Below are 57,328 nucleotides of genomic sequence, written 5' to 3'. Positions count from 1 at the left end.
CATGATCTATCGCGACACGCCGCGGGCCTTCGAGGGTGACCGGCGTGCCCAGGTTGTGGCCATGCAGGGCCTGCAGAAGGGCTGGGACTATCAGCTGCTGCCGATTCAGCGGGTGTTCGTGCTGCTGGTGCTGGAGCATGCCGAGGTGCTGGACTGGCAGAACCTGTGCGTGGAGCGCTACCAGATGCTGCTGGACGAGCAGCCCGAGGCCAACCGCCGGTTGTTCGAAGGCTTCCTCGACTACGCCGAGCAGCACCAGCGGGTAATCGCCCGGTTCGGGCGCTTCCCGCACCGCAACCTGATGCTGGAGCGGCCGAGTACCAGCGAAGAGATGGACTTTCTGCTGGAGCCTGGGTCCAGGTTCTGAGATTGCAGGGGCCTGCTGCGCAGGCCATCGCGACGCAAGGCCGCTCCCACAGGGGGCGGCTTTTTATTGGGCGGTGATTAATGCTTTGTGATTAATCGCACAGTAGTGGCCATCCGACCAATGGTGTAGGGGCAAACAGGGTAGGGCAGGGAACCTGGGAGGGATTTTCACGTCGAAGGTCACTGCAGGCCACTCGCCTGTCTCATCTCTCCAGGAGTGTCCTTCATGTCGTTGCGTTCCCTCGCCCTGTTGTCGCTGTGCGTCGTCCTGACTGCCTGCAGCAAGATCAACCAGGAAAACTATTCCAAGATCAAGGCCGGTATGAACAAGGCCGAGGTCGAGCAGTTGCTCGGCACGCCGACCGAGTGCTCTGGCGCTTTGGGCATGAGCAGCTGCACCTGGGGGGACGAGAAGAGCTTCATCAGCGTGCAGTACGCAGCTGACAAGGTGCTGATGTATTCAGGGCAGGGCCTCAAATGAGGCGTGTGTACCTGCTGATGGGGGTATGCCTGGCGCTGCTGCTGGGCGGTTGCGCAGGCTCCGTGCACGACCCTCTGGCGCCGAAAACCGCCGGTAATGTCGACCTCAAGCGCTACCAGGGTAAATGGTTTGAACTGGCGCGCCTGCCGATGCGCTACCAGACCGGCTGTGAGCAATCCGAAGCGCATTACAACCTCAAGCCGGATGGCACCTTCGGGGTGCTCAACCGCTGCCGCACCATGGGTGATGAGTGGCTGCGTGCCGAGGGGCACGCCAGCATTCAGGAACCGGGGCATACCGACAAGCTGTGGGTAGAGTTCGATAACTGGTTCACCAAGCTGGTGCCTGGCGTGGCTCGGGGGGAATACTGGATTCTGTATGTGGACGATCACTACCGCACGGCAATCGTTGGCAGCCCGGACCGCAAGTACCTGTGGATTTTGTCACGCACGCCGACGCTACCAGCCTGGGAACGTGAAAGCCTGTTGTCCAAGGCGCGGCAGCAGGGTTATGACACCAGCCGGCTGATCTGGCGGGCGTCGGATCAGCAAATCGTCAAGATGCATTGATGTTGGCCTTGCTGGCCTCATCGCCGGCAAGCCAGCTCCCACAGGTACTGCACAGTTCTCAATACCTGTAGTGACCTTGTGGGAGCTGGCTTGCCGGCGATAGGGCCGGAACAGGCAACCAATCAGCCCAAGAGCTGGCGCAACACCTCGGCAAACGCCTGCGCGCTTTGCTCTTCCTGCGCATGGCGCCCCTGGCGCACCACCCACTGCCCATTCACCATTACATCCCGCACCTGGCGATCGCCACCCGCAAACAGCCAGCGGTTGAGAATGGCATCGCCATCCGCCAAGGCGATGTAAGGGTCCTGCCCGTCGAGCACCAGCCAGTCGGCACGCTTGCCCACGGCCAGTTCCCCGACCGCGTGCCCCAGCGCCTGCGCGCCGCCTGCCAGTGCCGCGTCATACAACGTGCGCCCAACCATCGGCTGATCGCCGCGATACAGGCGGTTGCGCCGCTGGTCACGCAGACGCTGGCCATACTCCAGCCAGCGCAGCTCTTCCACCACGCTCAGCGACACATGGCTGTCCGAACCAATGCCCATGCGCCCGCCCTGCGCCAGGTAGTCCACCGCCGGGAAAATGCCGTCGCCCAGGTTGGCCTCCGTGGTCAGGCACAGCCCCGCCACCGCGCCACTGCGGGCCATGGCGGTGACTTCCTCCGGCTCGGCATGGGTGGCATGCACCAGGCACCAGCGGCGGTCTACATCCACATGCTCATACAGCCATTGCAGCGGGCGCAGGCCGCTCCAGGCCAGACAGTCGTCCACTTCCTTCTGCTGTTCGGCGATATGGATATGCACCGGGCATAGCTTGTTGCTGGCGGCCAGCACCTCGGCGATCTGCCCTGGCGTCACTGCCCGTAGCGAGTGGAAGCACAGGCCCAGTTGCTGCGCCGGTTGGGCGGCCAGCAGCGGGGCGAGTTGCGCTTGCAGTTGCAGGTACTGTTCGGTGGAATTGATAAAGCGCCGCTGCCCCTCGTTAGGCGCCTGGCCGCCGAACCCGGCGTGGCTGTAAAGCACCGGCAGCAAGGTCAGGCCAATGCCAGTGTCGGTCGCAGCCGCGCTGATCCGGCGGGACAGTTCGGCCGGGTCGGCATAAGCCTTGCCAGCCTGGTCGTGGTGCACGTAATGGAACTCGGCCACCGAGGTGTAGCCAGCCTTGAGCATCTCGATGTACAGCTGGCGGGCGATGACCTGCAACTGGTCCGGGCTGATCTGGCCGACAAGGCGATACATCAGGTCGCGCCAGGTCCAGAAGCTGTCGTTGGGGTTGCCGGCTACTTCCGCAAGGCCTGCCATGGCGCGCTGGAAGGCATGCGAGTGCAGGTTGGGCATGCCGGGCAGCAACGGGCCGGCCAGGCGCTCGGCGCCCTCGGCCGAAGCGCCCGGCTCGATGCGGGTCACATGGCCATCGCTGGCGACCTCGATACGCACATGGCTGGCCCAGCCCGTAGGTAGCAGGGCGCGTTCGGCGAAGTAGGCGGACATCGGTGAAATCCTGTTATTGTTAACTTGTATATACATATACAGGCGTTTGCCTGCCGGGTAAACTGCGGCAAGCTACCGCTCATTCCATTGCAAAGGACTCAACGCCGTGCCGACACCTCCTGTCTCCGCGCTGGTTGCCCAGATGGGCGAGGGCCCGGCGCCGCTGTATGCCCGGGTCAAACAGATGATCATCCAGCAGATCGACAACGGCAGCTGGCCACCCCATCACCGGGTACCCTCGGAGAGCGAACTGGTCAGCGAGCTGGGCTTCAGCCGCATGACCATCAACCGCGCATTGCGGGAGCTCACGGCCGAAGGCCTGCTGGTGCGCATGCAAGGCGTGGGTACCTTCGTGGCTGAGCCCAAGGGCCGTTCGGCACTGTTCGAGGTCAACAACATCGCCGACGAAATCGCCGCACGCGGCCACCAGCATAGCTGCCAGGTGATCACCCTCAATGAGGAAGCTGCCGGCTCCGAACGGGCGTTGGCCCTGGACATGCGTGAAGGCCAGCGGGTGTTCCACTCGTTGATCGTGCATTTCGAGAATGGCGTGCCGGTGCAAATCGAGGACCGCTACGTCAACGCGGCGATTGCCCCCGACTACCTCAAGCAGGATTTCACCCGGCAGACGCCTTACGCCTACCTGTCCCAGGTTGCGCCATTGACTGAGGGCGAACATGTGGTCGAGGCGATTCTGGCCGAGCCGGAAGAATGCCGTTTGCTACAGATCGAGCAGGGCGAACCTTGCCTGCTCATTCGCCGTCGCACCTGGTCCGGCCGCCAGCCGGTGACCGCCGCACGGCTGATCCACCCCGGTTCCCGTCATCGCCTGGAAGGACGTTTCAGTAAATGAGCCAGTTGCAGTTGTTGCGTGCGCAGGACTACCCGCGCATGCCGTGGAAGAACGGCGGCGGTTTCACCGAAGAGATTACCCGTGACAGTGGCGAAGGGCTGGACGGCTTTGGCTGGCGCCTGTCGATTGCCGACATCGAGGAGTCTGGCGGCTTTTCCACCTTCGCCGGCTACCAGCGGATCATCACCGTGTTGCAGGGCGACGGCATGCGCTTGTTGGTCGATGGCCAGGCCAGCCGGCCGCTGTTGCCGTTTGATGCGTTTGCGTTCAGCGGCGAAAGCCAGGTCAGCTGCAAGCTGCTGGGCGGGCCGATTCGCGATTTCAACCTGATCTATGCACCGCAGCGGTACCGGGCGCGGTTGCAATGGCTGGATGGTACCAACCGCTTGTATAGCTCGGCGTCCACGGTATTGCTGTTTGCGGCCTGTAATCAGGTCGAGGTGACAATTGCCGGGCGCGAGACGCAGCGCCTGGGGTTGTATGACTGCCTGCGGCTTGAAGGCAACGATGAGTTACTGGGGCTGGAAGTGCAGGGGCGATTCTGCCTGATCGAACTCATTCCAAATTGAGATAGCCGGGGCTGCTGCGCAGCCCTTCGCGGGCTTGCCCGCTCCCACAGGACAGCGCAAGCCTTGAAGGCTGTGAAACTCTCTGTGGGAGCGGGCAAGCCCGCGAAGGGTCGCGCAGCGGCCCCTTTGTTTTCTGGACCACTCAGTAGATCAGTCCGAATATTTTGGTTGTCCATGCTTGTACATACAAGTAAAGGTGTGTTTGTATATTGACCACGACATACCCGCCCGCGGACGACCGCAGAGGACCTTTCCCGTGACCGACAACAACAAATACCGTGACGTTGAAATCCGTGCCCCACGTGGCAACAAGCTGACCGCCAAAAGCTGGCTGACCGAAGCGCCACTGCGCATGCTGATGAACAACCTCGACCCACAGGTTGCGGAAAACCCGAAAGAACTGGTGGTGTACGGCGGTATTGGCCGCGCCGCCCGCAACTGGGAATGCTACGACAAGATCGTCGAAACCCTGACCCGCCTGGAAAACGACGAAACCCTGCTGGTGCAGTCGGGCAAGCCGGTCGGCGTGTTCAAGACCCACAGCAACGCCCCGCGCGTACTGATCGCCAACTCCAACCTGGTGCCGCACTGGGCCAACTGGGAACACTTCAACGAACTGGACGCCAAGGGCCTGGCCATGTACGGCCAGATGACCGCCGGCAGCTGGATCTACATCGGCAGCCAGGGCATCGTCCAGGGCACCTATGAAACCTTCGTCGAAGCCGGTCGCCAGCACTACGGCGGCAGCCTCAAAGGCAAGTGGGTACTCACCGCCGGCCTCGGCGGCATGGGCGGCGCCCAGCCACTGGCTGCCACCCTGGCCGGCGCCTGCTCGCTTAACATCGAATGCCAGCAGAGCCGCATCGACTTCCGCCTGGAAACCCGCTACGTCGACGAACAGGCCACCGACCTCGACGACGCCCTGGCCCGCATCGCCAGGTACACCGCCGAAGGCAAGGCCATTTCCATCGCCCTGCACGGCAACGCCGCCGAAATCCTGCCAGAGCTGGTCAAGCGTGGCGTGCGCCCGGACATGGTCACCGACCAGACCAGCGCCCATGACCCACTGAACGGCTACCTGCCCGCCGGCTGGACCTGGGAACAGTACCGCGACCGCGCGCAGACCGAGCCGGCTGCTGTGGTCAAGGCCGCCAAGCAATCGATGGCCGTGCACGTTCAAGCCATGCTCGACTTCCAGAAGCAGGGTGTGCCGACCTTCGACTACGGCAACAACATCCGCCAGATGGCCAAGGAAGAGGGCGTGACCAATGCCTTCGACTTCCCAGGCTTCGTGCCGGCCTACATCCGCCCGCTGTTCTGCCGTGGCATTGGCCCGTTCCGCTGGGCGGCGCTGTCCGGTGATGCAGAAGATATCTACAAGACCGACGCCAAGGTCAAGGAACTGATCCCTGACGATGCCCACCTGCACCGCTGGCTGGACATGGCCCGCGAGCGCATCAGCTTCCAGGGCCTGCCGGCACGTATCTGCTGGGTTGGCCTGGGCCTGCGCGCCAAGCTGGGCCTGGCGTTCAACGAAATGGTCCGCAGCGGCGAGCTGTCGGCGCCCGTGGTGATCGGCCGTGACCACCTGGACTCGGGTTCGGTCTCCAGCCCCAACCGCGAAACCGAAGCCATGCGTGATGGCTCGGACGCTGTTTCCGACTGGCCGCTGCTCAACGCCCTGCTGAACACCGCAGGCGGCGCCACCTGGGTGTCGCTGCACCACGGTGGCGGCGTGGGCATGGGCTTCTCCCAGCACTCGGGCATGGTCATCGTCTGCGACGGTACCGATGAAGCCGCCGAGCGTATTGCCCGCGTGCTGACCAACGACCCAGGGACTGGCGTCATGCGTCATGCCGATGCCGGTTACGACATCGCCATCGACTGCGCCAAGGAGCAGGGCCTGGACCTGCCGATGATCACTGGCTGATCGCCACGCTTTGGATCGCACCCCACCAGGGGTGATACTGAACAACAAGAAGGAGCGCGCAGGCACCGAAAACGGGCCTGCGGCTCCACGCGATTTGGAGTAGCAACGTGACCGAACTCACCCTCAAGCCCGGCACCCTGACCCTGGCCCAGTTGCGGGCAATTCACGCCGCGCCTGTGAGCCTGCAACTGGATGCCAGCGCTTCGCCAGCCATCGACGCCAGCGTCGCCTGCGTCGAGCAGATCATTGCCGAAGACCGCACCGCCTACGGCATCAACACAGGTTTCGGCCTGCTGGCTTCGACCCGCATCGCCAGCCACGACCTGGAAAACCTGCAGCGCTCGCTGGTGTTGTCGCACGCCGCCGGTGTCGGCGCGCCGCTGGATGACGACCTGGTGCGGTTGATCATGGTGCTGAAAATCAACAGCCTCAGCCGTGGCTTCTCCGGCATTCGCCGCAAAGTCATCGACGCGCTGATCGCCCTGGTCAACGCCGAAGTCTACCCGCACATCCCGCTCAAAGGCTCGGTGGGTGCTTCCGGTGACCTGGCGCCATTGGCGCACATGTCGCTGGTGCTGCTGGGCGAAGGCAAGGCCCGCTACAAGGGGCAATGGCTGCCAGCCACCGAAGCCCTGGCGGTCGCCGGCATGGAGCCGCTGACCCTGGCTGCCAAAGAGGGCCTGGCCCTGCTCAACGGTACCCAGGCCTCCACCGCCTACGCACTGCGCGGCCTGTTCCAGGGTGAAGACCTGTATGCCGCTGCCATCGCTTGCGGTGGCCTGAGTGTCGAAGCTGCACTGGGCTCGCGTTCGCCGTTCGATGCGCGTATCCACGAAGTGCGTGGCCAGCGCGGCCAGATCGACACCGCTGCCTGCTTCCGCGACCTGCTGGGTGATTCCAGCGAAGTGTCGCTGTCGCACAAGAACTGCGACAAGGTCCAGGACCCGTACTCGCTGCGCTGCCAGCCGCAGGTGATGGGCGCCTGCCTCACCCAGCTGCGCCAGGCTGCCGAGGTACTGGGCATCGAAGCCAACGCCGTGTCCGACAACCCGCTGGTGTTCGCGGCCGAAGGTGATGTGATTTCCGGTGGCAACTTCCACGCCGAGCCGGTGGCCATGGCCGCCGACAACATCGCCTTGGCCATCGCCGAAATCGGATCGCTCAGCGAGCGCCGTATCTCGCTGATGATGGACAAGCACATGTCGCAGCTGCCGCCGTTCCTGGTGGAAAATGGCGGGGTCAACTCCGGCTTCATGATCGCCCAGGTCACCGCTGCCGCCCTGGCCAGCGAGAACAAGGCCCTGTCGCACCCGCACAGCGTCGACAGCCTGCCGACTTCGGCCAACCAGGAAGACCACGTATCGATGGCCCCGGCTGCCGGCAAGCGCCTGTGGGAAATGGCCGAAAACACCCGTGGCGTGCTGGCCATCGAATGGCTCGGCGCCTGCCAGGGCCTGGACCTGCGCAAAGGCCTGAAAACTTCCGCCAAGCTGGAAAAAGCACGCAAGGCGCTGCGCAGCGAAGTGCCGCACTACGACCGTGACCGATTCTTCGCGCCGGACATCGAAAAGGCCGTGGAACTGTTGGCCAAGGGTAGCCTGACCGGTTTGCTGCCGGCGGGTGTGCTGCCAAGCCTGTAATGCCCCCGGGGCCGCTGTGCGCGGCCCTTCGCGGGCACGCCCGCTCCCACAGGTACAGCACAAGCCTCGAGGCTTCGGTACTCCTGTGGGAGCGGGCGTGCCCGCGAATGGGCTGCAAGGCAGCCCCCTCGATCTCACGACCACAAAAACAATTTAAGGACGTGACATGCAACAAGCTCAAGGTCTCAAACGCGGGCTAAGTGCCCGCCACATCCGTTTCATGGCCCTCGGTTCGGCCATCGGCACCGGCCTGTTCTACGGCTCCGCCTCGGCCATCCAGATGGCCGGCCCGGCCGTGCTGCTGGCCTACCTGATCGGCGGCGCCGCCGTGTTCATGGTCATGCGCGCCCTTGGCGAAATGGCCGTGCACAACCCGGTGGCCGGCTCCTTCGGCCACTACGCCAGCACCTACCTCGGCCCCATGGCCGGCTTCATCCTCGGTTGGACCTACGCCTTCGAGATGGTCATCGTTGCCATCGCCGACGTCACCGCCTTCGGTATCTACATGGGCTTCTGGTTCCCTGAGGTCGCCCGTTGGATCTGGGTGCTGGGCATCGTGTTCCTGATCGGCGGCCTCAACCTGTGCAACGTCAAAGTGTTCGGCGAGATGGAATTCTGGCTGTCGCTGCTCAAGGTCGGCGCCATCGTCGCGATGATTCTGGCCGGCCTCGGCATCATGGCCTTTGGCTTCAGCCAGGTGGGTACCGGGCATGCTGTGGGTGTGAGCAACCTGTTCGACCATGGCGGCTTCATGCCCAACGGCGTTGGCGGGCTGATCGCCTCCTTTGCCGTGGTGATGTTTGCCTTCGGCGGCATCGAGATCATTGGCGTCACTGCCGGTGAAGCCAAGGACCCGCAGCGCGTCATCCCCAAGGCGATCAACGCCGTGCCCCTGCGCATCCTGCTGTTCTACGTGCTCACCCTGTTCGTGCTGATGTGCCTGTACCCCTGGCCGCAGATCGGCAGCGAAGGTAGCCCGTTCGTGCAGATTTTCAGCAACCTGGGTATTGGCTCTGCCGCCGCCGTGCTGAACATCGTGGTGATTTCTGCCGCGATCTCGGCCATCAACAGCGACATTTTCGGCGCTGGCCGCATGATGTACGGCCTGGCCCAGCAAGGCCATGCGCCACGCAGCTTCGGCAAACTGTCGAAACACGGGGTGCCGTGGATGACCGTGGTGGTGATGGGCGCGGCGTTGCTGATCGGCGTGCTGCTCAACTACCTGATCCCGGAAAACGTATTCCTGCTGATCGCTTCGATCGCCACCTTCGCCACCGTGTGGGTATGGCTGATGATCCTGCTTACCCAGGTGGCCATGCGCCGCAGCATGAGCCGTGAAGACGTGGCCCAGCTCAAGTTCCCGGTACCGTTCTGGCCATACGGCCCGGCCCTGGCCATTGCATTCATGGTGTTCATCTTTGGCGTGCTCGGCTACTTCCCGGATACCCAGGCGGCATTGATCGTTGGTGTGGTCTGGGTGGTGTTCCTGGTGGCGTCCTACCTGCTGTGGTGCAAGCCGCGTGCAGGGCAGGGCAAGCCGGTAGCAGAGCCGGTCGAGCTGCACCGCTAGTAAAGGAGATTGTGCATGAGAACCCTCTGGCAGCATTGCCATGTGGCAACCATGGCCGAGGGCCGTTACTCGGCCATCGAGGACGCGGCCATCGTCACCAGCGCCGGCCTGATCGAATGGATCGGCCCGCGCACCGAACGGCTGCCGGTCGACGCTGACCGCACGGTGGACCTGGGCGGTGCCTGGGTCACCCCGGGCTTGATCGACTGCCACACCCACGCAGTGTTCGGTGGCAACCGCAGCGGCGAGTTCGAGCAACGCCTGCAAGGCGTGAGCTATGCCGAGATCGCCGCCCAGGGCGGCGGCATCGCCAGCACCGTGCGGGCCACCCGTGCGGCCAGCGAGGACGAGCTGTTCGCCAGTGCCCGCCAGCGGGTTCAGGCCCTGATGCGCGATGGTGTGACCACCATCGAGGTCAAGTCCGGCTACGGCCTGGACCTGGCCAACGAACGCAAGATGCTGCGGGTGGCCCGCCGCCTGGCCGATGAGCTGCCGCTGGCGGTACGCGCCACCTGTCTGGCCGCACACGCCTTGCCGCCGGAGTACGCCGGCCGTGCCGACGATTACATTGCGCATATTTGCGACGAGATGCTGCCGGCGCTGGCCGCCGAGGGCCTGGTGGACGCAGTGGATGCCTTCTGCGAGCACCTGGCGTTCTCCCCGGCGCAGGTCGAGCGCCTGTTCATCAAGGCGCGCGAGCTGGGCCTGCCGGTCAAGCTGCATGCCGAACAGCTGTCGTCGTTGCACGGCTCCAGCCTGGCGGCGCGCTACCAGGCGCTGTCGGCCGACCACCTTGAGTTCATGACCGAGGAAGATGCCATCGCCATGGCCAAGGCTGGCACGGTCGCGGTGCTGCTGCCCGGCGCGTTCTACTTTTTGCGTGAAACCCAGCTGCCGCCGATGGACGCACTGCGCCGCCACGGGGTGAAGATTGCCCTGGCCAGCGACCTCAACCCCGGTACTTCGCCAGGCTTGTCGCTGCGCCTGATGCTGAACATGGGCTGCACCTGTTTCCGCATGACGCCCGAAGAAGCGTTGGCCGGCGTCACCGTGCATGCCGCCACGGCGTTGGGCCTGGGCAGCAGCCATGGCTCGCTGGAGGTGGGCAAGGTAGCCGACTTCGTCGCCTGGCAAATCGACCGCCCCGCCGACCTGGCCTACTGGCTGGGCGGCGACCTGCCCAAGCGCGTGGTGCGCAAGGGCAACGAGATTTCCAACTGAGTGAGGCACGATGGACAAGGTACTGAGTTTTCACCAAGGTCGCCTGCCGCTGCTGATCAGCATGCCGCACGCCGGCCTGCGCCTGAGCGACGCCGTGCGTGAAGGCCTGGTCGACCAGGCGCGCAGCCTGCCGGATACCGATTGGCACATCCCGCAGTTGTACGATTTTGCCCGCGACATGGGGGCCAGCGTGGTGGCGGCGGAGTATTCGCGCTTCGTCATCGACCTGAACCGCCCGGATGACGACAAACCGCTGTACGCTGGCGCCACAACGGGCCTGTACCCGGCCACGCTGTTTGAGGGCGAGCCGCTGTTCAGGGATGGGTTGGCGCCGTCTGGCGAAGAACGCACTCGCTATCTGGAGCAGATCTGGCGCCCGTATCACGACACCCTTCGTCGCGAACTGGACCGCCTGCGCGAGCAGTTTGGCTATGCGCTGCTGTGGGATGCCCATTCGATCCGCTCGCACATCCCGCACCTGTTCGATGGCAAGTTGCCGGATTTCAACCTGGGTACGTTCAACGGTGCCAGCTGCGATCCGGCACTGGCCGAGCGCCTGCAAGGCGTTTGTGCTGAAGCGCCGGCCTACAGCCATGTGCTGAATGGCCGCTTCAAGGGCGGGCACATCACCCGGCATTACGGTGATCCGGCCAACCACATTCATGCCGTGCAGCTGGAACTGGCGCAGAGCACCTACATGAATGAAACCGAGCCATTTGCCTACCGCGAAGACCTGGCGCAACCCACCCGGCAAGTATTGCAGCAGCTTTTGCAGGCACTGCTGAGTTGGGGACAAGCGCGGTATGGGCGCTGAAATTCGCGTGTAAAGTCGGCGACGCGCTGCAAGCCATGCGCGTCGCCATTTGAAGCAAGTACTCAGGTGTTGAGCTGCGCGATTGTGAGCTCACGCAACAGCTCCTGCTCCTCCAGCTCCTTATGGTTGTGCAGTTCCAGCTGCAGGCTCAGTTCCTCCTGTAGCGAGTGATCCTTGTTGGCAAGTTCAAGTACAAGCTGGCGGAAGCGGGCGTCTATTTCGGCGAAGCGGTCTGCATGCTCGGCTCGCAGGCGGGCCGCCCAGTCCTTGTTCGCCAGCATGTAGTCGACCAGGTCATTGCTCAATTCACTTTTGCGAACCTTTTCCAGCACCCGCGACAGTTCATCAGGCGCCAGATTTGCTGCACTTCGAAAACGCATGCTGTCGGCAATCGGAAGGTCAAGCTCCCTGGCCAGTTCCCGGCGGTAGGCCAGCCGCACCGAAACCCTGTCTCCCGGGCCGGATCGCTGTTGGGCCAATTTCTCCAGCTGGTCCATCCTGAACAGCTGCAACAGGCGATGGCGCAGCGTTTCCAGAGAATCGCCCGCCTCGATCAGCAAACGCTCCGCCATCAGGTACAGCTCGATGTTGTTGAACTCCTGCAGCGCACCATCGTGGCAAGTCTGTGATCGGGTTGCAGGGTCAGGCAATGCGGCCGCGGCGATGCATTCCATGAGCGGGCGATCTGCCGCGTTGCCTGCGGCCACAACCAGCATCATGCGCACACGCTCGCAAAAGCTGGCTTGCGTGGTCGGGTCGGCGTATGGCGCGGTATTACGCAAACGGCCCGCCAGGCGCAACAGGTCGCTACCTTCAAGCATCTCCCAACAGTCACGCAATGCCTCGTTCTGCGCGTCGTTGCCAAGCATCCAGTCTTCGAGCCTGGGCGTATCGTCGCCCTGCAGGGGGAAGTGAGGGTGATCGAGTGATCCTTCGCTCGAAGAATCGACAAGCAGCAGGTTGCCCGGAATATCCAGTGCGAAGGAAAAACTGTGCTGGCTGTCCGAGAACGCGCGGACACGCAGGATGGTTTCGAGTGGCAGCGGATTGTCGAACAGCGAAATCGACGAAATCGGCATGGGATTGTTCAGGTTCGAGAGAATGTGATCGGGCAATTGGGTAATGTTGTTGGCGCTCAAGTTCAGTAGTTCCAGGGGCAGCAAGCTATCGCACCAGCTGGGCCAGGCCTGCAGGTTCATGTTGGTCAGCGCAAGTGATTGCAGGTTGCTGGAGAGCCTTGCAGGTACCTGGCTGATGGTACCCATGCGGTTGCCTGACAGGTCCAGCGACGTCAGGTGCTCCAACCCGGCCAGGATATCCAGCATGGCCTGATCGACTTCCAGGTCCATGTTGCGAAAATCCAGGTAGTTGAGGCGGGGCAGGCGTGTCAAGGCAGACGCCACTGAGGAAGTGGCCGACTGATGTCCGTCGATGGTCAGCCGGGTGACATTGGGGAAGCGGCGCAGCAGGTCGTCAAGTTGCGACGCGGTGCCACGCGTGCGGGTCAGGATGAGTGCTTGAACACGCTCTTCAAAGAATGCAGGAAGCCGCCTGGGAAACTGTTCGACAGCCACATCCTCCAGTTGCAAGCGAAGGTACCGCTGGCCTCGCTCCTGTTGCTCCCAGAACTGGCTGATCGCCGACTGGATGCTCAACCTGTCTGCCAGTGCTTCCTGGGTCAGTGGGTTGCTTGAACTGGACGCCTGAACCCAGCCGTCGATCGCGTCGCGCATTTGCTGGCGTTCATCGCGAATGCGCCCAAGCCGGCTGGTGAGTTCTGCAGGTACGTCTACGGTAATGCCGACCGTTTCGGCCCGCTCGTTCAGTAACAAGCGCTGCAAATGGGTTTCGTTGATCCGGTTGCCTTCGAGTGCGATTACCGTCGGGTTGGGCAGTGCCTCTGCCTCATTGAGCAGGAACGATGGCAATGACCTGAGGTTGTTGTTCCGCATGGACAGGTGGGCGATACGCCTCAGTGCATCACTGCCGATCCCGATGGGCCACTGCGCCATTTGCATGTGATCCAGCCCCAGGAAGTCCAGGGACAGTTGATGGAAGCTTGGGCTGTTGTCTTGGGCCAGGCGGTTGCCACTCAGGTCCAGGTACCTCAACTGCTGGAGCTCTGCCAGCAAATTGAGGTCGTTTTCGGAAAACGCGATGTTCTGGTTGGTCAGTATCAGCCGTTGCAATTCGGGCAAGATCTGACTGATGGAAGGGACGCTGAGCAGAAAGAAGGAAGGTGTTGACCTGGCGTTGTACGGCCGGCTGATTTCCAATGATTCGAGCTGCGGCACCTGCCTGAGCAGGCGTTGCAGCAAACGTTCGTGCTGTGCCCAGCCGGCGAGGGTGCCTGACGGTAGATCAATCAGGCTCAAGCTGCGCACACGGATGTTGAAGAAATCGGGCAGTGTCAGGGGTATATCGGCCAAGGGAACGTGAGTGATGCGCAGCTCGGCCGTGTGCTGGGTGCCTTCATCCAGGGCGGTGTCGTACCAGTGTTGCATGATCGACTCGCGCAGGCGGTTGTAGTCGTGCGCGGCTTGCTCTGTTGCAGGTGAAATGGCCTCACTCCAGTCTGCCAACCTGCTTTGCAGTTCATTGCGCTGCTCCACCAGCAACTGCAGATGCTCGAGTATCTGCAACTGCGTACGGCCACGACTGGCAAGCGAAAGCAGTATCTGGTCCGCCGAAAGCCCGGTATGCGCGACGAGCCCTGTTGCTTCGACAGCTTCGATCAGGCGCAGACGGGTGGCGCCTTGTGCTGCCGGGCCACCTCCGCTCAGCGGATAGCCCAGGCGCCCATCGGCCAGGCGCATGGGCGAACGGTAACCGGGGCGTACAGGTTGCATGCCCAGTATCGCCCTCAAGGTCGAACGTGGCGGCAAGGGGCTTTCCCGTAGCAGGCGCTGCAGCCCTTGCTGATCTGCTACACCCATCTGCGTCATGGCCTCTGGCAGTGCTTGGTACAACGCGGCATAGAGATCCGGGTAGGCCGTGACCGTTGCACCCGGGCGGCTTTCATCGTGGACGATGTAGCCTGCCTCGGCATGTGTGATGGTTTGGTAGGGGCGCGTGTCCAGAGGGCCGATACCCTGCACTTGGGCAGGCCACGACGTGCGCTGCAGCACCTGTAGTTTTGTTTCGGCAGGCCAGCCTGACTGGTGTTCAAGCAAATGCATGATCAGTCGGTCACTGTCGCGGTTTTGCACCCCGGACAAGTACAGCCCCTCGCAAGCGCGGGCCAGGCGGATGTGTTGCAGGTAGACGCGGATCTCCTCGCCCAGGCGTATGGGAACCTTGCCGCTGTCGAGCATTTGGCGTTCGGGGGCGCTGGCGCCGCGCTCCAGTTCATCGCTGACGGCGGCCGGCAGGTTCGGATACTGCCGCCGAATGGCAGCAGAGCCTGGCGACAGGTCACCCGGAAGGCGGGCATAAGCCCTGGAAAACTCGGCCGCCCAGGAGGCGGTGTCCGGCAATTGCCGGATCGTTTCGTCCAGCTTGAAACGTTGCATCGTGTCTTCCAGCAATGCCGGCAGCCGCTGGTTCTCGGCCAGGGTCCGGCGCAGCACGTCTTCGTGGGTGTCGCTGACGGCAAGTATCCGTTGCAGTGTTGGCTCGTCGAAGTGGGCATTCAAGTGACCGATACGGCGCAGCAGTGCCATGCCCGACCAGCTCAGCGGCCTGTCCGTTACTTGCAGCCAGGCTCCGGCCCCGTTGTGCCGTAGCGGTGGCTCATAGCCGTTTGCCTTGCTGGGGTGTTCGATTCTGTAGGTACCAGTATCGGCATTCCATTTGAGTGAAAATGTCTTGTCTTCGAGGCGCAGCCAGACCTTGCCATCCTGGCGGTACAGCCCAAGCCCATCCGGGCTGGCCTGTGCCGGGGGGGCGACGTCTTGTTCGAAGGGGGTCAGGTCCTGGTTCCACAGGCGAGTGCTGCCATCCGGTAGCTCCACTTCCACCAGTTCTTCGATGAAAGAGTGGGTTGGCACTGCAACACCCTCTATCTCTGGCTCCTGCGGCGTACTGCCTGCTTCGCCACCTTCGGTGTGCCCCGCTGCTTTGGCTGCCGCGTTCAACGCGGCCATGATCGCCACGTTTTCAATGACATCTACCAGGTAGGTCAAGGCTTTGTCGCGCTCGTCGTTTTTCCACGCCTCGATACCTTCGTAGACCTCGTGGGCCAACTGGAGCACGCAGACTGCAAGCATCGCCTCGCCCAGCCCAGGCACGAAGAAGCCGGCGATGTTCAGGGCCGTCAGCACGCGACCGGCGATCAATTCCCGGTGGGCCTGGGCAGTGCGCCGGTCGACGATTTCGGTTGGGGCTGCGTGAAACAGCACATCTTGTTCGTGGCGTTGGGCTTTCTGAAAAGCCATGACCCCCTGGAACGCATGGCTGAAGGGCTCTGCAACCGGATGCAGGGTGGCATGTGGATCAGGTACACGCTCAAGTATCCCGCGGACACTCCACGTGATGGGCGTGAGCCGATCCCTCAGGCGGGTGATTGTCGACGCCTTGTCACGGTCGGCGATGTGTTTGTCCAGATAGTTGATGTTGGCCTGGAGCCTGCTGCGCAAGTCGGCCTGCAAGGCCTCCAGGGTCGTAAATTCCTTGAGAGGCTCCGCGTCGTCCTCCGGGATATACAGGGCGACGGCCTGATGCGCATCGGTTTGCATGGTAATGAGCACAACCCCGGTCAGCGTCGCTTCCCACAACTCGAGATAGCTGAATGTCACGGGTGAGGTTGCCGATAAGGGCTGATCAACGGGGCTGGCAAGGGCTGCGGTGTACAGTGTTTCAGTGATATCGCCTTTGAGGCGGGCGAAATGCAAGGACTGTCGGAAAGCCGAGACTTCCGCCCGCCCCAGGGTCTGGTAAACGCTCAGCCTGGCTTCATCGGCGCTGAGCAGCGCCGTGGCCGCAGGGTAGTAGATCTCATGCACCAGGCCATGGTATTTGCCCCCGATATCCAGCTTGCGGCACAGGTCGGCGAAGTTTTCGGCGCTGATATCCACTGCATTGGTGATCGGGACAGTGCCCATGAAGCGCCGATGATCGAGGATGACGGACTTCTTCAGCAGTGCCTTCGGCGCGTCCATGCCAGCCTCGACAGCGGCACCTTGGTCGAAGTTGTGCAGCGCGCTTTGCAGCAGCGAGCGGGTCGCCTGATTCACAGCCATGCGCGCGTCGCCTGCGTTGGTCGCGTCGATCAGGCGGGCATCGACCAGAAACGTGTCGTGCACATCCAGGTCGAGCCCGAATTGCTGTTTGATGGCTTCGGTCAGTTGCTGGGCGGCGTAGGTTTGCAGGTCAGGCAGCCGCTCGAACAGTTCCTGAACCTGAGCCTGGTGTTCGCGGTGGCGGGCGTGCTCTTCTTGCCAGGCTTTGGCGGTTTCCGGTAGCTGCTGGATCGCTGTGGCGAGCCAGGCAGGGGCTGGCAGTGCGTTACGGATTGCGCGACGGGTTTCTGGAGTAGCTTGCTTGAGCCAGGCGGGGACCTTGTGCGCGATAGTGGTGTAATGAGCGCCAGGTAAGGTGTTTGCTGAGGTTGGCATGGTGGGCCCTTGCTTGGTATGGGGCAAGGGACTATCGGTGGTGTGGCTGGCATGCTGGAGGTAAATATGTGTACCCGGCTTGCGGCCGGGTCCGAGAGGACGGTGCTCAAAGCGCAATTCGGGTTTATGATGCCCAACGGCAGTCAATATCCTCACACGGAGTGCGCAATGCAGACCCTCTACCCGCAGATCAAACCCTACGCCCGGCACGATCTGGCCGTGGAAGCGCCGCATGTGCTGTATGTCGACGAAAGCGGCTCGCCGGAGGGGCTACCCGTGGTGTTCATCCACGGAGGCCCGGGTGCTGGCTGCGACGCCCAGAGCCGCTGCTACTTTGACCCCAACCTGTACCGCATCATCACGTTCGACCAGCGCGGCTGTGGCCGCTCCACGCCCCATGCGAGCCTGGAGAACAACACCACCTGGCACCTGGTCGAGGACCTGGAGCGCATTCGCGAGCACCTTGGCATCGACAAATGGGTGCTGTTCGGCGGTTCGTGGGGCTCCACCCTGGCCCTGGCCTACGCCCAGACCCACCCCGAGCGCGTGCACGGCCTGATCCTGCGTGGCATCTTCCTGTGCCGGCCGCAGGAGATCGAGTGGTTCTACCAGGAAGGTGCCAGCCGCCTGTTCCCCGACTACTGGCAGGACTACATCGCGCCGATTCCCCCGGAAGAGCGCGGCGACCTGGTCACCGCCTTCCACAAACGCCTTACCGGCAACGACCAGATCGCCCAGATGCACGCCGCCAAGGCCTGGTCCACCTGGGAAGGCCGCACGGCCACCCTGCGCCCCAATCCGCTGGTGGTCGACCGGTTCTCCGAGCCGCAACGCGCATTGTCGATTGCCCGGATCGAATGCCACTACTTCATGAACAACGCCTTCCTCGAGCCTGACCAGTTGATCCGCGACCTGCCGAAAATCGCCCACCTGCCGGCGGTGATCGTGCACGGTCGTTACGACGTGATCTGCCCGCTGGACAACGCCTGGGCGCTGCACCAGGCCTGGCCGAACAGTGAGCTCAAGGTGATCCGCGACGCCGGCCACGCCGCTTCCGAGCCTGGTATCACTGACGCTCTGGTGCGCGCCGCCGACCAGATGGCCCGGCGCCTGCTCGACCTGCCCCTGGAAGAAGCATGAGGGGCTTGCTGCAGCGCGTGCGCGGTGCACGGGTAGAGGTGGCGGGGGAAGTGGTCGGGGCCATTGACCAGGGTTTGCTGGTATTGGTGGCCGTCGAGCCTGAAGATTCCCGTGAACAGGCCGATAAACTGTTGCACAAGCTGCTGAACTACCGTGTGTTCAGCGATGAACAGGGCAAGATGAACCTGTCGCTCAAGGATGTCGGCGGCGGTTTGTTGCTGGTGTCGCAGTTCACGTTGGCGGCAGACACCCGCAACGGCATGCGCCCGAGCTTCTCGACGGCTGCGCCACCGGCCCTGGGCGCCGAGTTGTTCGACTATCTTTTGCAGCAGGCGAAGGCCCGGCATGCCGACGTGGCCAGCGGCCAATTTGGTGCAGACATGCAGGTTCACCTGGTGAATGATGGCCCCGTAACATTTATGTTACAAATATGAGGTCAAAAAACCCTTTGTTTATAGGAAAACAAGGGGTTTTGTACGATAAATAGTTGTTCCAGCCTGATGCGTTGTCACGCGACCTGCTGGATAATCGCGCGCTGCATGGACCTGCGTTCGCAGGTTCGTTTCACTCTGACTCGAGCATTGTCTGGATCCGTTTGGGGAATCATTACGCCCTCACGGGGTCCGAACAGTGCTCGCCAACCCGGCATTTGTCGCTGGCCGTTGGTTTCATGATCTGTTTTCGGCGAGGGTTGCTCGTGATTGTTAGTCCCCAAAAAGCATCAAGAATCCCCGGCACCGGGCTGCGCAAGGCCCTGATGGCCAGTGTGGCACTGGTCGGCCTGATGAGCGCGGGCCAGCTGTGGGCATTCAATCTTGACGATGTTGCAGCCAAGGCAAAGGATCTGGCCGGCCAGAAGTACGAAGCACCTAAAAGCAACCTGCCGGCCGTATTCCGCGACATGAAGTTTGCGGACTACCAGAAAATCCATTTCCTGCAGGAAAAGGCCGAGTGGGCCAACGACAAGACCCCGTTCAAGCTGTCGTTCTATCACCAGGGCATGCATTTCGATACCCCGGTGAAGATCAACGAGGTCACCGCCACCAAGGTCGAAGAAATCAAGTACGACCCGAGCCGCTTCGAGTTCGGTGACGTGCCACACGACCCGGAAACCACCAAGAACCTGGGTTATGCCGGTTTCCGCGTGCTGTACCCGATCAACAAGGCCGACAAGCAGGACGAGATCATGACCCTGCTTGGCGCCAGCTACTTCCGCGTGGTCGGCAAGGGCCACGTGTACGGCCTTTCGGCCCGTGGCCTGGCCATCGACACCGCGCTGCCGTCGGGCGAGGAGTTCCCGCGCTTCACCGAGTTCTGGGTTGAAAAACCCAAACCGGCCGACAAGCACCTGGTGATCTACGCCCTGCTGGATTCGCCGCGCTCCACCGGTGCCTACAAGCTGACCCTGCGCCCGGGCAACGATACCGTGGTCGACGTACAGTCCCAGGTCTTCCTGCGTGACCAGGTCAGCCGCCTGGGTATTGCCCCGCTGACCAGCATGTACCTGTTCGGCCCCAACCAGCCGTCCAAGGTGCTCAACTACCGCCCGGCCCTGCATGATTCCGAAGGCCTGTCGATTCATGCCGGCAATGGCGAGTGGATCTGGCGCCCGCTGAACAACCCGAAACACCTGGCCGTGAGCAACTTCAGTGTCGAGAACCCGCGTGGTTTCGGCCTGATGCAGCGCCAGCGCGCCTTCAGTGACTATGAAGACCTCGACGACAACTACCAGAAGCGCCCAAGCGCCTGGATCGAGCCGAAGGGTGATTGGGGCAAAGGTACCGTTGACCTGGTCGAAATTCCGACTGCCGACGAAACCAACGACAACATCGTTGCCTTCTGGAGCCCGGAAAAGCTGCCGGAACCGGGCAAGCCGTTCGAGTACGCCTACCGCCTGCACTGGACCATCAACGAGGCGAAGTTCCAGGCGCCTGAGTTGGGCTCGGTCAAGCAGACCCTGCGTTCCACCGGTGACGTCAAGCAGTCCAACCTGATCCGCCAGCCAGACGGCAGCGTGGCCTTCCTGGTCGACTTCACCGGCCCGGCATTGGCCGCCTTGCCGGAAGATGCCGCCGTGCGCAGCCAGATCAGCGTGGACGACAACGCCGAGGTGGTCGAGAACAATCTGCGCTATAACCCAGAGACCAAAGGCTGGCGCCTGACCCTGCGCTTGAAGGTCAAGGAAGCCAACAAATCGACTGAAATGCGTGCCGCGCTGGTGCGTGATGTGCCGGTCGAACCCGCCAAGCCTGCCCAGGAAGCCAAGCAGGACAAGGCCGCAGCCAAGCATGCCAAGGCGGAGAAAGCCGTCAAGGCCGAGCAACCTGCCAAGGCCGAACAACCTGCCGCCGATGCGGCGCCCACCAATGGGGCCCCGGCCACCACCGAGAAGGTGCTGACCGAGACCTGGAGCTATCAGTTGCCTGCCGATGAGTAACTCAAGCGCAAGGCCAGTATCGCTTGGCGAGTACCTGGCTCACCTACCACTGAGCGACGAGCAACGGGCGGAGCTCGCCAGTTGCACGTCGTTCAGTGAGCTGCACCAACGCCTGGCGGCCAACCCGGCCGTCGACGCTGCCGAGGCCGTGCAGGCCTCGGTAGGCCCACGCCTGACCGTGGGCAGCGCCGCCGAGCTGGAAGACGCCGAAATGCTCGGCGTCGACGGCAGCGGCCGCCTGTGCCTGAAGATCGCCCCACCAATCAAGCGCACCAAAGTGGTGCCAGAGCCGTGGCGCACCAACGTCCTGATCCGCATGTGGCGGCGCATGACCGGCCGCACCAATGCCCCGCAGCCGCCCAAGCGTGAGCTGCCGCCGGCGCGCTGGCGCACGGTCGGCTCGATCCGCCGCTACATCCTGCTGGCCCTGATGATCGGCCAGACCATCGTCGCCGGTTGGTACATGAAGGGCATCCTGCCGTACCAGGGCTGGTCGTTCGTCGACATGGACGAAATCGTCAACCAGTCACTGTGGCAGACCGTCGTCCAGGTGTGGCCATATGCCTTGCAGACGTCCATCCTGATTCTCTTCGGCATCCTGTTCTGCTGGGTGTCGGCGGGCTTCTGGACCGCGCTCATGGGCTTCCTCGAGCTACTCACCGGGCGTGACAAATACAAGATTTCGGGCAGCAGCGCCGGCAACGAGCCGATTGCGCCCGAGGCGCGTACCGCGCTGGTGATGCCGATCTGCAACGAAGACGTGCCGCGCGTGTTCGCCGGCCTGCGCGCAACGTTCGAGTCGGTGGCCGCCAGCGGCAACCTCGACCGTTTCGACTTCTTCGTGCTCAGCGACACCAACGACACCGACATTGCCGTGGCCGAGCAACAGGCCTGGCTGGACGTGTGCCGCGAAACCAAAGGCTTCGGCCGCATCTTCTACCGCCGCCGCCGGCGCCGGGTGAAGCGCAAGAGCGGCAACCTCGACGACTTCTGCCGTCGCTGGGGTGGCGAGTACAAGTACATGGTCGTGCTCGACGCCGACAGCGTCATGAGCGGCGAATGCCTGAGCAGCCTGGTGCGCCTGATGGAGGCCAACCCGGACGCCGGTATCATCCAGACCGGGCCGAAAGCCTCGGGCATGGACACCCTGTACGCACGCATGCAACAGTTTGCCACCCGCGTATACGGCCCGCTGTTCACGGCCGGCCTGCACTTCTGGCAGCTGGGCGAGTCGCACTACTGGGGCCACAACGCGATCATCCGCATGAAGCCGTTCATCGAGCACTGCGCCCTGGCGCCGTTGCCGGGCAAGGGCGCGTTCGCCGGTGCGATTCTCTCCCACGACTTCGTCGAAGCTGCGCTGATGCGCCGTGCCGGTTGGGGCGTGTGGATTGCCTATGACCTGCCGGGCAGCTACGAAGAACTGCCGCCCAACCTGCTCGACGAGCTCAAGCGTGACCGCCGCTGGTGCCACGGCAACCTGATGAACTTCCGCCTGTTCCTGGTCAAGGGTATGCACCCGGTGCACCGTGCGGTGTTCCTCACCGGGGTAATGTCGTACCTGTCGGCGCCGCTTTGGTTCCTGTTCCTGGTGCTGTCGACCGCGCTGCTGGCGACCAACACCCTGATGGAGCCGCAGTACTTCATCGAGCCGTACCAGCTGTACCCGCTGTGGCCGCAGTGGCACCCGGAAAAGGCCGTGGCGCTGTTCTCCACCACCATCGTGCTGCTGTTCCTGCCCAAGCTGCTCAGCATCATCCTGATCTGGGCCAAGGGCGCCGTCGAGTTTGGTGGGCGGGTGAAGGTGACCCTGTCGATGCTGATGGAGATGCTGTTCTCCATGCTGCTGGCACCGGTGCGCATGATCTTCCACACCCGCTTCGTGCTGGCCGCGTTCCTCGGCTGGGCCGCCACCTGGAACTCGCCGCAGCGTGACGACGACTCCACACCGTGGAGCGAGGCTGTGCGTCGCCATGGCCCGCAAACCCTGCTGGGCATTGCCTGGGCTGGGCTGGTGGCCTGGTTGAACCCAAGCTTCCTGTGGTGGTTGGCGCCGATTGTGGGTTCGCTGGTGCTGTCGATTCCGGTTTCGGTGATCTCCAGCCGCACCCGCCTGGGCCTGGCGGCCAAGGACGAGAAGCTGTTCCTCATCCCCGAGGAATACGCCACGCCGCAGGAGTTGCTGGCCACTGACCAGTACACCCACGAAAACCGCTGGCATGCCCTGCATGACGGCTTCGTGCGGGCCGTGGTCGACCCGCGGCAGAACGCCCTGGCCTGTGCCATGGCCACTGCCCGTCATGGTCAGGCGGCGCCAATCGAGGCGCTGCGTGCCGAGCGTGTGGCCAAGGCGATGGAGGTCGGGCCGAAAGGGCTGGACCTCAATACCCGCCTGGCTCTGCTCAGCGACCCGGTGGCGCTGACCCGCCTGCACGAGCAGGTGTGGGCAGAGCACAATGCAGCGTGGATCGATGTGTGGCGTGCGTCGATCAAGAACGACCCGCATTCACCGCTGTTGCCGCTGCACCCGGAAAACGAAGGCCAGCCGACACTCGTCGGCGCCTGACCGGGCCTCTTCGCGGGCACGCCCGCTCCCACAGGGAAATGCAGATCCCTGTGGGAGCGGGCGTGCCCGCGAAGCTTTTCAGGGCCCAGGCCGATTTTGGCCAACAAAGTCCCCCCCGGCGCTAGGTCCCCGAGCCGCCATGCGTTAGCATCCCATTCCGATACGACGCATAGGCCGGTACGGCCGTGCCAACACAATAAGATTCGCTACTTTTCTTGCTAGGGGACTTGGTGATGATCAAGAAATACCTTTCGCGGCTGATGGTCGGTGTAACCGCCCTGGTCGCTGTAACTGCGGCCCAGGCAGGCGCCATCGATGACGCGGTCAAGCGCGGCACCCTGAAGGTGGGCATGGACCCGACCTACATGCCGTTCCAGATGACCAACAAGCGTGGTGAGATCATCGGCTTCGAGGTCGATATCCTCAAGGCCATGGCCAAGTCCATGGGCGTGAAGTTCGAGGCTGTTTCCACCGCCTATGACGGCATCATCCCGGCCCTGCTGACCGACAAGTTCGACATGATCGGCAGCGGCATGACCCTGACCCAGGAACGCAACCTGCGCCTGAACTTCAGCGAACCCTTCATCGTGGTTGGCCAGACCCTGCTGATCCGCAAGGAGCTGGCTGGCGAGATCAAGTCGTACAAAGACCTGAACAACGAAAAGTACCGCCTGACCTCCAAGCTGGGCACTACCGGTGAAATGGTCTCCAAGAAGCTGATCGGCAAAGCCAAGTACCACGGCTACGACAACGAGCAGGAAGCGGTGATGGATGTGGTCAACGGCAAGGCTGACGCCTTTGTCTATGACGCGCCGTACAACGTGGTAGCGGTCGAGAAGGCCGGCGCTGGCAAGCTGCTGTTCCTCGAAGAACCTTTCACCTACGAGCCGCTGGCCTTCGGCCTGAAGAAAGGCGACTACGACAGCATCAACTTCATCAACAACTTCCTGCACCAGATCAAGCATGACGGGACCTACGATCGTATTCACGACAAGTGGTTCAAGAACAAGGACTGGCTGAAGGAAATGGAATAAGGCCCAGGCCAAAAGCCCGGCTTTATGACCCAGACGCGCAGGCAAACCCTGCGCGTTCGCATTTACGGAAGTACCCCACGTGATCAAACACAAGAAAGCCCAGTGGCCCTGGCACGGGTTGACCGCCCTGGTGCTGGTGGGCCTGGCAGTCAGCCTGTACCTGGCCACCTCAATGATGTCCTACGAGTGGCGCTGGAACCGCGTACCGCAGTACTTCGCCTACAAGGCTGAAGACACCCAGCGTGCTGCCGGTTACGGCACCGTTCAGGAAATTGTCATCTCCGGCGATAACGCCCGCGTCACGCTGAAGGACGAAAACGGCGATGAGCAAGTGCTCGACGTGGCCAAGGACAGCCTGCAACTGAGCCGTGGCGACGATGTTGCCGAAGGCGACCAGATCGGTGTAACCCGCCATTGGGCCGCCGGCCCGCTGGCCTGGGGCCTGTGGACCACGCTGTGGCTGTCGGTGGTATCCGGGGCGTTGGGCCTGGTGATTGGTCTGTTCGCCGGGTTGTGCCGGTTGTCGAACAACCCGACCCTGCGTGACCTGTCGACCGTTTATGTCGAACTGGTGCGCGGCACGCCGCTGCTGGTGCAGATTTTCATCTTCTACTTCTTCATCGGCACCGTGCTCAACCTGTCACGCGAGTTCGCCGGCGTGGCGGCACTGGCGCTGTTCACCGGCGCCTATGTAGCCGAAATCGTCCGTGCTGGCGTGCAGTCCATCGCCAAGGGCCAGAACGAAGCCGCCCGCTCGCTGGGCCTGAACGCTGGCCAGTCAATGCGCCATGTGATCCTGCCGCAGGCGTTCAAGCGCGTACTGCCGCCGTTGGCCGGCCAGTTCATCAGCCTGGTCAAGGACACCTCGCTGGTCTCGGTGATCGCCATCACCGAGCTGACCAAGAGCGGCCGCGAGGCCATCACCACCTCCTTCTCGACCTTCGAGATCTGGTTCTGCGTGGCAGGCCTGTACCTGCTGATCAACCTGCCGCTGTCGCACATTGCCAGCCGGCTTGAGCGGAGGCTTGCGCAAAGTGATTGAAGTCCGTGACCTGCTGAAAGTCTTCGATACCCGTGGCCATGTGGTGCGGGCTGTGGATAACGTCACCACCCAGGTCGCCAAGGGCGAAGTGGTGGTAGTGCTTGGCCCGTCGGGTTCGGGCAAGTCGACCTTCCTGCGCTGCCTGAACGGCCTGGAGCATTTCGACGAAGGCTTTGTAGCCATCGACGGCCTGCAACTGGCCGACCCGAAGACCGACATCAACGCCTACCGCCGCGAAGTCGGCATGGTGTTCCAGCACTTCAACCTGTTCCCGCACATGACCGTGCTGGAAAACCTGTGCCTGGCGCAGAAGGTGGTGCGCAAGCGCAACAAGGCGGACCGTGAGGCCAAGGCCCGGGCGTTGCTGGAAAAGGTCGGCATTGCACAGAAGGCCAACGAGTACCCCTCACGGCTTTCCGGTGGCCAGCAGCAGCGTGTAGCGATTGCCCGCGCCCTGTGCATGGAGCCCAAGGTCATGCTGTTCGATGAACCGACTTCTGCACTGGACCCGGAAATGGTCGGCGAGGTGCTGGACGTGATGAAGACCCTGGCCCAGGAAGGGATGACCATGGTCTGCGTTACCCACGAAATGGGCTTTGCCCGTGAAGTGGCTGATCGGGTGCTGTTCTTTGATCACGGCAAGCTGCTGGAAGATGCCTCGCCGCAGACCTTCTTCGATGCACCTAAGGATCCACGTGCGCAGGCGTTCCTGCGCCAGGTGCTGTAACCGCACCGGCCTCTTCGCGGGCACGCCCGCTCCCACAGGTACTGCGCAGCCCGTGAAACCTGCGCGATACCTGTGGGAGCGGGCATGCCCGCGAAGAGGCCAGCACAGGCAAGCCGCCCCTCAGGTTAGAGCTTGAACCGCCCCACCAGCCCCTGCAAGTGGGTGCCCAGCCGGGCCAATTCCACGCTTGAACTGGCTGTCTCTTCACTGGCCGCCGATGTCTGGTCGGAAATGTCCCGCACATTCATAACGCTGCGGTTGATCTCCTCGGCTACCGCCGTCTGCTCTTCTGCTGCCGTGGCAATCTGCTGGTTCATCGCCTGAATCGACGACACCGTCCTGGTAATGGTCTCCAGCGAACTGCCCGCTCGGCGCGTCAGCTCGACACTGCTGTCGGTCAACTGGCGGCTGCTGTCCATCACGCTGGCCACCCGCTGGGTGCCACTTTGCAGGCCGGCAATCAGCTCTTCGATCTCTTCGGTCGACTGCTGGGTGCGCTGGGCCAGGCTGCGCACTTCGTCGGCGACCACGGCAAAACCACGCCCGGCTTCACCGGCACGGGCGGCCTCGATCGCCGCGTTCAGGGCCAGCAGGTTGGTCTGCTGGGCCACCGACTTGATCACATCGAGTACGCTGCCGATCTTGTCGCTTTCGGCCTTGAGCTGGTTCATCGCTTCACTGGAGTTCACCACTTCGCCCGCCAGGCGCTCGATCTGCGCGACAGCTTCGCCCACCACCCGGTCACCTTCACGGGCTTGCTGGTCGGCCATCAGGGCCGCTTCCGAGGCCTGCTCGGCGTTACGTGCCACCTCGTGCACAGTGGCGGTCATCTGGTTCATGGCGGTCGCCACCTGGTCGGTCTCGACCTTCTGGTTGTTGACCCCCGCGCTGGTCTGCTCGGTGACGGCCGACAACTGTTCGGCGGCGCTGGCGATCTGCGTTACCCCGTCACCGATGCCGCCGATCAGCTCGCGCAGGCCTTGGGTCATGCGCTGCATGCTGGCCTGCAACTGGCCCAGTTCGTCGCGGCGCTGCACCGGCAGGCTCTGGGTCAGGTCGCCATTGGCCACGCGCTCTGCGGCACGCAAGGTCTGGCGTAGCGGAATGATGATCTGCCGGGTAATGGCCCAGGCGGCCAGCAGCCCAAGGGCCAGGGCCAGCGCAGTGGCCGCAGCGAGCAGGGTTTTGGCCTGGGCTGCGCCGGCGTCTCGCACTGCGGTTTGTGAGGCTGTCATCGCCTGGCTGGTCTGCAAGAGTACCGTGCCTTGCTCAGCCATGCGCCGTAAGGCCTGCTCCGTCGCGTCGGGGTCGGCAGCCGATTGCTTGAGGTCAGCGAACGCCTGCCGATAGTGGCGCACCGCTGTCATCTGTTGCTGGAGGCGTTGCTGGTCGTCGGGCTTTTCGATCTGGCCAAGCATCAGCTGGATCTGGCGCTCCAGATCGTCCAACGCTTTTTCCAGCTCTGCCACGGCTACGTTGTCGCGGTTGCGTTCATAGTGCTGGCGAGCGATACGCAAGTCCTGGGTGTACTGGTGGATCACCGAGATGTTCCCCAGCTTGTCGCCACGGTCGATGATGCTGTCCATGCCGTGCCAGCCGGTCAGGGTGATGGCCAAGGTCAACAGCAGCACCAGGCCGAAGCCCAGCCCAAGTTTGCGGTTGACGCTCACATTGCCCAGCGATTGGGCTAACCATTGATACATGTACGACTCCCGGGCGGCTTGGCAGCACAAATAGTTGTAGTGTTGCCAAGGCCATCGGCCCGGGAGGGGGAAACTTGATGGCCGAGAAAGTGACGTTTACGTCAGAAAATACGCGAAAGCAGCGCAGTGACGGCGGTTTCTACCCGCAGGATACGATCACCCAGTTGTACCGGTGCCAAGCCAGCCTTGCCGAGCAGTTCTATTTCGTAGGGGATCCAGCCACCTTCGGGGCCAATTGCCAGGGTTACGGCCTGCTCCACGGCGCGCGGGCAGGCGGGGTAGGGGCCTGGGTGGCCGACTAGACCGAGGGTGCCGTCGGCGATGGCGGGCAGGCGGTCTTCGACGAAGGGCTTGAAGCGCTTCTCGATGATGACCTCAGGCAGCACCGTGTCACGCGCCTGCTCAAGGCCCAGGATCAGGTTTTCGCGAATGCTCTGCGGCTGCAGGAACGGCGTTTGCCAGAAGCTTTTCTCGACCTTGTAGCTGTTCACCAGGATCAGCCGTGGCACGCCCAGGGTGGCGACGGTCTGGAACAACCGGCGCAGCATTTTGGGCCTTGGTACGGCCAGCACAAGGGTCAGCGGCAGCTTGGCCGGTGGCTGCTGGTCGAAGGCCACTTCAAGTTCGGCTTCGTGCCTTTCCAGGCGCAGCACCGTGGCCTTGCCCATCAGGCCGTTGACGCGGCCCACGCGCAGGTTATCGCCCACCGCAACACGGTGGATTTCCTGCATGTGGGTAAAGCGCCGGTCAGCGAGAACGACGCGGTCGGCCGAGACGAAGTCGGCCTCTTCAAGGAGCAACAGATTCACGGTTGGGTCGCTGGTGGTTGGTCGTTGTGGTCGTTGGCTTCTTCGTCGTGGGCGCTACGCTTGCGGATCAGGCTGCCGCACAGCACGCCGACCTCGAACAGCAGCCACATGGGCACGGCCAGCAAGGTCTGGGAGAAGATGTCTGGCGGGGTAAGCACCATGCCGACCACGAAGCAGCCGATGATCACGTAAGGGCGGATCTTCTTCAGGTACTTCACGTCGACCACGCCGATCCACACCAGCAGCACAACCGCCACCGGGATTTCGAAGGCCACGCCAAAGGCGAAGAACAGCGTCATCACGAAGTCGAGGTAGTTGGCGATGTCGGTCATCATTGCAACGCCTGCCGGGGTGGCGGCGGCAAAGAACTTGAACATCAGCGGGAACACCAGGAAATAGGCAAAGGCCATACCGGCGTAGAACAACAGAATGCTCGACACCAGCAGCGGAATGGCAATGCGCTTTTCATGGCGGTACAGCCCGGGTGCGATAAAGCCCCAGATCTGTTGCAGGATGAACGGGATCGCCAGGAACAGCGACACGATCATGGTCAACTTGAACGGCGTCAGGAACGGCGAGGCCACGTCGGTGGCGATCATCGTCGCGTTGGCCGGCAAGTGGTCGCGCAGAGGCGCCGAGACCAGCGTGTAGATCTGCTGGGCGAAGGAGAACAGCCCGGCAAAGATCAGGAAAATGACGGCAACGCAGCGCAACAGGCGGGTGCGCAGTTCGGTCAGGTGCGAAACCAGCGGCATGGGCTGGTCGTGTTCCGGATTCTCGCTCATGGGGCTCGCGGTGGTTGAGGCGGTTCAGAAGGTGTGGCCGGGGCGGCTGGGATGTCGACCGGCCTGGCTTCAAGCCCGGCAGGCGGCTGCACGCTGGCCGTGGTCACAGGAGGCTGCGCCGGCGGCGTCATCGGGTTGAGGATGCGCTTGGCTTCCTCTTCCATTTGCAGGATGTGCTCGTTGTGCAACTGGCGGCGGATGTCGTCAGCACCGATTTCGCGCTCGACCTCCATCTTGATGCTGTTGAAGCTGCGCTTGAGCCGGCCGATCCACAGGCCTGCCGTGCGCGCGGCACCCGGCAGGCGCTCGGGGCCGAGCACCAGCAGGGCGACAAGGCCGACGAGCAGCAGCTCGCTGAAACTGATGCCGAACATGGGTCAGTCTTTCCGCTGCGGCTCTTGGACCGGCTGGGCCTGCCCTTCGATGGTGTGGCCTTGCTGTGGCTGGGCAGTGTTCTGCACCGGCGGCACGGGCTGGGCAGGCGGAGGGGTCTGCTCGGCCGGCTTGTTCTCTTCGTCGTTCATGGCCTTGCGGAAGCCCTTGATCGACTCACCCAGGTCGCTGCCGAAGTTCTTCAGCTTCTTGGTGCCGAACACCAGGACTACGACTACCAGCAGGACGATCCAGTGTTTCCAGTCAAAGATACCCATTTCGTACTCCTGAAAAATGTGTGTACAGCAAATCGATCCGGCAACGCGGCCCCTGTGGGAGCGGGCATGCCCGCGAACACCGGCACAGCCGGTGCCATGCACCGCGTCGCATCTTTCGCGGGCGCGCCCGCTCCCACAGGCGCCCCGATTAAACGTCAGGCAGAAGGCTGGCGTGCGGCCTTCTCATCATGCCCGGACAGCCCAAAGCGGCGGTCCAGCTCATCCAGCACGGCTTGCGGATGCTGGCCCAGCGCGCTGAGCATCACCAGGCTATGAAACCACAGGTCGGCGGTTTCGTAGATGACATCACTGTAATCCTTGCTCACGGCCGCATCTTTGGCGGCGATGATGGTCTCGATCGACTCTTCGCCGAGCTTTTCAAGGATCTTGTTCAGGCCCTTGTGGTACAGGCTGGCCACGTACGAGCTGTCGGGCGCCGCTTGCTTGCGTTCTTCAAGCACTTCGGCCAGGCGGTTGAGGGTGTCGCTCATGTCAGTGTCCTGCGCTGTAGATGGCATCCGGGTCTTTCAGGACCGGGTCGACGACTTTCCACTGGCCGTCCTCGAAGACGCGGTAGAAGCAGCTTTCACGGCCGGTATGGCAGGCAATATGGCCCAGTTGCTCGACCATCAGGATGATCACGTCGGCGTCGCAGTCCAGGCGCAGTTCATGCAGCTTCTGCACATGCCCGGACTCCTCGCCCTTGCGCCACAGCTTGCCACGCGAACGCGACCAGTAGATGGCACGTTGCTCAGCGGCAGTCAGTGCCAGCGATTCACGGTTCATCCACGCCATCATCAATACGCGTCCGGTCTTGTGGTCCTGGGCGATTGCCGGTACCAGGCCATCGCTGTTCCACTTGATCTCGTCCAGCCAGTCTTTCATTGTCGACTCCAGAACGGCCCGCTCCTGTACCGGGCCCTTTGCGCTAGTGTGCCAGCCACGCGAGCGGCTGGCTATTGGCGCACGATCAGGTAAACGCCCGCGGCCAGCATCAGCCAGGCTGGCCAGGCGGCAGGGGCGGCCAGGCTGGCAGCCTCGGCAGCGCCCGCGGCCAGCACCGCGCCACCACCGAGCAGGCCGGCGCCCAGCAGGCGCAGGGCCCAGCGGTCACCCTGGCGGCGGCGTTCCGGCAGTTGCGGGTCGTGAAGGTGCGGCTGCGACAGGCGTTCGAGCAGGTCGCGGGCCATGTTGGCCAGGTGCGGCAATTGCTCGACCTGGCCATGAATGTTGCCGAATACGGCCTTGGGGCTGTAGCGGTCGCGCATCCAGCGTTCGAGGAATGGCTTGGCGGTGCTCCACAGGTCCAGGTCAGGGTACAGCTGGCGCCCCAGGCCTTCGATGTTGAGCAGGGTTTTCTGCAACAGCACCAGTTGCGGCTGCACTTCCATGTTGAAGCGCCGCGCGGTCTGGAACAGGCGCATCAGCACCTGGCCGAAGGAAATATCCTTTAACGGTTTTTCGAAGATCGGCTCGCACACGGTGCGGATCGCCGCTTCGAATTCGTTGACCTTGGTGTGTGCCGGCACCCAGCCCGAGTCGATGTGCAGTTGGGCGACGCGGCGGTAGTCACGCTTGAAGAACGCGATCAGGTTGCGCGCCAGGTAGTCCTGGTCTTCGGCCGTCAGGCTGCCGACAATGCCGCAGTCGATGGCAATGTACTGCGGGCTCCACGGCTTGACCGTGCTGACGAAGATGTTGCCTGGGTGCATGTCGGCATGGAAGAAGCTGTCGCGGAACACCTGGGTGAAGAACACCTCCACGCCACGCTCGGCCAGCAGTTTCATGTCGGTGCGCTGGTCGGCCAGGGTGGCCATGTCGGTCACCGGCACGCCGTAGATGCGCTCCATCACCAGCACTTTGGGGCGGCACAGGTCCCAGTAGACCTGGGGCACGTACATCAGCTCGGAGCCTTCGAAATTGCGCCGCAACTGGCTGGCGTTGGCAGCCTCGCGCAGCAGGTCGAGCTCGTCGTAGATGGTTTTCTCGTAGTCGCCGACGATTTCCACCGGGTGCAGGCGGCGGGCATCGGCCGAGGCGCGCTCGGCGGCCTTGGCGATCAGGAACAGCCACGCCAGGTCCTGGGCGATGACCGGCTTCAGGCCCGGGCGCACCACCTTGACCACCACTTCTTCGCCGGTTTTCAGGCGTGCGGCATGTACCTGGGCGACCGAGGCCGAAGCCAGCGGCTCTACGTCAAAGCGGCTGAACAGCTGCGCAACCGGGGCGCCCAGCTGTGCCTCGATCAGTGCCACGGCCTGCTTGGGGTCGAACGGCGGTACACGGTCCTGCAACAGCATCAGCTCATCGGCGATGTCGTTGGGCAGCAGGTCGCGGCGGGTGGACAACAACTGGCCGAACTTGATGAAAATCGGCCCCAGGTCCTGCAGTGCCAGGCGCAGACGCGCGCCGCGGCTCAGCTCGGACGGCTTGCGCGGCAGCCAGCGCCAGGGCATCAGCAGGCGCAGGCTCATCAGCCACCAGGGCAGCGGCAGGTCGAACAGCAGGTCATCGAGACGGTAGCGGATCACCACACGCTGGATGCGAAAAAGACGGCGGACGGCGAGCAGCTTCATGCGTTATCGCTGGTATCAAGGGATCGGGAAAGGCGCTTGAGGCGCGCCTCGAGGCGTTCGGTATCGAGCTTCAGTGCATCGAGTTCGCTGAAGGCGGCTTCGGCTTCACGCTTGCCTACCAGGGTGCGGGACTCTTCGGCCAGGTACTCGGACAGGTTCTGGCTGAAACGCGCCAGGCCCTGGCGGGTCCAGCGTGCGCGCAGGCGGATATGGCCGGCCAGCATGGCCGTTGCGACCGGGCCAAGCCAGCGTTGCAGCTCGTGCTCCCAGTCCAGCTCCAGGTCCTGTAATACACCGAACAGGTCGAGCAGCACGGCGCTGTCGCCATGCAGTTCGACCTGCGGGCTGTGCAGCACGGCGGTCTTGTCCCGGGCCAGGGCCAGTTGCGCCAGGCTGCCGGCCGGTGCGCGCAGGCTGCAGTCGACCTCGCCTTGCCAGTGGGCGGCGAGCATCAGGCCTTCTTCATCGGGCAGGATGAACACCTGCAAGGCCGGTTGGCGGCAGTCGATCTCGATGACCTTGCCTTCCAGTGCAGCCAGCCGCGGCAGGGCGGTGCTGTCCATGCGCAGGACGCGGTTCAGGCCATGTTCGACGCTGGCGAGCAGCCCGGCCAGCAGCATCAGGGTTTGATCCCCCGGTGCACGGCAACGATGCCGCTGGTCATGTTGTGGTAGGTGACGCGGTCGAAACCGGCCTCGACCATCATGCTTTTCAGCGTTTCCTGGTCGGGGTGCATGCGGATCGATTCGGCGAGGTAACGGTAGCTCTCCGAGTCGTTGGTGATCAGCTTGCCAGCCAGCGGCATGAAGGCGAACGAGTAGGCATCGTAGGCCTTGGACATCAGCTTGTTGGTCGGCTTGGAGAATTCCAGGATCAGCAGGCGGCCGCCGGGCTTGAGCACCCGCAGCATCGAACGGATGGCTTCGTCCTTGTGGGTGACGTTGCGCAGGCCGAAGGCGATGGTCACGCAGTCGAAGTGGTTGTCCGGGAACGGCAGCTTTTCAGCGTCGGCCTGCACGAACTCGATGTTGCCGGCCACGCCACGGTCGAGCAGGCGGTCACGGCCAACCTTGAGCATCGAGTCGTTGATGTCGGCCAGCACCACCTGACCAGTCGGGCCGACCAGGCGCGAGAACTTGGCGGCCAGGTCACCGGTACCGCCGGCGATGTCCAGCACCCGGTTACCGCTGCGCACGCCCGACAGCTCGATGGTAAAGCGCTTCCACAGGCGGTGCATGCCGCCGGACAGCACGTCGTTCATCAGGTCGTACTTGGCTGCCACCGAGTGGAACACTTCGGCGACTTTCTTCGCCTTCTGGCTTTCAGGGACGTCCTGGTAGCCAAAGTGGGTGGTGGGTTCGGCGTGGTCGCCTTTGCGCTGGTCGTTCATATCGCTTCACCGGAAAAAATTACCGCCATTCTAGGGCGAACGGGCGGATTTGTCTTGGCGGGGTGTGCCAGTGGGCAGGGGCGGGCATAATGCCAATTATGTCTTCATCTTCAGGAACACCCGCATGACCCAGATCAGCGTCGAACGCAAACACTCCCTCGGCCGCGATGCCGCCCGGGCCAAGGCCGAAGCGCTGGTCGACAAGCTCAGCCGCGAATACGACCTGAAGGCCACCTGGAACGGTGACCGTGTCGACGTGGCACGCAGCGGGGCAAACGGCAGCGTGCACATTGGCGAAGACAGCATCCGCGTGGAGCTGAAACTCGGCATGATGCTGTCGATGATGAGCGGCACCATCAAGGGTGAAATCGAGCGGGCGCTGGACAAGGCACTGGCCTGACGCCCGCTGCTGTCAGTTGTCGGGGAACGGGATAAGGTCCTCGACCTGCTCCAGGCGCAGATCACCCCGATAGATGTCATAACGCTCCGTGGCGGCCAGTGCCCGCTGCAAACGCTCGTCACGGCTCATGGCGTTCGGGAACTTCAAATGGCCTTTCGCAAAGCGACGGGCAGCGGCACTGGCGCTGGTGTAGTGGAAATGCGCTTCCCAAAGCTTTTGCCTGGGTTGCAGGCGATAAATGTCATAGACATCCAGAAAGTCGTTGGCCTTGAGCTTCTTGCGGCTTTTGCTCAGCCTGACCTCGACTTCGTCTGCTTCCACCAGGAAACGCAAAGCCCTGCTGTCGGGGTGCTGCGAGGCCAGATAAGCGCGGGTCAACAGGCGTTGTTTTTCTTCCTGCACTTCGTCAATCGCCTGCTCCAGCCGGCTGGCCAGTGAATGCTCTTGCTCCGGGCCGGTTCGCAACTGCGCGGCGACCTCAGACATGTCCTGTACATAGAATTCAAGCAGGTCCGCCAGGCTGTTGGGCCCGTCCAGATGGCGGGAAGCGTGGGCGATCCTGGCGGTTTTCTGGGCCAGCAGGTCATTGCCGGTACGACGCAGGCGAGCGTAGTCAGGTGCGGGCACCGGTTGCGGCACGGCTTCCCAGTGATCGCCCTGTTGCTGATAGCGGGTAACGGTCTGTTCGGTCAGCGGGTCGATCTGCACGGTTTCGCTGCCCTCATCAGCCTCCTCGACGATCAGGGCTCGGCCCCGGCTGGTGCGGATGATCTTGCGTCTGGCAGGGCGTACCTTATGGGTCAGGGGTTGTTCGGGCAGTGCATCCTGTGTGTCGGCAGCAGCCGAGACGACGGTGAGGTCATGCTCGGTCAGGTTGATCAATGCATTGATTTCGCCGATGTATTCATTCAAGCGGCTGCTGTCCACTGCAGGAATATCGCGTGAAAGCAAATACTCGGCATTGCCCAGTGACAGCTTGTACTCGCGCAGTGCGCTCTCCAGCGGCTCTTTCTGCTCCTCTGGCTTCAGGTGGGCTGCGGTGAGGCTGTCGTGGCTGAGCAGGGCTTCGTGCAAATGCTTGCTGCGCAGGTCTTGTTGCGCGAACAGGGTGCTTTCGAAGTTTTCTGCAGTCAGCTGGTGCCTTCTCACGACCAGTTGAACCAGATCGCTCAGGATCTGGCCACGGGTGATCAAGGTCGAGTAGCGCCGGTTGTTGATGATGGTGTCGAGTTTCTTGCGCTTGCCTGAGAACTGGATTTGCCCATCGGTCAGTGCCTCGCTGAGGTTCTGGTCCAGGCGTTGGCTGACGTTGAAGACGCGCCTGTGGATGCCCAGTGCTGCCCCGATGTTCTTGCTGTAGTCCAGGTACAGTTGTGCCTGCTCCTGGCCGAAAGGCAGCTGCACCAGCCGGCGCGACTGGCGCCTGAGCGTTTCATAGTCATTTATGTCGAGCAGGCGACGGAGCTGCTGCAGGTCGGCGGTCAGTAACTGCTCCCACCACTGGCCACGGGCAAATGACGCAGCGCCCTTGGGGTCGAACCTGGCGTATTTCGGGTCGCTCATGCTGGCGTAAAGTTGCGCCTGCTCCCTGATCAGCCCGGCCTGTTTTTCGTAGGTAAGTGCCAGCACCTCGATGTTTGCGCGTGCCTCGTTGCGCAGGGCCCGTAGCGCCTGCCGCTGCTCCTGCAGGGGTTCCGGCAGGCTGTCGAGTGCGACGCCCGGGTAATCATCCAGGGACTTCTCGAATGCCAGGTGCGCCTGGTCATAGGCTTTCACCCTTTCCAGGTAACCATCGATGAAGGTATCCGTACTGGTGAGTTTTTTGTCGTTCGCCACTCGGCTTTCGAGCATTTTCCTGAAGGCTTCTTTCTTTTCATCGATCAGCGCCTTGGCCGTTTTCGGCATGCCGCCCGGCAAGTGCAGGTCGAGCATCCATTCGCCGTTCCAGCGCGTCAGCCAAGGCCCGTTGCTGCGTTCGCGGCCAGCCATGTAGTAGCCGTCTGGCTCTGCGCCCCAGGTCTGCGACCATTCGCTCTCGCTGACCTGAGGGCCAATGATGCGCATGCCGCTCCAGCGCTCTTCGACTTCGTAGGCGACATTTTGCAGTTTTACGTAGTAACGCTCGTCAACCTTGTACAAGCCACGCATACGGCCGCTGGCCAGTGCGCTCTGCCCGTCCAGGTTGACCTTCGCACGCAAGGTGTCGAGGGCCGCGCGGGCATCATGGGGCAGGTTGCCGAGCCGCTGGTCGTGCCCCCATTGGCTGACATTCAGCGCTGCGGGCCGCGGTTGTTCGGCAAGGGCGAGCCAGGTTGTTTGCTCAGGCGGCTGCCTGGCAAGTGCGCCGGGGTTGCGGCGTGGTTCGGGCTGGAGCGCTGTTTCGGTTTCAGCTTCGGGGGTGGCAGCCATGGGCCCATGGGCCAGCAGCATGGCCAGGTTCAGCAGGATATCGCTACCAGCGAGCACCTTTTCTTCGGTGCTGCCCTGGGTCAATGCTGCCAGGTCATCCTTGATGCCGAGCAAGGCTGCGACCAACCAGGCAACCAGACCGGCCGGCCCTCGCAGCAGGGGCGTGGCCGTGTTGAACGCCAGCCATGCGAACTGCACCACCAGCGCCCAGCGCTGTTCGGCGTTGGAAACACTCTGCCGTGAAGCCAGCAACAGGAGCATGTCGGCCCTGGCTTGAAACATCATCTGGTCCAGATCACCGGGCGATGGCGTAAAGGCCAGGGTGACGGGGGCCCGCAGCTGCTCAATGGCATCTGCGGCCAGCGCGGAGGCCGGCCCCAGCAGGTGCGCCAGCTCCGTGAGGCCAGCGTGCAGGTGCGGGTGGGTGAAGCCGTCATTGGCATAAATGGGGTGGGCGTCGTCATCCAGCCAGGCGAGGACGTCTTGCTGCAGGCCATGTTCGGTGCGGATCGCTGCCATCAATTGGCTGCGGCTGTCGAACTGCCTGACGGCCTGTGCTGTGGCCATGGGGCGGTAAAGCACCCAGGTTGCAGTAGCAGGTACCTCGATCACGAACATGCCATGCACCTGGTTGGCCTTCGGGCCACCCGGCACGCTGTTGAATGCCAATGGAGCGAGGTTCAGCGATGCGCTGCTGTTGGCCTTACGGCGGCAAAAGTCGGCGATGGCCTGCCAGGTTCGCTCGCTCAACTGCCCGCCGATCTTTGCCTGTAACGCACTCAGCAGCAGGGCACTACGCCATTCCTGGGCAAAGCGCTGGCGGCGTTTGTCGGTGTCGGCCCCCGCTTGCAACTGGTCGTGAACAAATTGCGGATAGTGGCCGCCAATGTCCACGGCACTGATCAGTGCATGTACATAGTCAAGGTTCATCCAGCTGCTGAGCGTCTGCTGGTCGGCCAATTGAATGGCCGAGGCTACCTGGTCACCGCCCAGGGGCAGACGCGAAATGGCCATTTCGGTCAGACTGATGGTTTTCAGGTACTCAAGTCTCGCAGGCCCCGCGGAGGACGTCTGCACCACCTGTGAAATCGTTATTTGCACCTGATCAGGGTTGTAAGGCGGCTCGGCCGGGTGGTCATTGCGCATCTGCTCGCGCAGGCGGCGAACCGTGAACTGCTGCAAGTCTTCGATCCCGTCCAGGGAAGATTCACCCTGTGCCAGCATGTGCTCCGCCGACAGCTCCAGCAGCGCCGTGTGGTACTGGAACCGATCTGTCACCGTGGCGTTCTCCAGCCAGTCAGGCAGCCTGATGGCGGGTGTCGATTGCTCAAGGTGGAAGCACGCCGGGAAAGTCGATGAGGGGTCGCTCAGCCGGCTGAACAGCTCCTCCAGATCACTGGCTTGTTCGATAGCGCCAAGTTGAACGCGGTCAATCTGTTGCAATATCGCGTTGAGCAGTTGCCGGGCCTGGTAGCCGAACGGGTCCTCGGCCAGTGCAGTGCAGGCCCAGGACATCGTGTCGAACGCATACTGCCCGGAAAGCTCGTCGCGCAAGGCAACGGCGAAGGCCGCAAGCCCGTTGAAGCCACGTACAGTGCCAGAGGGCCTGCACCACAAGACCAGATCGCGCGCGTCTTTCTTGCCAGTGACAAGCAGGTCCGGCAATACCTGCTGAACCGTAGTGCCTGGGGTGTTGAACGAAACCTGCAAACCCTGCACGTTTGCCGATGTGCCCGTTTGCGCGAGCATGGCGTACAGCAAGGCTTTCTGATCGCTGTCCAGGCCTTGGCGTTCAAGCGTTGCGAACAATGCGGCCCTCAGCATCTGCTGCATCCAGCGCAGGCGGGTTATATCCGAGTCGCCTTCGCAGCTGTTCCAGAAACTGACTTGTGCCTGCTGGAATGCCTCGCAGAGGGTCGTCAGCATATCGTCTAAGGCCGTGTTCAGGTCGGCCATGCGAATGTCGATGGTCGGTGCGGCTTCCTGGGGGCGAAAGATGGCCGGTGGGGCCAGGCTGAGCTGGTCCGTGGGCTTTAGCGCCATGGGCAGGCCGGTGAGGAAATGCTCAAGCAAGGTGTCGACCAGGTTGCCTGGCTGTGCTTGTGGATCTTCTTGCGCGCCGGGCAGGATGCTGAAGCCCTCCAGGGACCGCAACTGCGGATGGTTCTTGCGGGTCCACGGGTAGCGTGCTGCGAGTGCGTCGAAGGCCGCGGTGGCAATGACTGCGCGCAGGCGGGGGCGGTTGGCGAACTGCTTCGCTACCTCTTGCCTGAACGAAATGGACGCAGTGATGGGTGATTGGGGCATGGCATGAGGCTCCGGTCAAAGGGAGTTGAATGCTCAAGCGCCAGAGCGAAGCGGTTGCGGTAGATAGATCAGCATGGCGATCTTAGGGTGCAGTTTCTAATTCATCTCCCTACCTTATGCTCAAGCCCAACCTCCATGGGCGGTTCATCCCTCCACTCATGAACATGAGGTACAGAGCATGGCCAAAGTGAATGTGAAGAAGAAGGACGACGCCCAATGCACCTTGGGCGAGGTGCGCGGCTACGCGCGCAAGATCTGGCTGGCGGGCATTGGCGCTTACGCCCGTGTTGGCCAAGAGGGCTCCGACTACTTCCAGGAGCTGGTCAAGGCCGGCGAAGGGGTCGAAAAACGTGGCAAGAAACGCATCGACAAAGAGCTTGATGCGGCCAATAACCAGATCGACGAAGCGGCTGAAGAAGTCAGTCGCGTACGCGGCAAGGTAGAAATTCAACTCGACAAGATCGAAAAAGCTTTCGACGCACGGGTAGGGCGCGCCTTGAATCGCCTGGGCATTCCGTCTAAACATGACGTTGAGGCGTTGTCGGTCAAGCTTGAACAGCTGCACGAGCTGCTTGAGCGCGTCGCGCACAAACCATAAGGAGAGCAGGATGGCTGGCAAGAAGAACACCGAGAAAGAAGGCAGCTCCTGGGTCGGCGGGATCGAGAAGTACTCCCGCAAGATCTGGCTGGCGGGGCTGGGAATCTATTCGAAGATCGACCAGGACGGCCCGAAGCTGTTCGACTCGCTGGTGAAGGATGGCGAGAAGGCCGAGAAGCAGGCTAAGAAAACCGCTGAAGACGTGGCTGAAACCGCCAAGTCGTCCACCACTTCGCGCGTGTCTGGCGTGAAGGACCGCGCACTGGGCAAATGGAGCGAACTCGAAGAGGCCTTCGACAAGCGCCTGAACAGCGCCATCTCGCGTCTGGGCGTGCCGAGCCGCAACGAGATCAAGGCCCTGCACCAGCAAGTGGACAGCCTGACCAAGCAGATCGAAAAACTGACCGGTGCTTCGGTTACGCCGATTTCGTCGCGCACTGCGGCGGCCAAGCCGGCAGCCAGCAAGGCAGCGGCCAAGCCACTGGCCAAGACTGCGGCGGCCAAACCTGCGGCGAAGACTGCGGCGGCCAAGCCGGCAGCCAAGACGGCAGCGGCGAAACCTGCAGCCAAGCCTGTCGCCGCCAAGCCTGCGGCTAAACCGGCAGCGGCCAAACCTGCGGCAGCCAAGAAACCCGCAGTGAAGAAAGCGCCGGCCAAACCGGCAGCCGCCAAGCCGGCAGCGCCAACGGCCAGCGCTGCTCCTGCTGCAACTGCGGCCCCGGCACCTGTCGCCGCTCCGGCCAGCAGCACACCGTCGGCCCCAACCGGTACCGGTACCCTGATCTGATACCGCGCCGCCTGCTTCGCGGGCTTGCCCGCTCCCACAGGTAAATCACAGTGCTTCAGAGCAGTGACCTACCTGTGGGAGCGGGCGTGCCCGCGAAGGCCGCACCGCCGAACCAGCAGGCTTACCCCTCCAGGTATTTCACCGCCAACTGCTCCGCCGCCGCCCGTGCCTGGGCCTGCAAATGCGGCGCCACCAGCATCATCACCTGATACACCACAATCCCCACATCCCCCTCGCGCCCCAGCACCCGCTGGTAATCCAGCGAGAACATCAGCGTCAGGGTGATCTGCTCCACCAGTTGCCCCAGCGCCTGGGTCTCACTCTCCACCAGCCCCTGGCCCTTGAGGCTGGCCAACAGCGCCGCCAACGTACGCTTTAGCGCGTTGATCAGGCTGCGCATGCCACGCGCCAGCTTGGGCAGCCGGCCAGTGAGGTTGGACAGGTCCTGGAACAGGAAGCGGTACTGGGCCATGTGCTCGACGATCAGGTGCAGGAACAGCCAGTAGTCCTCGGCGTCCAGGCGCACTTCCAGGGGCGGGTCCAGCAAGGGCATCAGCGCTTCCTCGAAGCGCTCGAACAGCCCCAGCACCAATGGCTCCTTGCCGTGGAAGTGGTAGTACAGGTTACCCGGGCTGATGCCGAGTTCGTTGGCAATCTCCAGGGTGGATACATTCGGTTCGCCCTGTTGGTTGAACAGTTGCAGGGCGCATTCGAGGATACGGTCGCGGGTCTTCATCCAGTTGTCTGGCTCATCGGGTCAGGACATAGGTGCCTGGCGCCGGGCCGAGCGGTGGGTACGTGCTGTTGCCCAGCTCGGTGCGCGGCGCCTTGAGCGGGCCGGAGCGTGGCGTGATCCACTCCAGCCACAAGGGCCACCAGCTGCCGTCGCTGCGGTTGGCCTCGTAGAACCAGGCGCGTGGGTCTCCCGACAGTTTCGGGTTTTCCAGGTAGTAGGCCTTGGGGTTGCCGGGCGGGTTGATGATGCTCTGGATGTGCCCGCTGTTGGCCAGTACGAAGCGGCGCTCGCCACCGAGTAGCAAGGCCGAGCGATACACGGCGTCCCACGGGGTGATGTGATCGTTGCTGCCGGCCACGGTGAAGCTGTCCAGGTCGACCTGCTTGAGGTCGATGGGCGTACCGCACACCTCAAGACCTGCCGGGTGGGTCAGCGGGTTGTGCTTGAAGAAGTCCAGCAAGTCGCCGTGCAGCGCTGCCGGCAGGCGTGTGTTGTCGGCGTTCCAGTAGAGGATGTCGAAGGCGGGCGGGGCCTTGCCCAGCAGGTAGTTGTTGACCCAGTAGTTCCAGATCAGGTCGTTGGGGCGCATCCAGGCGAAAATCCTGGCCACCTCGCCGCCGTCCAGCACACCCCTTTGATACGAGCGGCGCTTGGCGGCCTCGACGGTCTGCTCGTCGGCAAACAGGCTGGCCGGGCTGTCGAACTTGCTGTCGAGCAGGCTGACCAGGTAGGTGGCGCTGCGGATCTTGCGCAATTGATGCTTGGCTTGCAGGTGGCCCTGCAATGCGGCCATCGTCAGCCCGCCGGCGCAGGCGCCCATCAGGTTGGGGTCGCGATTGCCGCTGATGCTGCGGCAGGCGTTGAGTGCTTCTTCCAGGGCTTGCACATATGAGGACAGCCCCCATTCGCGGTGGCGCGGGTCGGGGTTACGCCAACTGACCATGAACACCTGCAGGCCGTTCTTGAGCATGTACTGGACGAAGCTGTTGTGCGCCTGCAAGTCGAAGATATAGAACTTGTTGATTTGCGGGGGCACCACCAGCAAAGGCCGGGCGTGCTGTTTTTCACTCATCGGCTTGTACTGGATCAGCTCCAGCAGCTCGTTGCGAAACACCACTGCGCCGGGCGTTGCAGCCACGTTGCCACCGACCTCGAAGGCGCGTTCGTCCACCTGGCGTGGCAGGCCGTCGTTGTGGCGCAGGTCGTCGAGCAAGTGCGCCACGCCACGCACCAGGCTCTGCCCACCGGTGTTCAGCAGCTCTTTGACGGCCAGCGGGTTGAGCAGCGAGTTGCTCGGTGCCAGCGCGTCATTGATCAGGCCGAACAGAAAGTGCGCACGGGCCCGGTCATCATCATCCAGGTGGCTTTCGTCGATCCACAGGCGGGTCTGCTTCTGCCAGGCCAGGTAGGCCTGCAGGCTGCGCCGGTAGAATGGGTTCTGGCTCCAGGTCGGGTCGCTGAAGCGGCTGTCACGCGGGTTGGGCTGGTAGGGCGAGTCGCCCAGTATCACGCGACCGAGTTGGCCGCCGAGCGCCAGCAGGTGTCGGGCCGTGTGCACGGGGTTGGTCAAGCCGTGGCGGCCCACCCTGCGCAGGGTCGACACCAGGTCGCGCCCACGCAGGCCGAGTATGGCGTTTTGTACGTTCATGCTGGTGGCGGGGAGCGTTTTCGTTCCTTTGGCCGGTTTGTCTGTCATGGCAACACTCCCTCGTCTTACCCGATGCCTGGGCAGCGACAATCAACCGCCAGAGGCGGGGCGCGGGTGCATGACCGCGCGCTGACGTTCTTCCTGGAGAAACTTCATGATGATTGGTGCGACGGCCTCGGCCCGGGTAATCAGGAACAGGTGACCATCGTCGATTATGTGTAGCTGGGCATTGGGAATCCGCCAAGCCAGCAGGCGCATGTTGACCAGTGGGATCAGCGGGTCGTCGTCGCCGGCCAGCACCAGCGTCGGCTGGTTTATCTTGTGCAGCCAGTGAATGCTGGTCCAGCCCAGGCCGGCGAAAAGCTGCCAGTAGTAGCCCAGCTTGCCACCGGAGCGCACCTTGGACGCATGGTGCATGGCCAGGTCCGGGTCGCGGCGGAAGGCTCCACCGTAGATCATTGGCGCGATGCGGATCACATGAGACGGCTGCACGTAGCGCCTGGGGCTGGCCATCATCCACAACACCTTGGGCTTGCCCGGTACCATGACTGCGCCCGCGGCAGTGGCGGCCAGCACCAGTTTCTTGCAGCGTTCCGGGTAATCGTGGGCGAACTGCTGGGCCAGGGCGCCGCCCCAGGACACGCCGATGGCGCTGACCTGGCCGTAGTCCAGGTAATCGAGCATGCGCGCGGTCAGCTTGGCCAGGCCAGGAAAACGATAAGGGTGGCGCGGTGTGGACGAACCACCAACCCCGGGCACGTCGAAGGCGATGACCTCCAGGTCCGGGTCCAGCGCCTCGATGAACGGGAACACCAGCTCCAGGTTGGCGCCGATGCCGTTGAAGATCAGCAACGGTGTCAGGTGCGGCTTGCCCGGGCGGACGGCGGTGCGAATGGACTGGTCGTCCAGTTCGACGGTCCTGAAGATGTAGGGTTCCGGCATGCGTTCGACTCTGTCGTGAAAAAAGTGCCGTGGCACGCCTGTGGCGGCCACGGCAACGCAACTCAACGCTCGTGAACGTAGGTGCCCGGTGACGCTTCGCCGGCGGCGTAGGCGCGGTTGCCCAGGCGGGTCGGGGCTTTTTTCAGCTCCCCGGCACGTTCACTCAGCCAGCTCTCCCAGTGCAGCCACCAGGAATCGGCGTGCTTGGTGGCGTTTTCCTGCCAGGCCACCGGGTCACCCGGGCGGTCGGCTCCGGTCATGAAGCGTGCCTTGGGGTTGCCTGGTGGGTTGAGGATGCTCTGGATGTGGCCGCTGTTGGACAGCACGAACTCGATCTTGCCGCCGAACAGGTGCGCCGAGCGGTAGCACGATTGCCAAGGGGTAATGTGGTCTGCGGTGCCGGCAACGCTGAAGATGTCGCACTTCACCTGCTTCAGGTCGATAGCTGTGCCGCACACTTCCAGGGCGTCCGGGCGGGTCAGCGGGTTGCTCTTGAACATTTCGATCAGGTCGCCGTGGAAGGCGGCCGGCAGACGCGTGGTGTCGTTGTTCCAGAACAGGATGTCGAACACCGGCGGCTCGTTGCCGAGCAGGTAGTTGTTGACCCAATAGTTCCAGATCAGGTCGTTGGGGCGCATCCAGGCGAACACCTTGGCCATGTCGCTGCCTTCGAGCACGCCGGCCTGGTAGGAATGGCGCTTGGCCGACTCCAGGGTCTGCTCGTCGACGAACAGCGCGACCTGGGTGTCCATGGTGGTGTCCAGCACGCTGACCAGCAGCGTCAGGGCATTGACCTTGTTCTCGCCCAGGGCGGCATAGTGGCCTACCAGCGCCGTGCAGGTGATGCCGCCAGAACAGGCCCCGAGCATGTTCAGGTCCTTGCTGCCGGTAATCGCCAGCACCGCGTCCACTGCTTCCTTGAGCGCATCAATGTAGGTGGACAGGCCCCATTCGCGCTGGGCCTTGGTCGGGTTGCGCCAGCTGATGATGAAGGTTTGCTGCTGCGAACGCAGGCAGTAGCGCGCCAGGCTTTTTTCCGGGCTCAGGTCGAACACGTAGAACTTGTTGATCTGCGGCGGTACCACCAGCAGTGGGCGGGCACGCACCTGTTCGGTGATGGGGCTGTACTGGATCAGCTCCAGCACATCGTTGCGGAACACCACGGCACCTTCGCTGGTGCCCAGGTTCTTGCCCACTTCGAAGGCATCCATGTTCACCTGGCTGGGCATGCCACCGTTGTTGACCATGTCCTTGGCCAGGTTGGACAGCCCGTCAAGCAGGCTTTTGCCGCCGGTCTCGAAGAAGCGTTTGACCGCTGCCGGGTTGGACAGGGTGTTGGTCGGCGCCATGGCTTCGGTCATCAGGTTGATGACGAACTGGCCGCGGCTGATGTCCTGGGGGGACAGGTCGCTGTTGCCGATCCAGTCTTGCAGTTCCTTGCGCCAGGCCAGGTAAGTTTGCAGGTAGCGGCGGTACAGCGGGTTATTGCTCCAGGCCGGGTCATTGAAGCGACGGTCGTCGCTTTCCGGGGCCAGGCTGGATTTGCCCAGCAGCACGTTCTTCAGCTCCAGCCCGAAGTGGGCCACATGCTTGGCGCTGTGCAGCGGTTGGCGCACGGCCTGGCGCAGCACGGTACGTGCCGAGCTCAACAGGTCCTTGCGGCGAATGCCGATGACCGGGTTCAGCCCCAGGGTGTTGTCCGAGGCCTGCCGCTGCAGCTCATCGTTGTTCTTGTTACTCATCTACGACGCTCCGTTGTCCTGAGACGAGTACCGGTTGCTTTGGCCGGCGCGCAGCCCTTGGCCCGGTACTGCTACTCGGGTGACCAGTGATAAGGAACAGCGGTGCTGCGGGGGTTCTGACTGCCTGCACAATGATGCAGGGAACTTGCCACACCCATTGGTTACCCGACTTTCATGTAATGCGCAAGACAGCCCTTCACTGGGCTGTCTGTAAGTCATTCAAACAGATGAATTTAGAAAATGCGCTCTAAACCCTGCAGGCCTTGCGCTAGAGCATGAGTTTGACCACCGATTCGGCAGGGTCGCGGGATTTTCCGGCCTTGTGCAGTTCGTCGAGGTATTCGGCCCACAGCTGTTCCTGGCGCAGGCATAGCTGCTCAAGGTACTCCCAGGTGAACAGGCCGCTGTCATGGCCGTCGTCGAAGGTCAGTTTCAGTGCATATTGGCCGGCGGGTTCCAGGCCGATCAAACCGACGTTGATCTTGCCAAATTGCAGGATGGGGTTGCCGTGGCCCTGGACCTCGGCAGAAGGGGAGTGCACCCGCAGGAGTTCGGCGGGCAGGGTGTAGACCTCGCCGGGGGCGTAGGTAAGGGTGAGGGTTTTAGAGGCTTTGTGCAGGTTGATGGCGGTGGGCAGGCGGGCCATGGGCAGAATCTCTCCGGAGCTGATGAAGCAAGCTTCCAGCTTATGGTGGAGGGATTCAAGGGCCTCTTCGCGGACACGCCCGCTCCCACAGGATCACCACATACTTTGGGTCTGTGGTGATCCTGTGGGAGCGGGCGTGCCCGCGAATCAGTCGCCGCCCTTTTTACAGGATGTAACGCGACAGGTCTTCGTTCTGCGCCAGCTCACCCAGGTGGCTGTTCACATACGCCGCGTCGATCTGGATCGGCGTTTCGTCATGGGTGCTGGCCAGGTCGCCAGCGCTGAACGACACCTCTTCAAGCAAACGCTCAAGCAGGGTGTGCAGGCGACGTGCACCGATGTTCTCGGTCTTCTCGTTCACCTGGTAGGCAATCTCGGCCAGGCGCTTGATGCCGTCAGCCTGGAACGCGATGTTCAGGCCTTCGGTCTTCAGCAGGGCCTGGTACTGCTCGGTCAGCGAGGCGTGCGGCTCTTGCAGGATGCGCTCGAAGTCTTCCGGGGTCAGTGCCTTCAGTTCCACGCGGATCGGCAGGCGGCCTTGCAGCTCGGGCACCAGGTCGCTTGGCTTGCTCAGGTGAAATGCACCCGAGGCAATGAACAGGATGTGGTCGGTCTTGACCATGCCCAGCTTGGTATTCACGGTGCAGCCTTCGATCAGTGGCAGCAGGTCGCGCTGTACACCTTCACGGGACACGTCGGCACCGCCCACATTGCCACGCTTGGCAACCTTGTCGATCTCGTCGATGAACACGATACCGTGCTGCTCGACCGCTTCCAGGGCCTTGGCCTTGAGCTCTTCCTCGTTGACCAGGCGGCTCGCTTCTTCATCGCGAACCATTTTCAGTGCCTCTTTGACCTTCAGCTTGCGGGCTTTGCGCTTGCCCTTGCCCATGTTGGCAAACAGGCTCTGCAGCTGGTTGGTCATTTCTTCCATGCCGGGCGGCGCGGCAATTTCGACGCCTACGGCATCGGCCACCTCGATTTCGATTTCCTTGTCGTCCAGCTGGCCTTCGCGCAGGCGCTTGCGGAACAGCTGGCGGGTGTTGGAATCGCTGCTGGTCTGCGCGGCCTCTTCGCTGAAGCTGGTGACGCGCGCCTGTGGCAGCAGGGCGTCGAGGATACGGTCTTCGGCAGCGTCTTCGGCGCGGTGGCGCACGCGGATGATTTCCTGCTCGCGCAGCATTTTCAGCGCGGCATCGGCCAGGTCACGGATGATCGACTCGACATCACGGCCCACGTAGCCCACTTCGGTGAACTTGGTGGCTTCGACCTTGAGGAACGGCGCGTTGGCCAGCTTGGCCAGGCGACGGGCGATTTCAGTCTTGCCGACGCCGGTCGGGCCGATCATCAGGATGTTCTTCGGGGTCACTTCGGCACGCAGCTCGGCAGGCAGCTGCATCCGGCGCCAGCGGTTGCGCAGGGCAATGGCCACGGCGCGCTTGGCGTCGTCCTGGCCGATGATGTGGCGGTTGAGTTCGTGGACGATCTCGCGGGGGGTCATGGACATGGTCAATACGGTCCTTGGGCAGATGAATCAGCGTGGATAAACCCCATCACCGGGACGGGGCGCCAGAACAGCTGAATCAGTCGGCCAGGTCCTGCTCCTCGATGGTCAGGTTATGGTTGGTGAACACGCAGATGTCGCCGGCGATGTTCAGGGCGGTTTCGGCGATTTCACGGGCCGAGAGGTCGGTCTTGTTCAGCAGGGCGCGGGCTGCGGCCTGGGCGTAGGCACCACCGGAACCCATGGCGATCAGGCCGTCTTCGGGTTCGACCACGTCGCCGTTGCCGGTAATGATCAGGGAGGCGTCCTTGTTGGCCACGGCCAGCATGGCTTCCAGGCGGCTCAGGGAACGGTCGGTACGCCATTCCTTGGCCAGCTCGACGGCAGCACGTACCAGGTGGCCCTGGTGTTTTTCCAGTTGGCCTTCAAAACGCTCGAACAGGGTGAAGGCGTCGGCGGTGGCACCGGCGAAGCCCGCAATGACCTGGCCGTGGTACAGGCGGCGCACTTTCTTGGCGTTGCCTTTCATCACGGTGTTGCCGAGGGATACCTGGCCGTCGCCACCCATGACGACTTTGCCGTTACGGCGGACAGAAACGATGGTGGTCAAGGGGAGAGTCTCCACGCAGCGGGGCGAAAGTGCCTGATGCAGACTCATATGGGGGTGGGGGGAAGGATTTCAACCGTGGGGGATGAATGGTCGCTCCGGCGCATCCGGATGGAGGCACTAAGGCCACCCATGATCAGACGCTCAGCCACCCCCGAAGAATATTGCATACCACTGGTGCAAACGGTTGAAGCTTGCCATCCTCAGGTGTGTTCAGTTCATCGATCAGCGATTCAAGAAGCTCATCGTCCTCAAGCGGTGAATATGGGTCTAGGCCATCAGTGCGCATCAGGGTATGAGACAGTTGTTTGCGCTTTTCGATAAGAAACCTGTTGTTCTGTTCCACATCCCCTAGGTTAAGAACCCGGATCATTTCCCTAGCTCTGTCGGAGAGCCCCTCAACGCGTCCGCTGATCTTGAACCGCAGTTCGTGTTCGCACTCGTCCATCAGCGGTGTGAGGGGGAGGGGCTGTCTATCATGAGCCCTGTCGCACTGCCCCTCGGTTCTGCAACTGGCAACAATGTTGTTGAATTCCAGTCCGAGGTGTGGGTGTGTATGTCGAGGCTGGACGTGCTCATTCATGGTGTCGGTGTGGTCGCCACTAATTGATTGGCAGCAATAGGCGCATAGGTAAAACTGCTCTGCGGTGCACGCTAGGCGAATGGCTGCTTTCTGAGTGTGCTCAAGATGGCTGTAGCTTTTACTAGGGTTGCGGGACTTCCACTTTGAAAGCTCAGTGGGTTCGAGCCCCTTACTGATTTTTTTCAAGACGCAACTCCTGTTTGCGTAGCATTAATTTTGCTTTGGCAAGTTCGATATTAGAGGCGGATGCCGGGATTTCCGCCTCAAGGGCCGCGAGCAGTATCCTTGCCTCGTCCAGTCGGCAAGCTTGAATAAAATCGAACAGGTCACCCAGTTGCCCTTCAAGGAACTCATTGCGAACAGGTGTGTCCATTACACCAAGCAGGACGGAGTTCGCGTCTTGGCCATACTGCGATGCAACTTGGCTCAACACCCCGTGGTCGAGTGAATACACCAGAATGTCTCTGCTGTCGCTGATCACCAAAGGGGAGTGTGTTGTCAGGATGAACTGGCAGTTTGGGAAGGTGTTGCCAAGTTGCTGAACTATGCTGCGTTGCCATCTTGGGTGTAGGTGCATGTCCACCTCATCAATTAACACCACGCCATTGCCAAGTAGCGGGTTTTTGAGACTGGGATTAAGCATGGCGAGCCGACGTGCAATGTCCCCCACCAAGGCCATCAAGGACTTCTCTCCTTGGGAAAGTTGTAAAACGTCAAGTGTCTGCCCGTCTTTTTCAACCAGCATTTGAAGTCGTGGCATTCGCTGAACGCGGAGGTTGGAGAAGCCGGGCATGAAGTTTTGGATGGCTTTTCGAACGGCATTGAGTTGAGCGTCGGCCGGGAGTGTGCTGGAGAGGTCTCGCAGGTGTGGGATTTTGCTCATGTTTTCTTCTAAAATCACAAACTGCTTATCGAGTTTGCTCATGAGTTCTTCGACTTTGCTGTTTGTTAACTTTTTGGTTTTTTCAAGTTTGATTTTGTATTTGTTGATCTCATGCATGAGCTGAGCGCCGTGGGATGATAGCGCTTTAAGTTCATTTTCGTGATCTTCTCGATTTCTAAACCATTCGAAAAATCTGCTGAAGCTAGTAGTGTCATCAGAAAGGCCTTCGTACCCCGCCAGCTGAGGGTAGGTGAAATCATTTCGTGATTTTAACGGTGCGTCAGTTACAGATCGTTCCACTGGGTAATATGCGACGAGTGGAAGATTGAATGATTCGCTGAAGGTTAGCGCGTTGCGATAATGGGCGGCTAATTGAGTGACTTCTGCAAGATTGCTATTTTCTTGGTTGACTGTTCCTGTGCGAGGTCGAGTTACGCTCCAATTGAATGTGCGATTTTGGGCGTCGACAGTATCATCGGTTACGGAGATTTCGATTTTTGAAAAATTTTTATGGTTGCTGATTACATCATCTTTTATCGTGCTGCCATTGCCCTTTTCTGTGCGTACTCGTGCTACAAGCCAGCTGAGCGAGGTGGATAATGACTTTATGATGGAAGTCTTGCCTGCGCCATTGTTACCGATCAGTATTATGATTTTTGAAAGTTCGCCATCATGATTCACAAAAGATGTATCAAGTGACTCGAAGCGAGCAATGTTTTGCAGCTGGAATGCCTTGATTTGCATGTTGATATATCCAAGAAGTCTAGGCTTCAATCATCAAGTGGGCAATCATATCACGCTTGTTGTAGGGTGGTTGAGTTGGGGCTTCCGGTCAGAATGTAGGAATTTGCCACTGTAAGAGTGCTGGAGTCGGTGGATGGTTCAGGAAGTGCAAGGAGGTTTCTCATAGAAGGCGAGCATAAGATTAGCTCAGGCATTCCGGAAAATGGGGCGATAAATCGCCCCATTTGGCATATCAGGCCTCGTGGCAAACATGCCCATCGACCAAGGTATAACGCACCGCGCCCGGCAGGCAGTGGCCGATGAACGGGCAGTTCTCGCCACGCGAGAACCATTGCTCGCCAGCAACGGTGGAAGCTTGCGGGTCGAACAGCACCAGGTCGGCCGCGCCACCTACCTTCAACTCACCGGCCGGCAGGCGCAGTGCAGCCGCCGGGCCGCTGCTCAGGCGGGCCAGCAAGGTTGGCAGGTCGAGCAGGCCGTCTTGCACCAGGGTCATGGCCAGTGGCAGCAACAGCTCGACACTGCTGATGCCCGGCTCGGTAGCACCGAACGGTGCCAGCTTGGCATCGCGCTCGTGCGGCTGGTGGTGGCTGGAAATCGCCTGGATCACGCCCGACTTCACCGCCTCGCGCAGGCCGTCACGGTCCGCTGCTGTGCGCAGCGGCGGCTGCACGTGGTACAGGCTGGAGAACTCGCGCAGCGATTCGTCGGTGAGGATCAGCTGGTACAGCGCCACGTCAGCGGTTACCGGCAGGCCAAGCGCCTGGGCCTGGGCGATCAGCCGTGCGCCACGGGCGCTGGTGATCTGGCTGAAGTGCGCACGCACACCGCTCTGCTCGACCAGCAGCAGGTTGCGCGCCAAGGCCACGGTCTCGGCGCTTTCCGGAATGCCCGGCAGGCCGAGGAAGCTGGCCATGGCGCCTTCGTGGGCCAAGCCGCCGTGGGCCAGGTCGCGGTCCTGGGAGTGGAACACCACGGTCAGGTCGAAGGTAGCGGCGTACTCCAGGGCGCGGGCCAGGGTACGGTTGTTGGGGATTTCCTTCAGGCCGTTGCCGAAGGCCACGCAACCGGTGTCACGCAGGGCCACCAGCTCGGCCAGTTGCTCGCCCTCCAGGCCCTTGGTCAGGGCGCCGATCGGGTAGACCTTGCTGTTGGCAGCTTCGCGGGCGCGGTCCAGGATCAGCTCGGCCACCGCCGAGGTATCCAGCACCGGTTTGGTCTGTGGCGGGCAGCACAGGCTGGTGACACCACCCGCCACGGCTGCGCGGGTTTCGCTGGCAATGTTGCCTTTGCGGCTGTAACCCGGTTCGCGCAGGGATACGCCAAGGTCGACCAGGCCGGGTGCGGCGACCAGGCCATCGGCCTGGATCGTGCGGCTGGCGCTGAAGCCGGCCGGCGCGGCGCCGATGGCGGCAATGCGGCCGCCGTCCAGGTGCAGGTCGGTCACCTGGTCCAGGCCAGTCTTGGGGTCGATGACCCGGGCGCCGAGAATACTGATGGTCACTGGGCGTTCTCCTGGTCGAATTGACGTTGCGCGTTCTGCCCGCTCATGGCCATGGACAGCACAGCCATGCGCACGGCGATGCCGTAGGTGACCTGGTTGAGGATCACCGAGTGCTTGCCATCAGCCACGGCCGACTCGATTTCCACGCCCCGGTTGATCGGGCCCGGGTGCATGACGATGGCATCGGGCTTGGCCCCGGCCAGGCGTGCGGTGGTCAGGCCGAACAGGCGGTAGAACTCGCCTTCGCTGGGCAGCAGGCCGCCGGCCATGCGCTCACGCTGCAGGCGCAGCATGATCACCACGTCGACGTCTTTCAGGCCTTCGGCAAGGTCGGTGTAAACCTTCACGCCGTACTGCTCGATGCCGATCGGGATCAGGGTTTTCGGGCCGATCACGCGGATGTCCGGGCAGCCCAGTGCCTTGAGCGCCAGCATGTCGGAGCGGGCCACGCGTGAGTGCAGGATGTCGCCGACGATGGCCACCGACAGGTTTTCGAAGCTGCCCTTGTGGCGGCGGATGGTGAGCATGTCGAGCATGCCCTGGGTCGGGTGCGCGTGGCGGCCGTCACCGCCGTTGATCACGGCAACGTCCGGGCACACGTGCTCGGCGATGAAGTGTGCGGCGCCGGAGTCGGAGTGGCGCACCACGAACATGTCGGCGGCCATGGCTTCGAGGTTGCGCAGGGTGTCGAACAGGGTCTCGCCCTTGCTGGTCGAGGAGGTCGACACGTTCAGGCTGATCACGTCAGCCGACAGGCGCTGGGCGGCCAGTTCGAAGGTGGTACGGGTACGGGTGGAGTTCTCGAAGAACACGTTGCACACGGTCTTGCCGCGCAGCAACGGGACTTTTTTCACGGCCCGGGCACCGACTTCCAGGAAGGAGTCGGCGGTGTCGAGGATCTCGGTGAGCAGTTCGCGGGGCAAACCGTCGAGCGAGAGGAAGTGGCGCAGCTGGCCCTGATCATTGAGCTGCAGCGGGCGCTTGGCGTCGATTGGCGTCATCGCGGGGGACTCTTAAAGGGCGGAAGCGGAGGCGAGGTCCTGGCGCTCGAGGGCGAGCGGTGCGGGTCCGGTCAATTTTACCCGTTCATGGGCGGCCAGCGACAGGGTGGCACCCAGCACATTCGGGCGGATCGGCAATTCGCCGGCATCCAGGTCCAGCAGGCAGACCAGGGTGACGCTGGCCGGGCGGCCGTAATCGAACAGTTCGTTGAGCGCCGCGCGAATGGTGCGACCGCTCATCAGCACGTCATCCACCAGCACCAGGTGCTGGCCTTCCACTTCGAATGGCAGCTCGGACGGGCGCACTTGCGGGTGCAGGCCGTTCTGGCTGAAATCGTCGCGGTAGAACGAAACATCCAGGGTGCCCATGGGGCTGGTGTCGCCCATGGCTTCCTGCAGGGCCTGGGCAACCCAGACACCGCCAGTGCGGATACCGATGTAACGGGGCTCGGTGATTGCCCGGCGTGCCAGGTGGGCGCGAAGGTCGACAGCCATCTGCCGAACCAGGTCGGCGGGATTGGGTAGGCTCATTGCGGGCTCCTCGGAAGGGTGCGCCGGGCGTGCCCGGCGGCAAAGATGATCAGGTATTGGCCTCCAGCCAGCCTTGCAGCAACAAGGCGGCGGCAATGGCGTCGACCGGGTTGTCACGATAGCTGCCGCGCTGGCCGCCACGGGCCATGCGCTCGCCTTTGGCCTCGAAGGTGGTCAGGCGTTCATCGTGGGTATGCACGGGCAGGTTGAAACGGCCATTCAGGCGGCGGGCGAACTTTTCGGCACGGGCGCTCATTTCGCTGGGCGTGCCGTCCATGTTCAGCGGCAGGCCGACGACAATGGCGTCGGGCTTCCATTCGGCAATCAGTTTTTCAACCTGGGCCCAGTCCGGTACACCGTTCTGTGCCTTCAGGGTGCACAGTTCGCGGGCCTGGCCGGTAATGACCTGGCCGACGGCCACACCGATCTGTTTGCTGCCGTAGTCAAAACCCAGCAGTAGGCGAAGTTCAGCCATCAGGCGTGGCCCGCCTGGCTGGTGAGCAGGTTCAGGTTGATGCCCAGGCTGGCGGCGGCCGCGTCCAGGCGCAGGTCGCTGGCCAGGCCAAAGATGATTTCCGGGTCGAACGGGGAGTTCAGCCAGGCGTTGTCGGCCAGCTCGGCCTCCAGTTGGCCTGCTTCCCAGCCGGCATAACCCAGCGTGATCAGGCTTTGTTTAGGGCCTACCCCGGCAGCAATGGCAAGCAGGATGTCCTGGGACGTAGTCAGCGACAGCCCTTCCAGTGCCACGGTGGCCTGGAAGCTGCACTCGCTGCTGTGCAGCACGAAGCCGCGGTCGGTCTGCACCGGGCCACCCTGGTAGATCGGCACCTGCAAGGTGCCGGGCGGTGGCGTTTCATCCGGGCGCAATTGCTCGAGGATGTCGGCCAGGCTCAGCTCCTGCGGCCGGTTGACCACCAGGCCCATGGCGCCATGCTCATTGTGCTCGACAATGTACGTGAGGGTCTGGGCGAAGTTCGGATCGGCCATGTGCGGCATGGCGATCAGGAACTGGTGCTTGAGGTAGCTCGGGGCGAGGGTTTTCATGGGGGATAGTGTGGCGCCAGGTGGCGGGGCTGACAAGGTCCGCTTTGTGCCGCTTGTGCCGGCCTCTTCGCGGGCACGCCCGCTCCCACAGGTTCTCCACGAGTTTTCGATCCGGTGTAGATCCTGTGGGAGCGGGCGTGCCCGCGAAAGGGCCGGTGAAGCCAGTAAATCAGTTACTGGACAAACGGTCGCCACGGGCAAAGCGCCAGGTGCGGATGATCTCCAGCCGGTCAAACTCGGCCAGGTCCCCGGTAAACGGCGCAAACGGTGCCGCCAGCCTTACGATGCGTTGTGCCGCCTGATCCAGCACTGGCTGCCCGGACGACTCCAGCACCAGCACTTCATACAGCGAACCATCGCGGTTGATCGACACCATCATCCGCAAATTGCCGTAAATCTGTTGCCGACGCGCTTCGTCGGGGTAGTTCAGGTTGCCCACCCGCTCGACCTTCTTGCGCCACTCTTCCTTGTACCAGGCGCCTTTGTCGCGCATGGTCGAAGCGGCGTTCAGGCGGTGGATGCGCGGGCGCTTGGCGTACATCTGCTGTTCGTTGGACAGCTCCGCCTCCAGGCTGGCGATCTGGCTCGACAGCTGCGAGCTGTCGAAGTCTGGCGCGGGCGCTGCCGGCTTGGGCTGTGCCTTGCTTTCCTTGGGCTTGGGCTCGACCTTCTGCGGCTTGGGCGCCGTGGTCACTACCGCCGACTTTTGTGGGGCAGGGGGTGGCACTACCTCGGGCCTGGCCGCAGGCGGTGGGGTGATCTTGTTGATCTTGCTGTCCTGGAACGGTGCCAGCTCGGTAGTGGTGGGCACCGCTTTCTTGTCCAGGGTGCCGCTGCCTTGCTGGTTGTCCTGGGCCTGGAAGTCGGCCTTCTCCGGCGGCTTCTCGCTTTTGAAGGTGGCCAGGGTGATGTCCATGGTGTGGCGGATTTCGGCGGGCTTGACCACGCTGAAGCCGACGCCAAGGATAAGCGCCAGGTGCACCAGGGCAGCCAGGAACAGGGTAAAGCCGAGCCGGTCCACCGGGCGAACACGGGGAGGCAGCAGGTCGGCGGGGATGTCAGCGGGCAGCGTCATCGGGTATCCAGCAACCGCAGGGCGGGGCAGCAGCTCAGTCGAATAGGACCGGCATCATACCCCACTCTACGGTTTTGCTTCGCGTTGGCTGTCAGCGCGCCTTCAGCTTGCGATCAATGGCATCCATCAGCTTGCCACCGATATCGGTGTTGTAGGCGGCATCGATCTCGCGGATGCAGGTAGGGCTGGTGACGTTGATTTCGGTGAGGTAGTCGCCGATCACGTCCAGGCCCACGAACAACAGGCCCTTTTCGCGCAGGGTCGGGCCGACCTGGGCGGCGATCCAGCGGTCGCGGTCGGTCAGTGGGCGTGCTTCGCCACGGCCGCCGGCAGCCAGGTTGCCACGGGTCTCGCCGCTGGCCGGTATGCGCGCCAGGCAGTAGTCCACCGGCTCACCGTCGATCATCAGGATGCGCTTGTCGCCGTCCTTGATCGCTGGCAGGTAGGCCTGGGCCATGATCTGCTGGGTGCCCAGCGCGGTCAGGGTTTCCAGAATCACCGACAGGTTGGGGTCGCCAGCCCGGTGACGGAAAATCGACGTGCCGCCCATGCCATCCAGCGGCTTGAGGATCACGTCGACATGCTTGGCCGCAAATTCACGAATGATGTCCGGGCGGCGGCTGACCAGCGTCGGCGTGGTGCACTGCGGGAACAGCGTGGCGAACATCTTTTCGTTGCAGTCGCGCAGGCTCTGCGGGCGATTGACCACCAGCACGCCATCAGTTTCGGCCTGCTCCAGCAGGTAGGTGCTGTAGACGAATTCCATGTCGAAGGGCGGGTCCTTGCGCATCAGGATCACGTCCAGTTCAGCCAGGGGGCTGTCTTGCTCCTCGCCCAGTTCGTACCAGTGCGCCGGGTCGGCAAACACCTTCAGCGGGCGCATGCGGGCGCGGGCCTTGCTTTCGCCCTGATACAGGTCTTGCTGTTCCATGTAGAACAGGCTCCAGCCGCGTGCCTGGGCGGCCAGCAGCATGGCCAGCGAGCTGTCCTTCTTGTAGGAGATGGACGCGATGGGGTCCATGACAATGCCGAGGCGAACGCTCATGGGGTGGTTCCTCTTGGCGGCAGGTGCCGCGATGGCTCGAAAGAAAAGTGGCTCAGGGTGGCGCCGCAAACGCCGCCGGTCAAGGGGCGGCGCAGATGGAATGGCCACCCGGAGTGTGCTAAAAATGCAGCTAATTTCCATTGGTAGGCGTCTATGGAACAACCCCTGAAGGTGATGGTGATCGACGATTCCCGCACGATCCGCCGCACCGCGCAGATGCTGCTCGGTGAAGCGGGCTGCGAGGTGATCACTGCCAGCGATGGCTTCGATGCCTTGGCCAAGATCGTCGACCACCAGCCCAGTATCATCTTTGTCGATGTGCTGATGCCGCGCCTGGACGGCTACCAGACCTGCGCCGTGATCAAGCACAACAGTGCTTTCAAGGACACCCCGGTGATTCTGCTGTCGTCGCGCGACGGGTTGTTCGACAAGGCTCGCGGCCGGGTGGTCGGCTCTGATCAGTTCCTGACCAAGCCGTTCAGCAAGGAAGAACTGCTCGACGCGATCCGCGCCCACGTGCCCGGTTTTGCCGCAAACTATCAACCCGCACCCTGACTGCGCCCCGCCATGGCACGGTCTTACTTTCCTGATGGGGAAACAGCATGGCCCGAGTTCTGATTGTCGACGACTCGCCGACAGAGATGTACCGTTTGACCGAATGGCTGGAAAAGCACGGCT

The 57,328-nt window shown here is 62.5% G+C and carries 51 protein-coding genes (2 of these 51 only partly in view); 22 read left to right on the top strand and 29 right to left on the bottom strand.

The window, feature by feature from the left end; genetic code table 11:
* The 3 genes from ACFY9W_RS04605 to ACFY9W_RS04595 form a co-directional block, all read left to right on the top strand.
* A protein-coding gene (locus ACFY9W_RS04605) for a DUF924 family protein (RefSeq protein ID WP_391126377.1) crosses the window boundary here: on the top strand, nt 1–367 show its 3' portion. It extends 230 nt beyond the left edge of the window; the window shows 367 of its 597 coding nt (coding positions 231–597); its start codon lies off the left edge, out of view; the stop codon is at nt 365–367.
* Between the two features lie 225 nt (nt 368–592).
* A complete protein-coding gene (gene bamE / locus ACFY9W_RS04600; protein WP_003249234.1) occupies nt 593–847 on the top strand; it encodes an outer membrane protein assembly factor BamE in 255 nt (84 codons plus the stop codon).
* Nucleotides 844–1,416, top strand: coding sequence for a lipocalin family protein (locus ACFY9W_RS04595; RefSeq protein ID WP_391126374.1), 573 nt, complete (start codon nt 844–846; stop codon nt 1,414–1,416). The genes bamE and ACFY9W_RS04595 overlap by 4 nt, the downstream gene beginning before the upstream one ends.
* A gap of 122 nt (nt 1,417–1,538) precedes the next feature.
* Here ACFY9W_RS04595 and ACFY9W_RS04590 read toward each other — a convergent pair whose 3' ends face one another.
* Nucleotides 1,539–2,903 (bottom strand): formimidoylglutamate deiminase, encoded by a 1,365-nt coding sequence (locus ACFY9W_RS04590; protein ID WP_391126371.1) that lies wholly within the window; start codon nt 2,901–2,903, stop codon nt 1,539–1,541.
* 142 nt (nt 2,904–3,045) lie between these two features.
* Between ACFY9W_RS04590 and hutC the strand changes: the two genes are divergently transcribed.
* The 7 genes from hutC to hutG all read left to right on the top strand — a co-directional run bounded on the left by hutC (nt 3,046) and on the right by hutG (nt 11,500).
* Entirely contained in the window at nt 3,046–3,756 is a 711-nt protein-coding gene (hutC, locus tag ACFY9W_RS04585; protein WP_391126666.1) for a histidine utilization repressor, read from the top strand.
* Nucleotides 3,753–4,325 (top strand): HutD family protein, encoded by a 573-nt coding sequence (locus tag ACFY9W_RS04580; protein ID WP_391126368.1) that lies wholly within the window; start codon nt 3,753–3,755, stop codon nt 4,323–4,325. The genes hutC and ACFY9W_RS04580 overlap by 4 nt, the downstream gene beginning before the upstream one ends.
* Nucleotides 4,326–4,581: 256 nt before the next feature.
* Nucleotides 4,582–6,255: a urocanate hydratase gene (gene hutU, locus ACFY9W_RS04575; RefSeq protein ID WP_391126365.1), complete on the top strand. Its 1,674-nt coding sequence runs from the start codon at nt 4,582–4,584 to the stop codon at nt 6,253–6,255.
* A 107-nt stretch (nt 6,256–6,362) separates the two neighbouring features.
* Nucleotides 6,363–7,895 carry a histidine ammonia-lyase gene (hutH, locus tag ACFY9W_RS04570; RefSeq protein WP_391126362.1) on the top strand — a complete coding sequence of 511 codons (1,533 nt, stop codon included), beginning with the start codon at nt 6,363–6,365 and terminating at the stop codon, nt 7,893–7,895.
* Nucleotides 7,896–8,061: 166 nt separating this feature from the next.
* The gene (locus tag ACFY9W_RS04565; RefSeq protein ID WP_391126359.1) at nt 8,062–9,465 is read left to right on the top strand and encodes an amino acid permease; all 1,404 of its coding nucleotides are present in this window, start codon (nt 8,062–8,064) and stop codon (nt 9,463–9,465) included.
* Between the two features lie 15 nt (nt 9,466–9,480).
* Nucleotides 9,481–10,686, top strand: a complete 1,206-nt coding sequence (gene hutI, locus ACFY9W_RS04560; RefSeq protein WP_391126356.1) for an imidazolonepropionase — start codon at nt 9,481–9,483, stop codon at nt 10,684–10,686.
* A 10-nt stretch (nt 10,687–10,696) separates the two neighbouring features.
* Nucleotides 10,697–11,500 carry an N-formylglutamate deformylase gene (hutG, locus tag ACFY9W_RS04555; RefSeq protein ID WP_391126353.1) on the top strand — a complete coding sequence of 268 codons (804 nt, stop codon included), beginning with the start codon at nt 10,697–10,699 and terminating at the stop codon, nt 11,498–11,500.
* A 62-nt stretch (nt 11,501–11,562) separates the two neighbouring features.
* Here hutG and ACFY9W_RS04550 read toward each other — a convergent pair whose 3' ends face one another.
* Nucleotides 11,563–17,055 carry a dermonecrotic toxin domain-containing protein gene (locus ACFY9W_RS04550; protein ID WP_391126350.1) on the bottom strand — a complete coding sequence of 1,831 codons (5,493 nt, stop codon included), beginning with the start codon at nt 17,053–17,055 and terminating at the stop codon, nt 11,563–11,565.
* 168 nt (nt 17,056–17,223) lie between these two features.
* On the opposite strand from ACFY9W_RS04550, the gene pip reads away from it, so the two are divergent.
* The 7 genes from pip (at nt 17,224) to ACFY9W_RS04515 (ending at nt 26,001) form a co-directional block, all read left to right on the top strand.
* A complete protein-coding gene (gene pip, locus ACFY9W_RS04545; protein WP_391126347.1) occupies nt 17,224–18,195 on the top strand; it encodes a prolyl aminopeptidase in 972 nt (323 codons plus the stop codon).
* Nucleotides 18,192–18,629 carry a D-aminoacyl-tRNA deacylase gene (dtd, locus tag ACFY9W_RS04540; protein WP_013974555.1) on the top strand — a complete coding sequence of 146 codons (438 nt, stop codon included), beginning with the start codon at nt 18,192–18,194 and terminating at the stop codon, nt 18,627–18,629. Before pip ends, dtd begins: the two co-directional genes overlap by 4 nt.
* Nucleotides 18,630–18,892: 263 nt before the next feature.
* A complete protein-coding gene (locus ACFY9W_RS04535; protein ID WP_391126344.1) occupies nt 18,893–20,632 on the top strand; it encodes a glucan biosynthesis protein in 1,740 nt (579 codons plus the stop codon).
* Entirely contained in the window at nt 20,625–23,198 is a 2,574-nt protein-coding gene (mdoH, locus tag ACFY9W_RS04530; protein ID WP_391126341.1) for a glucans biosynthesis glucosyltransferase MdoH, read from the top strand. The genes ACFY9W_RS04535 and mdoH overlap by 8 nt, the downstream gene beginning before the upstream one ends.
* 236 nt (nt 23,199–23,434) lie before the next feature.
* Nucleotides 23,435–24,232 carry a transporter substrate-binding domain-containing protein gene (locus ACFY9W_RS04525; RefSeq protein WP_391126662.1) on the top strand — a complete coding sequence of 266 codons (798 nt, stop codon included), beginning with the start codon at nt 23,435–23,437 and terminating at the stop codon, nt 24,230–24,232.
* Nucleotides 24,233–24,311: 79 nt separating this feature from the next.
* Entirely contained in the window at nt 24,312–25,274 is a 963-nt protein-coding gene (locus ACFY9W_RS04520) for an ABC transporter permease subunit (RefSeq protein WP_391126339.1), read from the top strand.
* Nucleotides 25,267–26,001: an ATP-binding cassette domain-containing protein gene (locus ACFY9W_RS04515; protein ID WP_391126659.1), complete on the top strand. Its 735-nt coding sequence runs from the start codon at nt 25,267–25,269 to the stop codon at nt 25,999–26,001. Before ACFY9W_RS04520 ends, ACFY9W_RS04515 begins: the two co-directional genes overlap by 8 nt.
* A 125-nt stretch (nt 26,002–26,126) precedes the next feature.
* Here ACFY9W_RS04515 and ACFY9W_RS04510 read toward each other — a convergent pair whose 3' ends face one another.
* The 10 genes from ACFY9W_RS04510 to ubiE all read right to left on the bottom strand — a co-directional run bounded on the left by ACFY9W_RS04510 (nt 26,127) and on the right by ubiE (nt 33,914).
* Entirely contained in the window at nt 26,127–27,704 is a 1,578-nt protein-coding gene (locus ACFY9W_RS04510; protein WP_391126336.1) for a methyl-accepting chemotaxis protein, read from the bottom strand.
* A gap of 101 nt (nt 27,705–27,805) precedes the next feature.
* Nucleotides 27,806–28,513: a 16S rRNA (uracil(1498)-N(3))-methyltransferase gene (locus tag ACFY9W_RS04505; protein WP_391126333.1), complete on the bottom strand. Its 708-nt coding sequence runs from the start codon at nt 28,511–28,513 to the stop codon at nt 27,806–27,808.
* Nucleotides 28,510–29,298 carry a twin-arginine translocase subunit TatC gene (gene tatC / locus ACFY9W_RS04500; protein ID WP_012274575.1) on the bottom strand — a complete coding sequence of 263 codons (789 nt, stop codon included), beginning with the start codon at nt 29,296–29,298 and terminating at the stop codon, nt 28,510–28,512. The genes ACFY9W_RS04505 and tatC overlap by 4 nt, the downstream gene beginning before the upstream one ends.
* Nucleotides 29,295–29,672: a Sec-independent protein translocase protein TatB gene (gene tatB, locus ACFY9W_RS04495; protein ID WP_391126330.1), complete on the bottom strand. Its 378-nt coding sequence runs from the start codon at nt 29,670–29,672 to the stop codon at nt 29,295–29,297. The genes tatC and tatB overlap by 4 nt, the downstream gene beginning before the upstream one ends.
* A 3-nt stretch (nt 29,673–29,675) precedes the next feature.
* Nucleotides 29,676–29,948, bottom strand: coding sequence for a twin-arginine translocase TatA/TatE family subunit (locus ACFY9W_RS04490; protein ID WP_167068300.1), 273 nt, complete (start codon nt 29,946–29,948; stop codon nt 29,676–29,678).
* Between the two features lie 155 nt (nt 29,949–30,103).
* A complete protein-coding gene (locus ACFY9W_RS04485) occupies nt 30,104–30,439 on the bottom strand; it encodes a phosphoribosyl-ATP diphosphatase (protein WP_391126327.1) in 336 nt (111 codons plus the stop codon).
* Nucleotide 30,440: 1 nt separating this feature from the next.
* A complete protein-coding gene (gene hisI / locus ACFY9W_RS04480) occupies nt 30,441–30,833 on the bottom strand; it encodes a phosphoribosyl-AMP cyclohydrolase (RefSeq protein WP_391126324.1) in 393 nt (130 codons plus the stop codon).
* A gap of 71 nt (nt 30,834–30,904) precedes the next feature.
* Nucleotides 30,905–32,524, bottom strand: a complete 1,620-nt coding sequence (ubiB, locus tag ACFY9W_RS04475; RefSeq protein ID WP_391126321.1) for a ubiquinone biosynthesis regulatory protein kinase UbiB — start codon at nt 32,522–32,524, stop codon at nt 30,905–30,907.
* Nucleotides 32,521–33,144 (bottom strand): SCP2 sterol-binding domain-containing protein, encoded by a 624-nt coding sequence (locus ACFY9W_RS04470; protein WP_391126318.1) that lies wholly within the window; start codon nt 33,142–33,144, stop codon nt 32,521–32,523. The genes ubiB and ACFY9W_RS04470 overlap by 4 nt, the downstream gene beginning before the upstream one ends.
* Nucleotides 33,144–33,914 carry a bifunctional demethylmenaquinone methyltransferase/2-methoxy-6-polyprenyl-1,4-benzoquinol methylase UbiE gene (gene ubiE / locus ACFY9W_RS04465; RefSeq protein ID WP_346645069.1) on the bottom strand — a complete coding sequence of 257 codons (771 nt, stop codon included), beginning with the start codon at nt 33,912–33,914 and terminating at the stop codon, nt 33,144–33,146. The genes ACFY9W_RS04470 and ubiE overlap by 1 nt, the downstream gene beginning before the upstream one ends.
* Before the next feature lie 124 nt (nt 33,915–34,038).
* Between ubiE and ACFY9W_RS04460 the strand changes: the two genes are divergently transcribed.
* Complete coding sequence (locus tag ACFY9W_RS04460; RefSeq protein WP_016712430.1) at nt 34,039–34,314, top strand: polyhydroxyalkanoic acid system family protein; 276 nt, start codon at nt 34,039–34,041, stop codon at nt 34,312–34,314.
* A 12-nt stretch (nt 34,315–34,326) separates the two neighbouring features.
* Here the strand turns inward: ACFY9W_RS04460 and ACFY9W_RS04455 are convergent, their stop codons facing one another.
* Nucleotides 34,327–39,030 carry a hypothetical protein gene (locus ACFY9W_RS04455; protein ID WP_391126314.1) on the bottom strand — a complete coding sequence of 1,568 codons (4,704 nt, stop codon included), beginning with the start codon at nt 39,028–39,030 and terminating at the stop codon, nt 34,327–34,329.
* A 178-nt stretch (nt 39,031–39,208) separates the two neighbouring features.
* On the opposite strand from ACFY9W_RS04455, the gene ACFY9W_RS04450 reads away from it, so the two are divergent.
* On the top strand, nt 39,209–39,628 hold the full coding sequence (locus tag ACFY9W_RS04450; RefSeq protein WP_391126311.1) for a phasin family protein: 420 nt from the start codon (nt 39,209–39,211) through the stop codon (nt 39,626–39,628).
* Nucleotides 39,629–39,638: 10 nt separating this feature from the next.
* Nucleotides 39,639–40,415, top strand: coding sequence for a phasin family protein (locus tag ACFY9W_RS04445; RefSeq protein WP_391126308.1), 777 nt, complete (start codon nt 39,639–39,641; stop codon nt 40,413–40,415).
* A 121-nt stretch (nt 40,416–40,536) separates the two neighbouring features.
* On the opposite strand, the gene ACFY9W_RS04440 is transcribed toward ACFY9W_RS04445, so the two are convergent.
* The 16 genes from ACFY9W_RS04440 to gshB all read right to left on the bottom strand — a co-directional run bounded on the left by ACFY9W_RS04440 (nt 40,537) and on the right by gshB (nt 56,650).
* Nucleotides 40,537–41,151, bottom strand: coding sequence for a TetR/AcrR family transcriptional regulator (locus tag ACFY9W_RS04440; protein ID WP_391126306.1), 615 nt, complete (start codon nt 41,149–41,151; stop codon nt 40,537–40,539).
* 13 nt (nt 41,152–41,164) lie between these two features.
* On the bottom strand, nt 41,165–42,847 hold the full coding sequence (gene phaC / locus ACFY9W_RS04435) for a class II poly(R)-hydroxyalkanoic acid synthase (protein WP_391126305.1): 1,683 nt from the start codon (nt 42,845–42,847) through the stop codon (nt 41,165–41,167).
* A gap of 42 nt (nt 42,848–42,889) precedes the next feature.
* Nucleotides 42,890–43,741 carry a poly(3-hydroxyalkanoate) depolymerase gene (gene phaZ, locus ACFY9W_RS04430; protein WP_391126303.1) on the bottom strand — a complete coding sequence of 284 codons (852 nt, stop codon included), beginning with the start codon at nt 43,739–43,741 and terminating at the stop codon, nt 42,890–42,892.
* A 62-nt stretch (nt 43,742–43,803) separates the two neighbouring features.
* A complete protein-coding gene (phaC, locus tag ACFY9W_RS04425; protein ID WP_391126301.1) occupies nt 43,804–45,483 on the bottom strand; it encodes a class II poly(R)-hydroxyalkanoic acid synthase in 1,680 nt (559 codons plus the stop codon).
* A 268-nt stretch (nt 45,484–45,751) separates the two neighbouring features.
* On the bottom strand, nt 45,752–46,129 hold the full coding sequence (locus ACFY9W_RS04420) for a gamma-butyrobetaine hydroxylase-like domain-containing protein (RefSeq protein ID WP_391126299.1): 378 nt from the start codon (nt 46,127–46,129) through the stop codon (nt 45,752–45,754).
* 163 nt (nt 46,130–46,292) lie between these two features.
* Nucleotides 46,293–47,636 (bottom strand): ATP-dependent protease ATPase subunit HslU, encoded by a 1,344-nt coding sequence (gene hslU / locus ACFY9W_RS04415; RefSeq protein ID WP_391126296.1) that lies wholly within the window; start codon nt 47,634–47,636, stop codon nt 46,293–46,295.
* 76 nt (nt 47,637–47,712) lie between these two features.
* Nucleotides 47,713–48,243 carry an ATP-dependent protease subunit HslV gene (hslV, locus tag ACFY9W_RS04410; protein ID WP_003249309.1) on the bottom strand — a complete coding sequence of 177 codons (531 nt, stop codon included), beginning with the start codon at nt 48,241–48,243 and terminating at the stop codon, nt 47,713–47,715.
* A gap of 133 nt (nt 48,244–48,376) precedes the next feature.
* On the bottom strand, nt 48,377–49,009 hold the full coding sequence (locus ACFY9W_RS04405) for a TIGR02646 family protein (RefSeq protein WP_391126292.1): 633 nt from the start codon (nt 49,007–49,009) through the stop codon (nt 48,377–48,379).
* The gene (locus ACFY9W_RS04400; RefSeq protein ID WP_391126289.1) at nt 48,993–50,450 is read right to left on the bottom strand and encodes an AAA family ATPase; all 1,458 of its coding nucleotides are present in this window, start codon (nt 50,448–50,450) and stop codon (nt 48,993–48,995) included. Before ACFY9W_RS04400 ends, ACFY9W_RS04405 begins: the two co-directional genes overlap by 17 nt.
* 232 nt (nt 50,451–50,682) lie before the next feature.
* On the bottom strand, nt 50,683–51,954 hold the full coding sequence (locus ACFY9W_RS04395) for a dihydroorotase (RefSeq protein WP_391126286.1): 1,272 nt from the start codon (nt 51,952–51,954) through the stop codon (nt 50,683–50,685).
* On the bottom strand, nt 51,951–52,955 hold the full coding sequence (locus ACFY9W_RS04390; RefSeq protein ID WP_008099987.1) for an aspartate carbamoyltransferase catalytic subunit: 1,005 nt from the start codon (nt 52,953–52,955) through the stop codon (nt 51,951–51,953). The genes ACFY9W_RS04395 and ACFY9W_RS04390 overlap by 4 nt, the downstream gene beginning before the upstream one ends.
* 12 nt (nt 52,956–52,967) lie before the next feature.
* The gene (gene pyrR / locus ACFY9W_RS04385) at nt 52,968–53,486 is read right to left on the bottom strand and encodes a bifunctional pyr operon transcriptional regulator/uracil phosphoribosyltransferase PyrR (protein WP_391126282.1); all 519 of its coding nucleotides are present in this window, start codon (nt 53,484–53,486) and stop codon (nt 52,968–52,970) included.
* A 49-nt stretch (nt 53,487–53,535) separates the two neighbouring features.
* Nucleotides 53,536–53,961 carry a Holliday junction resolvase RuvX gene (gene ruvX / locus ACFY9W_RS04380; RefSeq protein ID WP_003249316.1) on the bottom strand — a complete coding sequence of 142 codons (426 nt, stop codon included), beginning with the start codon at nt 53,959–53,961 and terminating at the stop codon, nt 53,536–53,538.
* Nucleotides 53,961–54,530, bottom strand: coding sequence for a YqgE/AlgH family protein (locus ACFY9W_RS04375; protein WP_391126278.1), 570 nt, complete (start codon nt 54,528–54,530; stop codon nt 53,961–53,963). Before ACFY9W_RS04375 ends, ruvX begins: the two co-directional genes overlap by 1 nt.
* Before the next feature lie 169 nt (nt 54,531–54,699).
* Nucleotides 54,700–55,605, bottom strand: coding sequence for a TonB family protein (locus ACFY9W_RS04370; protein ID WP_391126276.1), 906 nt, complete (start codon nt 55,603–55,605; stop codon nt 54,700–54,702).
* A 91-nt stretch (nt 55,606–55,696) separates the two neighbouring features.
* Nucleotides 55,697–56,650: a glutathione synthase gene (gshB, locus tag ACFY9W_RS04365; protein ID WP_391126273.1), complete on the bottom strand. Its 954-nt coding sequence runs from the start codon at nt 56,648–56,650 to the stop codon at nt 55,697–55,699.
* A 153-nt stretch (nt 56,651–56,803) separates the two neighbouring features.
* Between gshB and ACFY9W_RS04360 the strand changes: the two genes are divergently transcribed.
* Both ACFY9W_RS04360 and pilH read left to right on the top strand, forming a co-directional pair.
* Complete coding sequence (locus ACFY9W_RS04360) at nt 56,804–57,205, top strand: response regulator (protein ID WP_391126270.1); 402 nt, start codon at nt 56,804–56,806, stop codon at nt 57,203–57,205.
* Between the two features lie 47 nt (nt 57,206–57,252).
* Nucleotides 57,253–57,328: the start of a twitching motility response regulator PilH gene (gene pilH / locus ACFY9W_RS04355; RefSeq protein WP_012274551.1), read on the top strand. Its footprint extends 290 nt past the window's final position; 76 of the gene's 366 nt are visible here — the first part of the coding sequence; it begins with the start codon at nt 57,253–57,255; its stop codon lies off the right edge, out of view.

Origin of the sequence: Pseudomonas sp. NPDC008258 (assembly GCF_042956345.1) — a bacterium.
In the GTDB taxonomy this organism is placed as follows: domain Bacteria; phylum Pseudomonadota; class Gammaproteobacteria; order Pseudomonadales; family Pseudomonadaceae; genus Aquipseudomonas.
Note: the sequence above shows the minus strand (reverse complement) of the source record. Positions and strands in the feature narration are given on the sequence as shown.

Coding starts and splice junctions, on each gene's coding strand:
- ACFY9W_RS04490 (WP_167068300.1), bottom strand. CDS start 29,948: ATGGGTATCTTTGACTGGAAACACTGGATCGTCCTGCTGGTAGTCGTA.
- ACFY9W_RS04460 (WP_016712430.1), top strand. CDS start 34,039: ATGACCCAGATCAGCGTCGAACGCAAACACTCCCTCGGCCGCGATGCC.
- dtd (WP_013974555.1), top strand. CDS start 18,192: ATGAGGGGCTTGCTGCAGCGCGTGCGCGGTGCACGGGTAGAGGTGGCG.
- pyrR (WP_391126282.1), bottom strand. CDS start 53,486: ATGAGCCTACCCAATCCCGCCGACCTGGTTCGGCAGATGGCTGTCGAC.
- phaC (WP_391126301.1), bottom strand. CDS start 45,483: ATGAGTAACAAGAACAACGATGAGCTGCAGCGGCAGGCCTCGGACAAC.
- ACFY9W_RS04485 (WP_391126327.1), bottom strand. CDS start 30,439: ATGAGCGACACCCTCAACCGCCTGGCCGAAGTGCTTGAAGAACGCAAG.
- ACFY9W_RS04375 (WP_391126278.1), bottom strand. CDS start 54,530: ATGAAAACCCTCGCCCCGAGCTACCTCAAGCACCAGTTCCTGATCGCC.
- ACFY9W_RS04565 (WP_391126359.1), top strand. CDS start 8,062: ATGCAACAAGCTCAAGGTCTCAAACGCGGGCTAAGTGCCCGCCACATC.
- ACFY9W_RS04370 (WP_391126276.1), bottom strand. CDS start 55,605: ATGACGCTGCCCGCTGACATCCCCGCCGACCTGCTGCCTCCCCGTGTT.
- ACFY9W_RS04445 (WP_391126308.1), top strand. CDS start 39,639: ATGGCTGGCAAGAAGAACACCGAGAAAGAAGGCAGCTCCTGGGTCGGC.
- ACFY9W_RS04595 (WP_391126374.1), top strand. CDS start 844: ATGAGGCGTGTGTACCTGCTGATGGGGGTATGCCTGGCGCTGCTGCTG.
- bamE (WP_003249234.1), top strand. CDS start 593: ATGTCGTTGCGTTCCCTCGCCCTGTTGTCGCTGTGCGTCGTCCTGACT.
- phaC (WP_391126305.1), bottom strand. CDS start 42,847: ATGACAGACAAACCGGCCAAAGGAACGAAAACGCTCCCCGCCACCAGC.
- ubiB (WP_391126321.1), bottom strand. CDS start 32,524: ATGAAGCTGCTCGCCGTCCGCCGTCTTTTTCGCATCCAGCGTGTGGTG.
- hslU (WP_391126296.1), bottom strand. CDS start 47,636: ATGTCCATGACCCCCCGCGAGATCGTCCACGAACTCAACCGCCACATC.
- ACFY9W_RS04450 (WP_391126311.1), top strand. CDS start 39,209: ATGGCCAAAGTGAATGTGAAGAAGAAGGACGACGCCCAATGCACCTTG.
- ACFY9W_RS04455 (WP_391126314.1), bottom strand. CDS start 39,030: ATGCCCCAATCACCCATCACTGCGTCCATTTCGTTCAGGCAAGAGGTA.
- mdoH (WP_391126341.1), top strand. CDS start 20,625: ATGAGTAACTCAAGCGCAAGGCCAGTATCGCTTGGCGAGTACCTGGCT.
- tatC (WP_012274575.1), bottom strand. CDS start 29,298: ATGAGCGAGAATCCGGAACACGACCAGCCCATGCCGCTGGTTTCGCAC.
- pip (WP_391126347.1), top strand. CDS start 17,224: ATGCAGACCCTCTACCCGCAGATCAAACCCTACGCCCGGCACGATCTG.
- ACFY9W_RS04360 (WP_391126270.1), top strand. CDS start 56,804: ATGGAACAACCCCTGAAGGTGATGGTGATCGACGATTCCCGCACGATC.
- ubiE (WP_346645069.1), bottom strand. CDS start 33,914: ATGAACGACCAGCGCAAAGGCGACCACGCCGAACCCACCACCCACTTT.
- ACFY9W_RS04510 (WP_391126336.1), bottom strand. CDS start 27,704: ATGTATCAATGGTTAGCCCAATCGCTGGGCAATGTGAGCGTCAACCGC.
- ACFY9W_RS04420 (WP_391126299.1), bottom strand. CDS start 46,129: ATGGCCCGCCTGCCCACCGCCATCAACCTGCACAAAGCCTCTAAAACC.
- tatB (WP_391126330.1), bottom strand. CDS start 29,672: ATGTTCGGCATCAGTTTCAGCGAGCTGCTGCTCGTCGGCCTTGTCGCC.
- ruvX (WP_003249316.1), bottom strand. CDS start 53,961: ATGGCTGAACTTCGCCTACTGCTGGGTTTTGACTACGGCAGCAAACAG.
- hutC (WP_391126666.1), top strand. CDS start 3,046: ATGGGCGAGGGCCCGGCGCCGCTGTATGCCCGGGTCAAACAGATGATC.
- ACFY9W_RS04590 (WP_391126371.1), bottom strand. CDS start 2,903: ATGTCCGCCTACTTCGCCGAACGCGCCCTGCTACCTACGGGCTGGGCC.
- hutG (WP_391126353.1), top strand. CDS start 10,697: ATGGACAAGGTACTGAGTTTTCACCAAGGTCGCCTGCCGCTGCTGATC.
- hutI (WP_391126356.1), top strand. CDS start 9,481: ATGAGAACCCTCTGGCAGCATTGCCATGTGGCAACCATGGCCGAGGGC.
- ACFY9W_RS04390 (WP_008099987.1), bottom strand. CDS start 52,955: ATGACGCCAATCGACGCCAAGCGCCCGCTGCAGCTCAATGATCAGGGC.
- ACFY9W_RS04550 (WP_391126350.1), bottom strand. CDS start 17,055: ATGCCAACCTCAGCAAACACCTTACCTGGCGCTCATTACACCACTATC.
- ACFY9W_RS04470 (WP_391126318.1), bottom strand. CDS start 33,144: ATGCTGCTGGCCGGGCTGCTCGCCAGCGTCGAACATGGCCTGAACCGC.
- gshB (WP_391126273.1), bottom strand. CDS start 56,650: ATGAGCGTTCGCCTCGGCATTGTCATGGACCCCATCGCGTCCATCTCC.
- phaZ (WP_391126303.1), bottom strand. CDS start 43,741: ATGCCGGAACCCTACATCTTCAGGACCGTCGAACTGGACGACCAGTCC.
- ACFY9W_RS04400 (WP_391126289.1), bottom strand. CDS start 50,450: ATGCAAATCAAGGCATTCCAGCTGCAAAACATTGCTCGCTTCGAGTCA.
- hisI (WP_391126324.1), bottom strand. CDS start 30,833: ATGAAAGACTGGCTGGACGAGATCAAGTGGAACAGCGATGGCCTGGTA.
- ACFY9W_RS04580 (WP_391126368.1), top strand. CDS start 3,753: ATGAGCCAGTTGCAGTTGTTGCGTGCGCAGGACTACCCGCGCATGCCG.
- ACFY9W_RS04440 (WP_391126306.1), bottom strand. CDS start 41,151: ATGAAGACCCGCGACCGTATCCTCGAATGCGCCCTGCAACTGTTCAAC.